The following is a 55,058-nucleotide window of genomic DNA, read 5'->3' on the forward strand; positions in this document are numbered from 1 at the left end:
TTTGGCGGCTACAAAAAGTCCGGGGTCGGGCGTGAGACCCACAAGATGATGCTCGACCACTATCAGCAGACCAAGAATCTGCTGATCAGCTACGATATCAACCCGCTGGGCTTCTTCTGATCAGGCTGTATACCCGCGGCGTGCCGTGCTCCAGGCCGCCGCTCTCGGCTGCGAACGCCACCTGCGGGTGAGATTTGCCGGCGGTTCTGCAAGGCCGCAGTGGGCGGCAGCACATGGGTTTCGCGACGCGGCTTCGGCCGCGTTTTTTATTCACCCGCCTGTCTGCCCAAGAAGCCCACGCACGCTAGGAGCGGCTTTAGCCGCGAATGCTTATGGAGGCGTCGGCGCGCTGCCGGCATAACGGCGGTAGCGCATCGGCGGCATGCCGAACCAACGCAGGCAGGCCTTGTGGAAGCTGCTCGGCTCGCGAAAACCCAGGGTTGCAGCGATGTATTTGAGTGGCCTGGCGGTGTGGCACAGCAGGCCGTGGGCGGCCTTGAGGCGTGCTTCATCCTGCAATGCACTGTAGGTGAGCTGTTCGCGCTCCAGGCCGTTCTGCAGGCTGCGCGGGCTGATCGCCAACAGTCGGGCGGTGCTGTCCAGGCTGCAGGGAAAGCCCAGGGCGAGCTGTTCGGCCAGGGTGCGCCGTGTCCGGGCAGCGAGGGAGCCGTTCAGCGCTTCCTGAACACAGGTCCGCAGGTATTCCTGGTGCTGGGCGTGCAGTATCGGGTTTGCCGTGGGCAGGGCCAGGCGATTGATGTCGAGGCTGAAGGTCATGCTGTTATGCGGTGCGGCAAACACCAGGTTGCTGCCGAACAGCGCTTGCAGTTGGCGGGTGTCCGCCGGCCGTGGGTAGCTGAACGCCACTTCCAGCGGCATGACTTTCTTATACGGCCACAGCCAGTGGATCAGCCCCAGGATGAGGGCGTGGCCCATATCGAGGAAGGTACGCGGTGCGTTGCCTCCGCTCGTCATGGTCTCGATGCCGAGCAGGCGCACGTACGTATCGGTTTGTTCCAACAGCAGTTGCGAGCCATTGGTGACGAGCACATGGTGATCGACCATGCACTGCAGCGCTGCGCCCAGGGTTGGGCTGGACAGCACGGCATAGCATTGCGCCCCGAGGGTGCTGGGGTGTGCGTGGGCATAAGCGCTTAGGCCAATATCCGGGTTTTGTGCCAGTGCCGTGGCGTGATCCAGCAGTGGGTAGACGCTCGCCAGCCTGACGGGACTGCCCTCGGCCAGGGCGCTGAGCAGCCCCTCGTCAGCCTTGCTCAGCAGTGCCTGCAGGTTAATACCCTGGTTTAACAGGGCTTGGGTCATGAGTTGCAGGCAGGCGGGCGACAGTGTGTACATGGCGACTCTGGGTGATGGCGGGGGCGAGAATGGTAAGGGCAGGCCTGGGAACTCGCCTATTGCCGGTTTGCCAGCGCTGCCCCGCAGTACGTCGGGACCGCTAACTGGGGTCTGAGGACACTTCTCAAGCGCTGGCTTCGCCCCTAGGCTTCGCCTTTACGTTATGTCCGCCTCGGTGCTGTATTTCGGCCACTGCTCTTTTGTTGATGGCGCTGCTTCTATCTCTTTGCAGCCCTGGTGTCGCGACACGAATCAAATGTCGGTCAATCTCAGGTCACGTTGGAGGGGCCGGGCGGCGCTCCGCTTTAGCCGCGACTGCTGTAGCGCATTCAAGATATATCGCGAATAAAGGCTAGGCGCCCCCTTCGCTCCTACAGAGCGCGACAGATGACCTGTGTTGCGACACTAGGGTCTGTTGCCGTTTCGTCGCAAGCCACGAACGAAATGGCAACAGACCCCAGCAGTGTGCCCCTCAAGGATGTTCCCCCATGCTGACCAATTTCCGTCATCCCTCTGCCGACGAGTGCGTTGAGCACAAGCGCATTCGCTTTTTTTACGCCGAACTGCAGCGCGGTCAGTTTCTTTTGCACTACCAGCCCGTGGTTTCCACACAGGCCTTGCAGCCGCTCTACGGCGAAGGCCTGTTGCGCTATTGCAACAGCGTATTGGGCTTCAACCCGTTCAGCCTGCTGGAGGACTACGGGGTGATGCGTCATCTGGACCATTGCGTGGTTCAGCACCTGATCGCAACGCTCCAGGCCAACCCCGACCTGCACCTGGGCTGTAACATCTCTGCTCAGAGTGCGACCTTCGATGAAGGCTGGGAGCGCACCCTGGCAACGCTCGCCGCTGCGCCGCAACTGGCCGCCCGCTTGATCATCGAGATTACCGAGAGCACGGCGTTCTCCAATATCGCCCATGCGGTGGACTTTGTGCGACGCCTGCAGGGCGTTGGTTGTCGGGTGGCGGTCGACGATTTCGGTTCAGGCTTTGGCACCCTGGAGTTCATCCAGAAATGCCAGCCGGACATCATCAAGGTCGACCAGGGTTATGTGCGCCGTGCCCGTGACCAGGCGTTGTCGGAGAAAACCCTGGAGCACCTGGTCGGGCTCTGTCGCACCCTGGCGCCGGTAGTGGTGGTCGAGGGGATCGAAACCATTGGCGACCATGCACTGGTGCTCAGGGCCGGCGGTGAATGGGGGCAGGGCTATCTCTTCGGTCACCCCAGCGCGACCCCCGATGGGCTGGCGGACAACCTACCGATTGCCGGTTAGCGACGCCCGGCAACGCCACGCTGAAATCTTCACCGAACCTTTTCCATCGACTGTGCCCCAAGTAAGAGGGGATAGCCGGTGCCCGTAGGGTAAGCGGTGCGCACCAGCAACCCGCTGTTTATTGCACGGGTGCGCATCGCTAACCCACCGGCATTGGTGCGTCCGCTACAGCCTGCGGTTGGCGATTCGCTGACTGACAGGCCTGTCACGCGTTACCGACCAATGCCAGCCCGGTTTACTCCCAAAGTACCATTTGGCCAACTGCCTGGCGGGGGCTTAATGGAGTTGCCGGCATGTGCCGGCGTCGATAAAAAGAGGACTGTGCCATGTGGACGAAACCTGCGTTTACCGACCTGCGTATTGGTTTTGAAGTGACCATGTACTTCGCCAATCGTTGAGCCGTTTTGCCCCGGCATTGCCGGGGCATCCCACTTGGCATCCCCGTCGGACGGGCCTATGTACATTAAGATTCTCGGCTCCGCCGCTGGCGGTGGCTTCCCCCAATGGAACTGCAATTGCCGCAACTGCCGTGGCCTGCGCGATGGCAGCGTACGGGCAGAGCCGCGCACGCAGTCGTCGATTGCCCTCAGTGACAACGGCCAGGACTGGATTCTGTGCAACGCCTCGCCGGACATCCGTGTGCAGATCGAAGCCTTTCCCGCCCTCAATCCGGCGCGGCACCTGCGCGACAGCGCGATCGCCGGGATCATCCTGCTCGACAGCCAGATCGATCACACCACCGGTTTGCTGACCTTGCGCGAGGGCTGCCCGCATCAGGTCTGGTGCAGCGAGATGGTGCACCAGGACCTGACTAGTGGCTTTCCCCTGTTCACTATGCTCAGCCACTGGAATGGTGGTCTGCAGCACAAACGGATTGACCTGGATGGCGAGGCCTTCAGCATCCCCGGCTGCGCGAACCTGGCGATCACCGCGATCCCTCTGCGCAGCAGCGCACCGCCGTATTCGCCGCACCGTGGCAACCCGCACCCAGGCGACAACATCGGCCTGTTCGTCGAGGATCGCCGCAGCGGCGCTACGCTGTTCTACGCGCCTGGCCTGGGGCAAGTCGATGAGCCGCTGCTGGCCTGGATGCGCCGCGCCGACTGCCTGCTGGTCGATGGCACGCTATGGCGCGATGACGAAATGCGCGTGTGCGAGGTCGGCGACAAGCTCGGCAGCGAGATGGGCCACCTGTGCCAGAGCGGCCCCGGCGGCATGATCGAGGTGCTCGATGGCCTGCCGTCTGCACGCAAGGTCCTTATCCATATCAACAACACCAACCCGATCCTGGATGCCGACTCTGCCGAGCGCGCCGAACTGACGGCGCACGGTATCGAGGTCGCGTTCGATGGCATGCACATCGTTTTGTAGGGTGCGCCGTGCGCACCGGGAGTCCTGATGAGCCAACCCGCCATGAGCCCTGCCGAGTTCGAGCAGGCGCTACGCGCCAAGGGCGCGCTGTATCACATCCACCACCCGTTCCATCGCGCCATGTACGAAGGGCGCGCCAGCCGTGAGCAGATCCAGGGCTGGGTGGCCAACCGCTTCTATTATCAGGTGAACATTCCGCTCAAGGATGCCGCGATCCTGGCCAACTGCCCGGACCGCGACACTCGCCGTGAGTGGGTCCAGCGCATCCTCGATCACGATGGTGCGCCGGGCGAGGCGGGCGGTATCGAGGCCTGGCTGCGCCTGGGCGAGGCCGTGGGTCTGGGGCGTGAGCAGATTTTGTCCCAGGAGCTGGTGCTACCGGGGGTGCGGTTCGCCGTCGATGCCTACGTCAACTTCGCCCGCCGCGCCAGCTGGCAGGAGGCGGCCAGCAGCTCGCTGACCGAACTCTTTGCTCCGCAGATCCACCAGTCGCGGCTCGACGCCTGGCCGCAGCATTACCCCTGGATCGATGCCGGCGGCTACGACTATTTCCGCACTCGCCTGAGCCAGGCGCGACGCGACGTGGAGCATGGCCTGCGCATTACCCTCGAACATTACCGCAGCCGCGAAGCCCAGGAGCGCATGCTGCAGATCCTGCAGTTCAAGCTCGATGTGCTGTGGAGCATGCTCGATGCCATGAGCATGGCCTATGAACTGCAGCGCCCGCCGTATCACACGGTGACGGCCGAGCGTGTCTGGCATCGAGGGATCGCGCTGTGAGGTCTAGGCCATTGGTGCGTACGGCGCACCCTACGGCAGCATCCCGCATAGGGTGCGCCGTGCGCACCATGAGGAAACCTAAACCATGACAACCGCCATTCTGCCCAAGGTGCCCGTCATCCGCCGCGGTTTCCGCCTGCAATTCGAGCCGGTGCAGAACTGCCATGTGCTGCTCTACCCGGAAGGCATGATCAAGCTCAACGACAGCGCCAGCGAGATTTTTCAGCAGATCGACGGTAGCCGTAGCGTCGGCCAGATCATCGTTGCACTGCGTGAGCGCTTTCCCGATGCGCCCGGTATCGACGAAGACATTCTTGCCTTTATGGAGGTCGCCAGTGCTCAGTTCTGGATCGAGCTTCGCTAAGCCGGGCCACGAAGCGGGGCCGCCGTTGTGGTTATTGGCGGAGCTGACTTATCGATGTCCGCTGCAGTGCCCGTACTGCTCCAACCCCCTGGATTTCGCCCAGCAAGGCGCCGAGCTGAGCACCGCCGAGTGGATCGAGGTGTTCCGTCAGGCCCGTGGGCTGGGCGCGGCGCAGCTGGGCTTTTCCGGTGGCGAGCCGCTGGTGCGCCAGGACCTGGCCGAGCTGATCAAGGCCGCTCGCGATCTGGGTTACTACACCAACCTGATCACCTCCGGCATTGGCCTCACCGAAGCGCGCATCGCCGAGTTTGCCGAAGCCGGCCTGGACCATATTCAGATCAGCTTCCAGGCTGCCGACGAGGAGGTGAACAACCTGCTCGCCGGCTCGAAGAAGGCTTTCGCCCACAAGCTGGCCATGGCCCGGGCGGTCAAGGCCCACGGCTACCCGATGGTGCTCAACTTCGTCACCCACCGGCACAACATCGACAATATCGAACGGATCATCGAGCTGTGCCTGGAGCTGGAGGCCGACTTCGTCGAGCTCGCCACCTGCCAGTTCTACGGTTGGGCCGAACTCAACCGTGCCGGCCTGCTGCCGACCCGCGCCCAGCTTGAGCGGGCTGAGCGCATCACCCACCAGTGGCGCGACAAGCTGGCCGCCGAGAATAACCCGTGCAAGCTGATCTTCGTCACCCCTGACTACTACGAGGAGCGCCCCAAGGCCTGCATGAATGGCTGGGGCAATCTGTTTCTTGACATCACCCCCGACGGCACCGCACTGCCGTGCCACAGCGCGCGGCAGTTGCCGGTGCAGTTTCCCAATGTGCGTGAGCACAGCATCGAGCATATCTGGCGGCATTCCTTCGGTTTCAACCGCTTTCGCGGTGATGACTGGATGCCCGAGCCGTGCCGCAGCTGCGACGAGAAGCACAAGGACCTCGGCGGCTGTCGCTGCCAGGCCTTTATGCTCACCGGCGATGCCAGTAATGCCGACCCGGTATGCAGCAAGTCGGCGCACCATGGCGTGATTCTCGCCGCCCGCCAGCAAGCCGATGAAGCGCCGCTGGGCCTGGGCGACCTGCAGTACCGCAACGACAAGGCCTCGCGAATCATATGCAAAGCGTAGGGTGCGCCGACCCCGAGCTGATCTGGAGCGCCGAGCAGGCCGCCGCGGCCAGTGCCGACTTCGCCGAGCTGCACGCGGCCCATGGCGGCGTGCTCTGGGTGGCGTTCGACCCGCAGCAGGCGCGCTGTGGGTTGTTCTTCTGGCGTGACGGTGTCGTGAGCGAACTCACGCCATCAGGATTCTCCGTACGCAACCGGGTTTATGAATACGGTGGCGGTGCCTGCTGTGCCACCGATCAGGGCGTGGCCTTTGTCAATGAAGGTGATCAGCAGATCTATCGCATCGACATCGACGCAGACGGCGGTGCGCACAGCGCACCCTACCAGCTTAGCGATTCGCCTCACTGCCGGTATGGCGATCTGTCCTTCGTGCCCGCCTGGCAGGCGCTACTGGCCGTTGAGGAAAGCCACGAGGCCGGTTCGGTGGTGCACCGTCTGGTGCGCATTGGCCTTAATGGCAAGCGCGACGTCCTGGTCGAGGGCGCTGATTTCTATGCTGCGCCTGTGGCCGATGCTGACGGCCAGCGCCTGGTCTGGATCGAGTGGGATCGCCCCAGCCAACCCTGGGTCGCCACGCGCCTGTGTCAGCGCGAGTCGGGCCAGCGCAGCCGGGTGCTGGCCGGGCAGGCGGGCGAACAATCCCTGCAGCAGCCGCGTTTCGACCCGCACAACCGCTTGTGGGTATTGAGCGACAAGGCCGGTTGGTGGCAGCCCGCGTGCGTCGATGATGACACCCAGGCGTGCGGTGCTCCCTACGATCACGCGCCGGCGCCCTGGCAGCTGGGCGGTCGAACCTATCTGCCGCTGGGAGACCAGTTGCTGCTGAGCCGCTTCAAACAGGGTGTCGGCGTACTGCTGGACGTAGGGTGTTGCGGGGCCGCCCAGGCCGTGCGCACCGACTCTCTGGCGGCCGAAGCCATTGGTGCGCACAACCTAGGCGGCCCCGCGTCACCCTACGCAGAGAGGCGGTTGGCCGAAGGGTTTACGCGTTTGCGCAGCCTGGCTGCCGATAGCGAATATTTCTACTGCATCGCGGCTGCGCCGGATCGCCTGCCTGCAGTGCTGGCGATCAGCAGGGACGATGGGCTGGTCAGCATACTGGCTGGCGGTGAACAGCCCTTGTCCGAGCAGCATCTGTCGCGCCCCGAGCCCTTGAGCTGTGAGGTGGGCGAGGGGGAGCGCTGCCACGGTTTTTTCTACGCCCCGGTTTCAGCTCAAGCACGTCCGCCGCTGGTGATCTTTCTGCACGGTGGGCCGACCTCGGCCTGTTACCCGGTGTTCGACCCGCGTATTGCCTTCTGGACCCTGCGCGGCTACGCCGTGCTTGACCTCAACTACCGCGGCAGCAGCGGCTATGGCCGTGCCTATCGCCTGCGGTTGGCCGGGCAGTGGGGCGCGCTGGAGGTGGCGGACATTGGCGCTGCCATCGATACGCTTGCAGCCAGCCAGCGCATCGATCCGCAGCGGGTGTTTGTCCGCGGGGCGAGTGCCGGTGGCTTCAGCGCACTGCGGGCGTTGGCCGAGCTGCCGCAATTGCGCGGTGGCGCCAGTCTCTATGGGGTCAGTGACCCGCTGGCGCTGCGCCGGCTGACCCATAAGTTCGAGGCGGATTATCTGGATTGGCTGATCGGTGACCCCGAGCGCGATGCCGAGCGCTACCAGCACCGCAGCCCCGTGCTGCAGGCCGAACGGATCACAGTGCCGGTGATTTTCTTCCAGGGCGCGCTGGATGCCGTGGTCGTGCCGAGCCAGACCGAAGCCATGGTCGAGGCATTACGCCAGCGCGGTGTGCCGGTCGCCTATCACCTGTTCGCCGACGAGCGCCACGGCTTCCGCCAGGCCGCGAACCTGGCTGCGGCCCTGAACGCCGAGCTGGCGTTCTATCGGCAATGCCTGGGGTAAGCCTGTGGCCATTTCCCAGTGCTGGGTTGCACGGCAACGATGCTTTTGTAGGCGCCGCGCCCCGCGGCGAATGCCGTGGACAACGCTGATGTAGCGCAAAGGCTGCAATCGATTCGCCCCGGGGCGGGGCTTCTACGGGTGTTCGGTGGTTTATCCCGATGCAATAGGGACATGGCCAGGCCCGCAAGCCCTGTTCGCCCTTGGTGCAATTGCATTAGGGCGCCGATGCAGTACGCTGGCGACATTCGATAACAACAAGAAACAGGCGCTTCCATGAGCCAAGCCTTGAGCCAACTGCGCAAGTTCGTCTCGCCCGAAATCATCTTTGGTGCCGGCTGCCGGCATAACGTCGCCAACTACGCCAGCACCTTCGGCGCACGCAAGGTGCTGGTGGTCTCGGATCCTGGTGTCGCCGCTGCCGGTTGGCTAGGTGATGTCGAGCGTAGCCTGCAGGGGCAGGGCATCGACTACTGCGTCTACACCCAGGTTTCGCCCAACCCACGGGTCGAGGAGGTGATGCTCGGCGCCGAGATCTACCGAGCCAACAACTGCAACGTGATCGTCGCCATCGGCGGCGGCAGCCCGATGGACTGCGCCAAGGGCATCGGCATCGTGGTTGCCCACGGCCGCAATATTCTCGAGTTCGAGGGCGTCGACACCATCCGCGTGCCCAGCCCGCCGCTGATCCTGATCCCCACCACGGCCGGCACCTCGGCGGATGTCTCGCAGTTCGTGATCATCTCCAACCAGCAGGAGCGGATGAAGTTCTCCATCGTCAGCAAGGCGGTCGTGCCGGATGTCTCGCTGATCGACCCGGAAACCACCCTGAGCATGGACCCTTTCCTGTCTGCCTGTACCGGCATCGATGCGCTGGTGCATGCCATCGAGGCCTTCGTCTCCACCGGCAGCGGCCCGCTGACCGATACCCATGCACTGGAAGCGATGCGCCTGATCAACGGCAATCTGGTGCAGATGATTGCCAACCCCCACGACATTGTCCTGCGCGAGAAGATCATGCTCGGCAGCATGCAGGCCGGCCTGGCGTTCTCCAATGCCATTCTCGGTGCCGTACATGCCATGAGCCACAGCCTGGGCGGCTTTCTCGACCTGCCCCACGGCATGTGCAACGCCGCACTGGTCGAGCATGTGGTGGCCTTTAACTACAACGCAGCCCCCGAGCGCTTTCGTCATGTGGCCGAGACCCTGGGCATCGACGTGCGCGGCCTCAACCACCTGCAGGTGCGCCAGCGCCTGGTCGACCACCTGGTGACCTTCAAGCAGGCCGTCGGCTTCCACGAAACCCTCAAGCTGCATGGCGTGTCGATGAGTGATATTCCGTTCCTCTCGGCCCACGCCATGGAAGACCCGTGCATCCTGACCAATCCGCGTGAGTCCAGTCAGCGCGATGTCGAGGTTGTCTATGCCGAGGCCCTCTGACGCCGGCGCCAGCCAGCGCGAAGCGCTGAACAATCTGCTCGGGCTGGGCAGCCACTCGGCGCGCAAGAGCCATTACCCGGAACTGCTGGCGCGCCTGGAGGAGCTGGAAACCGAGCGTAACCGCTACAAGTGGCTGTTCGAGCACGCCGTGCATGGCATCTTCCAGGCCAGCGTGCGCGAAGGTTTGCTCGCCGCCAACCCGGCCCTGGCGCGCATGCTCGGCTACGAGGACCCGCGCGAGGTGCTCTGGTCGCTTACCGATCTGGCCCGTGATCTGGTGGTCGGTGGCGAGGCCGAGCTGCAACATATCCGCAGTGCCCTGCGCGATGGGCCGGGGCTGTTTGCCTATGAAACGCGTTTGCGGCGCAAGGATGGGCGGATCATCGAGGTGATGATGAACCTGCTGCTCAAGCCCGATCAGGAGGGCGTGTTCGAGGGGTTCGTCGCCGATATCACCGAGCGCAAACAGGCCCAGCAGCGTCTGGTGCTGCTCAATGAGGAACTTGAGGCACGGGTCAGTGCGCGCACCGCCGAACTGCAGGAGGTCAATGCCAACCTGCAGCGGCAGATCGTCGAGCGCGCCCGCATCGAGCAGGCGCTGCGCGAGGCGCGTGATGCCGCCGAAGAGGCCAACCGCAGCAAGGACAAGTACCTGGCGGCAGCCAGCCACGACTTGCTGCAGCCGCTGAATGCCGCTCGCCTGCTGATCTCCACCCTGCGCGAACGGGCGTTACCGACGGCGGAGCAAACCCTGGTCGAGCGCAGCCACCAGGCCCTGGAGGGTGCCGAAGACCTGCTCACCGACTTGCTCGACATCGCTCGCCTGGACCAGGCGGCGATCAAACCGGATGTGGATGTCTACACCCTGGACGAGCTGCTGGCGCCGCTGGCCTCGGAGTTTCAGCCGGTCGCCGAGGCCGCCGGCCTGGGCTTGCGCGTCCGCCTGGGGCCCTATGCGCTGCGCACGGACTTTCGCCTGCTGACCCGTATCCTGCGCAATTTCCTCAGCAACGCCTGCCGCTACACCGAACAGGGCGGCGTGCTGCTCGGTGCGCGCAAACGCGGCGACAGCCTGGAGCTGCAGGTCTGGGACACTGGGCGCGGCATTGCCCAGCACCAGATGGGCGATATCTTTCTGGAGTTCAATCAGTTGGATATTGGCCATTCGACCGCGCGCAAGGGCGTGGGGCTGGGCCTGGCCATCGTCGATCGGATCGCGCGGATCCTCGGCTATCCGCTCAGCGTGCGCTCGCAGCCGGGGCGCGGTTCGCTGTTCAGCATCCGCGTGCCGCTGGCCTGCGAGCCCGGTACGCGCCCGGTCATCCGAGCCTTGCCCGCAGCGCCAGTAGGCGACCCCTTACCCGGCCGCCGGGTGCTGGTGCTGGATAACGAACCGAGCATCCTGCACAGCATGGCGGCGCTGCTCGAGCAGTGGGGCTGCGAGGTGGTCTGCGCGCCCGACCAGGCCACCGCGCTGCAGGCGCTACAGGGACGTGCGCCCGATGTGATCCTCGCCGACTTCCACCTTGAGCATGGTGTGCATGGTTGTGAGGTGGTGGCTTATCTGCGCGAGCATTTCGCCGTGCGCGTCCCGGCGGTGATGATCACCGCCGACCGCAGTGACAGCTGCCGCGGTGAATTGCAGCGTATGGGCATGCCGCTGCTGAACAAGCCGGTCAAGCCGGGCAAGCTGCGCGCCGTGCTTAGTCAGATGCTGGTCGAGACTTAGTGGGGCCGGGCGGCGCTCCGCTCCGCTTTAGCCGCGATGCTTTCAGCGCTTTCAAGATCTATCGCGAATAAATTCGCTCCTACAGCGCCTACAGAAAGCGACAGATGACTCGTGTTGCGACGCTAGAGGGCGTCACAGCACTGGCCTATGGCTATGTTTTTGTTGAACCCGGGGCCCTGTGCAGCGGTCTAGGTGAGGTCAATCAGGAGAACCTCACCATGCAAAAACAATCGATGTTCCGCCGTCTCGCTGCCATGCTCGCGGTATTCCACGTACTGATGGTCGTTCAGGTGCCGATGGCCAATGCGGCGATGGTTGGCACCGCCGAAGTGATCAACGCCCAGCAGGAGCAGGTCGATCGCCAGCAACTGCTGAGCATGCTCGATGACCAGGGCGTGCAGGACAAACTGCAGGCCATGGGGGTTGAGCGTGATCAGATCGAAACCCGCATCAACAGCCTGACCAACGCCGAACTGGCACAGTTCAACCAACAGCTGTCCGAAGCACCGGCTGGTGCCGGGGTGTTGGGCGTGATCGTGTTGTTCTTGGTTATCTTCATCATCACCGATATGCTCTGCGCGACTAATGTCTTCAGTTTCGTGAAATGCATAAATCGTTGATCGACCTGCGTTACCTGCCATTGCTGTTCGCTGTACTGCTGACCGCCTGCGCGAAGTCTCCGGTGTTGCCACCGGAGACTTCGCGTTTGCCTGAGCGGGTCGAGCTGAGCAGCGTGCCTTTCTTCCCCCAGAGTGCGTACCAGTGCGGCCCGGCGGCGCTGTCGACCATGCTCAATCAGCGCGGTGTGGTCACCAGCCCTGGGTTGCTCAAGGACCAGGTATTTATACCGGGTCGTGAGGGCAGCCTGCAGGTCGAGATGGTCGCTGCGGCGCGCAGCCACGACATGCTGGTATACCCGCTGCAGCCGAAGCTCGAAGCCGTGCTGGAGCAGGTCGCTGCCGGCAATCCGGTGCTGGTGCTGCAGAACCTGGCGCTGGACTGGTACCCCATGTGGCATTTCGCCGTGGTGGTCGGTTATGACCAGCGCGAACGCACGCTGATTCTGCGCTCGGGCACGACCCGTCGCGAAGTCACTGCGTTCTCGACCTTCGACCGCACCTGGGCGCGGGGCAAGCGTTGGGCCGTGCTGACCCTGCCGACCGATACCCTGCCCGCTGCAGCGGATGCGCAGACTTGGCTCAAGGCTGCCAGTGATCTTGAGGAAACCGGGCGCGTCGATGCCGCGTTGCGGGCTTACCGCACTGCGGTCAAGCAGTGGCCAGGCAATGCCACGGCCTGGTTCGCCCTGGGCAATCGCCAATACGCCGCGGGTGACAAACAAGCGGCCGAAGCCTCGCTGGGAAAAAGCGTGGCAGCGCAGCCGGATTTTGCCTCGGGCTGGTTCAACTATGCGCAGGTGCTCGATGAGCGCGGCTGCGCGGTTGCCGCTGCCCAGGCGCAACGCTGCGCCCAGGCGCTGGCCCCGCAAGACAGCCGTTTTGCCAAGGCGGCTGCAGGGCAGGGTAACGCTCAGTGCACCTTGGCAGCTCGTTGCCCAGTGCAGTAAGCGCCGCCCTAGTATGAAAAACGGCGCCATTGGGCGCCGTTTTTCATGAAGATACCCTCGTTTTGTGTGGGCTTAACGCTGGAGCCGTAGGGTGCGCCGTGCGCACCGGCGCAGGCTGCAGACTCTTGGTGTGCGCGGCGCACCCTACTCGTTCGTCTCCATGCAACACTCAATTGCGACTAGAAACCGAGCTTGTCGCGCAAGCTGTAGTACCAGGCGCCCATTGCGCTGAATGGCACTTGCAGCAGGCGTCCGCCCGGGAAGGGGTAGTGCGGCAGGTTGGCGAACGCGTCGAAACGCTCGGCCTGCCCACGCAGGGCTTCGCCGAGGATTTTGCCGGCCAGGTGGGTGTAGGTCACGCCGTGGCCGCTGCAACCTTGCGAGTAGTAGATGTTGTCGCCCAGGCGGCCGACCTGGGGCAGGCGCGACAGCGTCAGCAGGAAGTTGCCGGTCCAGGCGTAATCGATTTTCACGTCCTTGAGCTGGGGGAAGGCCCTGAGCATCTTCGGTCGGATGATCGCCTCGATGTTCGCCGGGTCCCGGGCGCCATAGACCACACCACCGCCGAAGATCAGGCGCTTGTCGCCGGAAAGCCGGTAGTAGTCGAGCAGGTAGTTACAGTCTTCGACGCAGTAGTCCTGCGGCAGCAGGGTGTTGGCCAGCGCCTCGGACAGCGGCTCGGTGGTGATTACCTGAGTCCCACAGGGCATGGATTTGGCTGCCAGCTCAGGCACCAGGTTGCCCAGGTAGGCGTTGCCGGCAATCACCACGAACTTGGCTTTGACCCGACCGTTGGGTGTGTGTACGACCGGGTTAGCGCCGCGCTCGATGCGCACCGCCGGCGATTGTTCGTAAATCACCCCACCGAGGGACTCGACCGCTGCCGCCTCACCCAGGGCCAGGTTGAGCGGGTGGATATGCCCGCCGCTCATGTCCAGCATGCCGCCGACATAGCTGTCGCTGGCGACCACTTCGCGGATGCGCGCGGCATCCATCAGTTCCAGCTGGGTATGGCCATAGCGTTCCCAGAGTTTTTTCTGCGCTTCCAGGTGCTTGAGGTGCTTGGAGGTGTTGGCGGCGAAGACGCCACCATCCTTGAGGTCGCACTGGATGTTATAGGTAGCAATGCGCTCACGGATGATCCGCCCACCCTCGAAGGCCATATCGCCGAGCAACTTGGCCTGCTGCGCGCCAACGCTGCGTTCGATCACATCGATGTCGCGGCTGTAGCTGTTGACGATTTGCCCGCCATTGCGCCCGGATGCGCCAAAGCCGACCTTGGCTGCTTCGACCAGGGTGACCTTGAAGCCATTTTCCAGCAGCGAAATAGCCGTCGACAGGCCAGTATAGCCCGCGCCGACGATGCACACATCGGTCTCCACTTCGCCGGCCAGGGGCGGGCGCTCAGGTGCGGGGTTAGCGGACGCGGCGTAATAGGACTGTGGGTATGCGGTGTGCGCCATTTTGCAACCTCTGTTCTTTATTTTTTACGATTGCCCGGATGCTACCCGAGTTGAAAATGCCCGGCTAGTGCCGCATGCAAAAACCACAGGGCTTGCGGCGGACATAAAAATTTCCGTTATTCAGGCAGTTAGCTGCAAAAAAGAGGTTGACTCTTTTTTATCTCCCCGTAAAATGCGCACCCATCGAAGGCACATAGCTCAGTTGGTTAGAGCACCACCTTGACATGGTGGGGGTCGTTGGTTCGAATCCAATTGTGCCTACCAAATCGAAAGCCGCTGTTCGCGGCACGCAAAAGGGCAACCCGCAAGGGTTGCCCTTTTTCTTTGCCGATGTCCCAAAATCGTGTTGCATCCCGTGCAAGCTATTACGCAGCACCAGGGTGAACGACGCGAACACGCGTAGGAGCGCCGCCTCGGGGCGAAGCGATTGCAGCCATTCAGCTATTTCGGCGTTGTCCATGGCATTCGCCGCGGGGCGCGGCTCCCACAAAAGCATCGTCGCCGTGCAACAGGGTACTGGGACAGAGCCTTTTCTTTGGCCCTAGCTGTCCTGCAGGTCTTTCAGGGCATCGAGCCACTCGCGTGGCACGTCGCGTTTGAGCGCCAGTTGGCATTGCTGGCTTTCGGGATCGAAAACGATCACCGCTTCATTTTTATCCAGGGCGCGGCGCACGCGCAGCACGCGGGTTTCCAGCGGGGTTTCGTCGCCATTGTCGGTGCCCTCGCGGGTGACGAAGTCTTCGATCAGGCGGGTGAGGGTGTCGGCTTCGAGCAGGTGGGCGGGAATCAGCACGGGGTCGGTCTCCAGAACGCAGCGGCGATGCTAACGCCTGTGCCGCGTGCTGGCCAGGTGTCCTTTAGAGGCTATCGCTGTCCTTGAGGTAGTGCTCAAGCAACTGATACAGACGGGCGCTGTCCAGCGGTTTGCCGAGGAAGTCATCCATGCCGGCGGCGAGGCCGTGCTGGCGGTGCTCGTCGAGGATGTGTGCGGTCAGGGCGACGATAGGGATCGCCGGCCAGCCGTGCTGGCGTTCCAGGCGGCGTATCTGCCGAGTGGCTTCGAAACCGTCCATTTCCGGCATTTCACAGTCCATCAGCACCAGGTGATAGGCGTTCGGCTGGCGCTGGTATTCGGCCACGGCATCGACGCCGTTGACCACCAGGCGCACGCCATAACCACGCTTCTTCAGAAAGCCCTGCACCACCAGCTGATTCACCGCATTGTCTTCGGCGACCAGGATGCACGGGGCGGCGTTGCCGTCGCTGCGGATTTCCCGCGGCGGGTTGGGTTGAAGCACAGGATGGTCCTCGTAGAGTTCGCCCAGCGCATCGCGTAGCGCGGTCACCGGCACCGGTTGCGCCAGGCTCACCAGGCGCAGGTCGGGATGGGCGTGGGATTGCTGGCAGTGTTCCGGCGGGCACAGCAGTAATATCCGCTGCCCAGGTTCAAGCCGCGGGCGCAAGGTATCGAGCCACTGCGCGACACTGCCCGGCCAGGGCGCCATCAGCACCAGCAGCGGCGGGGTGGCGTAATCGGCCAGGTAGTCGAGCAGGCGCTCCGGGGTTTGGCAGCGTTCGGTGTGCATGCCCCAACGGCCGAACAGGCGGCTGAGGGCATCCAGGCCAAGCCCGTCGAGGGAGGTGAGCAGGGCCGTGCGACCTTTGAGCAGGGTATTGAGCGGGTCGATGGGTGTATCGCTGTCGTCCAGCGGCAGGTCGAAGGCGAAGCGCGTGCCTTGGCCGGGCGTGCTCTGCACCTCGATATGCCCGCCCATCATTTCCACCAGCTCCTTGCTGATGGCCAGGCCCAGACCGCTGCCGCCGTAGCGCCGGGTGGTGCTGGAGTCCCCCTGGGCGAATGACTCGAACAGCTGCTCCAGACCTTCATCGCTGATGCCGATGCCGCTGTCGCTGACGGCGAACACCAGGCGCGCGTTGCCTTGTGCATCGTTACGCCGGCAGACATTGATCACCACGTGGCCTTCGGCGGTGAACTTCAGGCTGTTGCTGAGCAGGTTCATCAGGACCTGCTTGAGGCGTGTCGGGTCACCCTGCATGCGCTGCGGCACGCCGTTTTCCAGGCTCACATAGAGACGCAGGCGCTTGTCCAGAGCCTGGCCGGTGAACAGGCTGAGGGCTTCGGAGATAAGGGCTTCGAGGTCGAATTCGATATGTTCGAGCTGCAGCTTGCCGGACTCGATGCGGGCGTAGTCGAGGATGTCGTTGATCACTGCGATCAGCGAGCTGCCGGAGCTGGAGATGGTGTCGACGTAGAACCGCTGGCTGCGGTCCAGCGGCGTTTCCCTGAGCAGTTGCAGCATGCCCAGCACGCCATTGAGTGGGGTGCGGATCTCGTGGCTCATCTTGGCCAAAAAGCGGCTCTTGGCCTGGTTCTCGATCTCTGCCTGCTCCGCCGCGCGGCGTGACTGAAAGCCTTCTTCCTTGAGCAGGTTGATGCGGTCGGCCAGGCCGATGGACAGGGTGATCAGCTCGACGGTCACCCCCACTTTGACCACCGCAGCGCCATACAGGCCAAACAGCTCGATACCCAGGGAGCCGAAGGTGGCGATCATGAACGAGCCGAGCAGAATGCCCCAGGCGATGATGTAGTAGGAGCCGTAGCGCAGGCCCTGGCGCCAGACGTAGGCGCCGGCCAGCAACAGCAGGCTGGAGACCGCCAGCACCGTAAGGCTGGCGAGAATGTTCCAGGTCTGCAGGCCCACCAGCGGTAAGGAAATCAGGCAGGCGACGGTCGCCAGCATAAATACCCGCAAGGCCATGTCCAAGCGCGGGAAATACTGGCGGGTATGGAGAAAATGGCGGCTGAACTGGGTGGCGCTGAGGCAGTGCAGGTACATCAGGATGTAGATGCTGATCGACTGCAGGCCGAGGTGATCGGGCAGCAGTTTGAACAGCATGCCGTCGAAGCTGGCGGCGAACAGGCCGATGTTGAAGTTGTACACCAGGTACCAGAAGTACGCGGGTTCGCGCAGTGAGATGAACAGGAACAGGTTGTAGCAGAACATCGCGAACAGCACGCCGTAGAAGGCGCCGTTGATGCCCATGAGGTTTTCCTGCACCTCGGCGCTGGCCTTGTAGCTGCTGAAGTACAGCGGCACGAACAGCGTACTGGTGCTTTCCACGCGGATCAGCAGGGTGCTTTCGCCGGGCGCCAGGCTCAGTGGGAACCAGAAGTTACGCACCTGCACCGGGCGCTGGGAGAAGGCATAGCGGTCGCCGCTTTCCTGCATCTGCCACTGGCCATCGCGACCTTGCTGGTAGATTTGCAGGTGATCGAGCAGGGGGTAATTGACTTCCAGGTAGCCGGCCAGCGCGTCTTGCAGACGATTGTCCAGGTGCACCTTGAACCACCAGGTCGAGCTGTTTTTACCCAGGTTGGCATGGTTGGCATGGACGGCGGTGAATTGCGAATCCGGCACTGCGGCGACCTGCTCAATGGTCAGGCGCCCTTCGCGGTCTTCCAGATACCCCATCGCAGGCCCCAGGGCCAGGCGGGTGTCGCTGTTGTCCAGCACTGCAGGCGTAAGCGCCCAGGCTGGGCCGCTCAGCCAGATCAGTAGCACAGCCGCCCACAGATGCCGCATCCCTGAACCCCTTTTCTCGCCGCGCACTGCTTGTGCGTGCCAGCAGACGCGGCGGTAGCGCGAGGGGGCGTTCCCCGGGTTGCGCTACCTGCTAGCTCAGCATCTGCTTTATTGCCGCTACTGTGCCCGGATGGCGAAAGGCCTTCAAGTCTCCTGATCGCGACGGCCGAGCAGGCTTTCCACAGTCGGGACACGGGTCTCGCTTTCCATCTGCGCATCGTGCTCGATCTGGTGGCTAAAACGTTCCAGCGAGCCGGTCTCCGGTTTGGCGTCGCTGGCGAATACCGGCGGGCTGAGCAGGTAAGCGCCGAGCAGGCGGCTGAGTGCAGCCAGGCTGTCGATATGGGTGCGCTCGTAGCCGTGGGTGGCATCGCAGCCGAAGGCGATCAGTGCGGTGCGGATGTCGTGGCCGGCAGTGACGGCCGACTGCGCGTCGCTGTGGTAGTAGCGAAACAGGTCACGGCGTACCGGAATCTCGTTTTCCCCAGCCAGGCGCAGCAATTGGCGCGACAGGTGATAGTCGTAGGGGCCGCCGGAGTCGTGCATGGCCACACTCACCGTGTGCTCGGTGGAACGCTGGCCGGGGGCGACCGGGGCGATGTCGATGCCGACGAATTCGCTGACGTCCCAGGGCAGGGCGGCGGCGGCGCCGGAGCCGACCTCTTCGGTGATGGTGAACAGCGGGTGGCAGTCGATGGGCGGTTCTTCGCCGCTGTCGACCACGGCCTTGAGTGCGGCGAGCAAGGCGGCGACGCCGGCCTTGTCGTCGAGGTGGCGCGCGCTGATATGGCCACTCTCAGTGAACTCGGGCAGGGGGTCGAAGGCGACGAAATCCCCCACCGAGATGCCCAGCATCTCGCTGTCGGCACGGCTGGCGGTTAGGGCGTCGAGGCGCAGCTCGACATGGTCCCAGGTCACCGGCAGCTCATCCACCGCGGTGTTGAACGCATGCCCGGAAGCCATCAAGGGCAGAACGCTGCCGCGTTGCACGCTGTGGTCGCTGAACACGCTGACGCGGCTGCCTTCGGCGAAGCGGCTGGACCAGCAGCCGATGGGGGTCAGGCTCAGGCGGCCGTTGTCCTGAATCTCGCGGACCATGGCGCCAATGGTGTCCAGGTGCGCCGAGACTGCGCGGTCGGGGCTGGCGCGGCGGCCCTTGAGGGTGGCGCGAATGGTGCCACGGCGGGTCATTTCAAAGGGAATGCCCAGTTCTTCCAGGCGTTCGGCGACGTAGCGCACGATGGTATCGGTGAACCCCGTCGGGCTGGGAATGGCGAGCATTTCCAGCAGCACTTTCTTCAGGTAGTCGAGATCGGGTTCGGGTAGCGAGGTCATGAAGTCTCCTGGCAGGTCGAGAAACAGGGGCGCTCAAGGCCCCTGGTTGATTTCCTGGCTAAGCGGGAACAGCAGGTCGATAAAGCGTTCGGCGGTGGGCTGCGGCTCGTGGTTGGCCAGGCCGGCGCGTTCGTTGGCTTCGATAAACACGTGCTCGGGCTGGTCGGCGGCCGGCACCAACAGGTCCAGGCCGACCACGGGAATGTCCAGGGCGCGGGCCGCTTTGATGGCGGCGTCGGCGAGCACGGGATGGAGGATCGCGGTGACGTCTTCCAGGCAACCGCCGGTGTGCAGGTTGGCGGTCTTGCGCACGGCCAGGCGCGTGCCGGCGGGCAGCACGCTGTCGTAATCGACGCCCGCGGCGTGCAGGGTGCGCAGGGTTTCGGCGTCCTTGGGGATGCGGCTTTCGCCGTCGGTGGCGGCCTGGCGGCGGCGGCTCTGGGCGTCGATCAGGTCGCCGATGCTGTGGCGTCCGTCGCCGACCACTTCGGCCGGCCGACGGATTGCCGCGGCCACCACTTCATAGCCGATCACCAGAATGCGCAGGTCGTAGCCCTCGTGGAAGCTTTCCAGCAGCACACGGTTGTCGAAGGGCTGGGCGCGCTCGATAGCGGCCTGGACTTCGGCAGGCGTGCTCAGGTCCACGGAAACGCCTTGGCCCTGTTCGCCGTCCACCGGCTTGACCACCACGCGCTGGTGTTCGGCGAGAAAGGCCGCGTTCTCTTCGGCATTACCGGCCAGGCGCTGCGCCGGCAGGCTGAGGCCGGCGCGGGCGAGGGTGCGGTGGGTCAGGCGTTTGTCCTGGCACAGGGTCATGCTCACCGCGCTGGTCAGGTCGCAGAGCGATTCACGGCAGCGAATACGCCGCCCACCATGGTTGAGGGTGAATAACCCCGCCTCGGCGTCGTCGACTTGCACCTCAATGCCCCGGCGCCGCGCTTCATCGACGATGATCCGTGCGTAGGGGTTGAGCTCGGCGCCTGGGCCGGGGCCGAGAAACAGGTTTTCGTTGATGCCGTTCTTGCGCTTGACCATAAAGGTCTGCAGCTCACGAAAACCCAGCTTGGCGTAGAGCCCCTTGGCCTGGTGGTTGTCGTGCAGCACCGACAGGTCGAGGTAGCTCAGGCCGCGGCTCATAAAGTGTTCGATCAGGTGGCGTACCAGCACCTCGCCCACGCCAGGGCGCGAGCAGCGTGGGTCGACGGCCAGGCACCAGAGGCTGCTGCCGTTTTCCGGGTCCTGGTAGGCCTTGTGGTGGTTGAGGCCCATAACGCTGCCGATCACCGCGCCGCTGTCTTCGTCCTCGGCCAGCCAGTACACCGGGCCGCCTTCGTGGCGTGGGGTGAGGCGCGCCGGGTCGATGGGCAGCATGCCGCGCATCTGGTACAGGGTGTTGATGGCCTGCCAGTCCTGCTCGTTCTGCGCGCGGCGAATGCGGTAGCCGCGAAACACCCGTTGGGCCGGGCGGTAATCGCTGAACCACAGGCGCAGGGTGTCGGAGGGATCGAGGAACAGTTGCTGCGGCGCCTGGGCCAGCACCAGCTGCGGCGCGGCCACGTACAGGGCGATGTCGCGCTCGCCGGGACGCTCGGTGAGAAGCTGGCGGGCCAGCTCGGCGGCATCGGGAAAGGTATGCCCGATCAGCAGCCGGCCCCAGCCACAATGCACCACGCGCGGTGGTCGCGTATCGGCGCCGCCTTCCTCGGCGAAACGCGCCTGCAGGCGCTCGTAGGAGGGTGCTTGGCCGCGTAGCAGGCGTTGATTGAAGGCAGAGGATCGCATGTCAAAAGGCTTCCTTGGTAACCGTATGGCCCGGAGTATTTCGGGTCGGGGTTATTCACCTGACCATCCTGGGCCGGCGCCGTTACAGTTTTTTTGTCGCCTGTAACGGGCCGGATGGTGAGGGTTCAGAGGCCGTGTTCGCTCAGCCACAGATTCAACGCCGCCAACTGCCACAGCTTGGAGCCGCGCAGTGGCGTGAGCTGGCCATGGGGGTTGCTCAGCAGCTTGTCGAGCATGGCCGGGTTGAACAGGCCACGGTCCTGGCTGGGGTCGACCAGCAGGTCGCGCACCCAGCCCAGGGTCGCGCCTTCCAGATGCTTGAGGCCCGGCACCGGGAAGTAACCCTTCTTGCGGTCGATCACCTCGGCCGGAATGACCTTGCGCGCGGCTTCCTTGAGCACGTACTTGCCGCCCTCGGGCAGTTTGAAACGTGCCGGAACACGCGCCGAGAGTTCGGCCAGGCGGTAATCGAGGAATGGCGTGCGCGCTTCCAGCCCCCAGGCCATGGTCATGTTGTCCACCCGTTTGACCGGGTCGTCGACCAGCATGATGGTGCTGTCCAGGCGCAGGGCTTTGTCCACCGCCGCGTCAGCGCCGGGCATGGCGAAGTGCTCGCGGACGAAGTCACCCGCTGCGTCACCGGTCAGCCAGGCGGGCATGACGCAGGCCTTGTACTCGTCGTAGTCGCGGTCGAAGAACGCCTGGCGATACGCCGTAAAGGCGTCATCGGCGCCATCGACCTGCGGGTACCAGTGGTAGCCGGCAAACAGCTCATCGGCGCCCTGGCCGCTCTGCACCACCTTGCAGTGCTTGGCCACTTCCCGCGAGAGCAGGTAGAAGGCGATGCAGTCGTGGCTGACCATCGGCTCGCTCATGGCGCGGAAGGCCGCGGGCAACTGATCGAGAATTTCGTGCTCGCCAATGCGCAACTGATGGTGGCGGGTGGCGAAGCGCTCGGCGATCAGGTCCGAATACTGGAACTCGTCGCCACGCTCGCCGCCGGCATCCTGAAAACCGATGCTGAAGGTCAGCAGGTTTTCCACCCCGGCTTCGCGCAGCAGGCCGACCAGCAGGCTGGAATCCACGCCGCCGGAGAGCAGCACGCCGACATCCACGGCGGCGCGCTGACGGATCGACACTGCCTCACGCATGCCGTCGAGTACGCGGTCGCGCCAGTCCTCAAAACTGTAATTCGCTTCATCGCCCTGGGGGCCGTAGGGCAGCGTCCACCAGGTGCGTTGCTCGCGGCTGCCGTCGGTGCCAATACGCAGCCAGGTGGCCGGGGGCAGTTTTTCCACGCCCGCCAGCAGGGTACGCGGCGCAGGCACCACGGCATGGAAGTTGAGGTAATGATTGAGCGCGATGGGGTCCAGGGTCTTGCCGATATCACCACCTTTGAGCAGCGCCGGCAGGCTGGAGGCGAAGCGCAGGCGCTCGGCGGTTTGTGACAGGTACAACGGCTTGACGCCGAGACGGTCGCGGGCAATGAACAGCTGCTGGTTGTCGCGCTCCCAGACGGCGAAGGCGAACATGCCGTTGAGCTTGGGCAGCAAGTCGGCGCCCCAGGCGTGGTAGCCCTTGAGCAGCACTTCGGTGTCACCGCCGGAGAAGAAGCGGTAGCCCAGGGCTTCCAGCTCGTCGCGCAGTTCCGGGTAGTTGTAGATGGCGCCGTTGAACACCATCGACAGGCCCAGGTCGCTGTCGATCATCGGCTGGCCGGAGGCTTCGGCCAGGTCCATGATTTTCAGTCGGCGATGGCCGAGGGCAACCGGGCCCTGGCTGTGAAAGCCGTGAGCATCGGGGCCGCGAGGGGCCAGGTGGTGGGTAATGCGCTCGACGGCCGCAAGGTCCGCAGGGCGTCGATCAAAACGTAATTCTCCAGCTATTCCGCACATAGTTCCTTACCGGTATTGCCGTTGGGGAGTGTCCGGCCGTTGCCGAACCTTTTACACCAAAACAAAATAATGGTTTCATGTCAAAGTTTTGTTCGGTCTATAAGAGACGTTATGAGCGAAAAAATAGTTCCAGCTGAAATTTATGCGGCGGATGCCAGCCCGTTTGAAATGCCCTTGTTTCAGGCCCTGCGACGCTTGCAGCAAGACGGCGAGGTGCATGCCAAGCGCCTGAGCCGCTTCGGCGGCCTGACGCCCATGCAATTGATGATTTTGCAGGTGCTGGCCGGCGAGACGCGGATGACCGCCAGCGCGCTTAGCGGCCGGGTCAGCCTGACGGCGGCGACTCTGTCAGGGATGCTCGACCGCCTGGAAGAGCTGGGCCTGTTGCAACGCCAGCGTGACGATCAGGACCGCCGCCGCCAGTGGCTGCTGCTCAGCGACGCCGGCCATGCGCTGATGCAGCAGTCGCCAACGTTGCTGCCACCGGGCTTTCGCCGGCGCTTCGATGCCTTGAGCGAGTGGGAGCGCCACGCCCTGACCGCCGCGCTGTTACGCGCGGCTGAGTTGTGTGGCGATGCTGAGGGTTAAGGTGTTGGGACTCGGTGCGCACGGCGCACCCTACGGGTGGGCCGGCTGTGTGTATGGCTACGTGTTACGCATCAACTGACGCAGCATAAACCGGTTGGGGTGGCAGGCCAGGGCGACGTCGCGGGCAACCGGCAGGGCTTCACCTTCCAGCCAGGCGGCGATCAGTTCGCCGCTCAGTGGCGCGGTGATCAGCCCGCGCGAGCCGTGGCCGCTGTTGATATACAGGCCGTCGAGCCAGGGGCAGGGTGTTTCCGGTTGCTGGCGGGCATCCTTGCGCAACACGGCGTAGGCCTCGGCGAACGCGGCCGCGTCAGCCAGGGGGCCGACGATTGGCAGGTAATCCGGGGTGGTGCAGCGAAAGGCCGCGCGGCCGTCGAAGGGCGCGTCCGCCGCGCCGGGCAGCGCCAGACGTTGTGCCAAGTCGCTGGAAATTTCTTCTAGTAACCGTAGGTTGTCCGCATGATCTGCGGCGTTAGGCGTCAAGTCCTCGCTAGTGAAGTCGAAACTCGCGCCCAGGGTATGGCTGCCGTCACGCGGCGGCGCCACGTAGCCTTCGGCGCAGACCACCGTGCGCAACGCCTGGCTCTGCGCGGTGGTCGGCAGGCGGCTGATCTGCCCGCGAATACGTTTGAGCGGCAGCCCCGCGCTGGGCGCGAAGGCCTTGATCTCCGCCGCGCCGGCCAGCACCACCACTGGCGCCTGGGCCAGCAGGCGCTCGCCAGCCCAGGCCTGCCAGCCATCGGCGGTTTTCTGCAGGCCCAACACCTCTTGGTGCGTGACCAAGCTGATATTCGGATGGGCCGCCAGCAGCCGGCACAGCGCCGGCGGATGCACCCAGCCACCTTCGGGGTAGAACAGGCCGCCAGCGGGCAGGCGCACACCGGCGCAGGTTTCGGCCTCGGTTTGGCTCAGCGGCTGCAGTAGCGAGGGCGGGAAGGCCGCCGCCAGGATGGCTTGACGCTGGATTTCCTTGGCATCGAAGGCCAGTTGCAGCACGCCGCAGGGTGCCCAGTCCTGACCTGCCTGCAAGCGCTCCAGCAACCGGCGGGTGTAGCCGAAACCGCTGACGATCAGCCGCGACAGCGCCGTGCCGTGGGCCGAGAGCTTCAGGTAGAGCACGCCTTGGGGATTACCCGAGGCTTCCTGGGCCAGGTCGTGATGGCGCTCCAGCAGGGTCACGCGCCAGCCGCGCTGGGCCAGGCTGGCGGCGCTGGCGCAACCGGCCAGCCCGGCGCCGATCACCAGGGCTTCGCGCAGCGGCGCGCGCCAGGTTGGGCGGGCGTACCAGGCAGGCACGGCGGGCGGGGGATTGTCGCTGGCGAACTGGCCGCGCAGCACTTCCCACTTCTTGCCCAGCCCCGGTACCCGCTTGACCGTGCAACCCACGGCCTTGAGCCCACGGCGGACCACGCCGGCACTGCTGAAGGTGCCAAAAGTCGCGCCCGGCGCGCTAAGCCGCGCCAGTTCGCTGAACAGCTCGGCGGACCACATCTCGGGGTTTTTCGCCGGGGCGAAACCGTCGAGAAACCAGGCATCGACGCGTGCATCCAGCTGGCTGAGCAGGGCCAGGGCGTCACCTATAAGCAGTGTCAGGCTGACCCGCCCAGGCGCCAGATGCAGCTGCTGGAAGCCCGGATGAATGCCGTGGTAGCTGGCGAACAGCCGCTCGCTGTAGGGCGCCAGCTCTGGCCACAGAGCCAAGGCGCGGCGCAGGTCGGCCAGGGGCAGGGGATGCTTTTCAACGCTGATAACGTGCAGCCGCGCACCCGCCGGCGCATGTTGCTCGAACAGTTGCCAGGCGCAGAGGATGTTCAGCCCGGTGCCAAACCCCGTTTCTCCAATTACCAGCTGCTCACCTGCGGCCAGGGCGGCAAAGCGCTCGCCCAGGCGATTGTTGTCGAGAAACACGTAGCGGCTTTCGTCCAGGCCGTTCTCGTTGGAGAAATACACGTCGCCATAGTGACGCGACAACGGCTGGCCAGTTGCGTCCCAGTCGAGTTCGGCGAGGTAGGTGTCTGGCATGGGGTGAGGGTCCAAGGCGGGCAGGCACGGATTTTACCCAGATGACGACGAGGCAAACACCTTGAACAGATCAACCTCCTGGCTTTCCGGCGGGGCCAGGCGCAAACGCTGTTCGATATTCAGTCTTTAGGGCGTTCGTACTGTTTCTCTAAGGGTCGACACTGGCCTTTGGCATCGCCTGCTTCCCCGACACCTGCCTGGACGCCGCCCGCGAACTGGCCAGTGGCCTGGTGCTGGGCATCGGCGAGGCGGCCATGCACGCCGCGAGCATGCTCAGCGTGCGCTACTCGATCCTTACCAGCCTGCCGCGCTCGATCCATATCATCGAGCGCAATATTCACAGCTATGGCCTGCAGCGCCGCTGCGCGAATATCCACGCGGCGGATATTCCGGTGCTGGAGCTGGAACGCGACCCCGCCCACTACCTACGCCTGCGCGCCCTGGGCCTGCAGATTCTGCGCGATGACCGCAGCGAATGCCTGGTAATGGGCTGCGCCGGCATGAGCCAGTGGGCGCAACGCCTGCAAGAAGACCTCGGCGTGCCGGTGGTCGATGGCGTGCAGGTGGCGCTGAAATGGGTGGAGTCGCTGGTGCAACTGCGCTTGGGCAGCAGCAAAAGCCTGAGTTATGCCTGGCCGTTGGGCAAGGTGGTGTAGCGGGCTGCTGGCGTGTCGTTCTTGGCCCGCGATAAGGTGGAAACAGGTCGCCGAAACGCTGAATAGAGTCCCTCTGGTTTTGGCAAGCTACCGCAGAACACCGCCAGCCCCCGCTTGCTGGCTCGCCGCAATCCGTAGAAACGGTGTAGATTGATGGCGCAGGGCCATGTCGGGCTTGTGGGTTAGACCGAATGCTCGTTTAATGGATTAGTGTGGAGTTCTATATAATCACTGTTTTGCGGTGCAATTAGCGTGAATATAATTTACTCAAAGTTAATTGAAATAATCAGTCTCAATAAAGGAATCTTGTGGGGTGATAGCAAGTTTCACGAGGCGTTTTTTTGTTTGCAGTTTTGTGTTTATGACTCAAAGACTAGGATGTTAATCAATTTTGTTTCAGAGGCTTCGAATATCCGTCTCAATACATATGCAAGAATGCATCCCTGTGAACTTGATTCAAGCATGGATCCAGATGGTGAGCTAGTTTACGAATATATAAGTGAATCGGGCGGCGATACCGGGGTCAGGCTTGTTGGTTAGGGACTCATCTGGCATGGGCTATGTTTAAAATGGGATTAATAAGTGCTGATCAAGAGCAGGAATTTTGTCGTATTTTCGGGGCGGTCGGTAGAGGTAAATAATAAGGCCAAGCACCGCGACAGCTTTTCCGTTGCCGCTTCGCCTTCACTACAAAGCTGCGCGTGTTGGCGGCGTTATGTTGCAAAGGAGGTTCAGTGAGTACCGCCATATTCTCTCTTGTTGGTTTAGTAGTAGGCGCAGTATTACAGTTTCTTTTCTCCCGGCACCTCGATGACAAAAAACATCAGCGTGACTTAAGGGCTAAGGCATACGCCGACTATCTACAGTGCGTAAGTGAACATGCAAATCTCGGGCATCAAAGGAATTCAGCTGAGGGTCGCCAGCTCGGCGCCAAAACCGCTGACTCCAAATGCAGAATTTCCCTTTACGGTGCTTCGGCTGTGATTTCTGCATTTGCAAAATTTGAGTGCCTTGGCGCGAAAATGAATACAAATGAACAATGCGGCGCCTTCACCGATATGGTGGCTGCCATGCGCAAAGATGCTCTTGGTAACTCATCTGTAGCCCCCGCCGATCTCGAAGCTGTATTGCTCGGTTCGCGCCATGCAGTATAAAAAATAATATTAAAATCACTCGCTCCGCTCACTGAGGGCGGATAAAATTGGCGTCTTAAAAAAGCGTTATTTCGCTTTCGCTGAGGGTTTTATGAGGTTCATCCTTAAACTTGCGTTAACTTTGATTGCCGCTGGCTTCGCATCGAATTCAGTTGGGAATGCGCAGGTTGCCGAGCAATCTGGTATGCCCAAGACGTGTAAAGGTTTAATTTCAAAAATTGTAAATAACCTTGACGAAAAAAGCATCGCCACGCTGAGGGATACCGAAAAAGATGATTTGCTGAAATATCATTTTTCTTGGGGTATGAGTATCAGGAATAGTTATGAATTGTGGTCTGAAGATTCACCTATTAGGAAATCATGCGCTCAGTTAGTTGGTGAGCAAGATATTCATCCAGATAATGCGTCCAGTGTAATCATGGAAGGCGTGTGGGAAGTTGTTAACAACACCGGTATGTAAAAATGCGCATCGCTCGCTTCTGTTGGTCTGTTGTTATAGATCATGCTGATCAGTTTCTTTAAAACGGCTTTCGCGCCAGCAGTAGCAACTCAAGGTCTGCTGCACTATTGGCGAGGAAATTACCAGAAGAGCTGGGAGCTACTCACAAAAGCTGAGCGGTGGGACCCTGAAATTACAAAAAAACAGCATATTTGAAGCTGGCTTAGGACTTGCTCTGCATCACCTTGACCGCCCTGAAGAAGCTATCCCAATACTTATATCTGCTCAAGTCTATCTGGTAAAGATATCGACGCATAATAAAGAAATTGCTAGCGCGGAGCGTCGAATTCTAAAAGAAATAAACCAGGTGTTGTGTGGCAGCAATATTTTATTGTAATGCGCTCAACACCGTTTGCTTAGATGCGCGGAGCATGGAAGAGGCTGCAGTTTTGCGAGCTTGTTAGCTTAATCGTTAGGTACTTTAACTGTGCGAAAACTACTAGAGTCTGACAGCCTCGTTCAGGTAAATCTGATAGCCAGTTACCTGCAAAGCCATGGTGTTACCGTAAAAATACTGAACGAACACCAGGGTTCTATTCGTTCAGTTATTTCTTTCAATAAGTCAATACACCCTGAGCTTTGGGTGCACCCTGAACAGTTTGAACTGGCTGCTAAGTTGGTTGGGCGTTATCAGCATGATCAACAATCAAGTGATTCGCTTAGTGAAGTCGAGTGGCTGTGCAAAAAATGCAAGGAAAGCAACCCTGGCAACTTCATGTCCTGCTGGAACTGCGGGAGTTCAAATTGAGCTTGCGTGGGTGTTTTGATGTCATTTTGCTTGAATCGGCGTTCTAACCTCGCTGGCGGCACTGTGTTGGGCTATTGCAGAGGCCCGCTACCCGCGTCTGTGCAGGCAAGCTGGTCGATGATCCGTTAGGCTGGAGGTATCAATCGCCAGGGAGCTTGCCATGTTTGAATCCGCCGAAATCGGCCACGCCATCGACAAGGACACTTACGATGCCGAGGAGCCGGTGTTGCGTGAGGCTTTGCTGGAGGCGCAGTACGAGCTGAGGCAGCAGGGGCGCTTTGCCGTGCTGATCCTGATCAACGGCATCGAGGGCGCCGGCAAGGGCGAGACGGTCAAGCTGCTCAGCGAGTGGATGGATCCACGGCTGATTCAAGTGAATACCTTCGATCAGCAGACCGATGAGGAGCTGGCACGGCCCCCGGCCTGGCGTTACTGGCGGCAGTTGCCGCCCAAGGGGCGTATCGGCATCTTCTTTGGCAACTGGTACAGCCAGATGATCCAGGGCCGTGTGCACAAGCGCTTTAAGAATGCCGTGCTGGATCAGGCAATCAATGGCGCCCTGGGCCTTGAGCAGATGCTCTGCGACGAAGGCACGGTGATCCTCAAGTTCTGGTTTCACTTGTCCCGCGAGCGCATGCAAGCGCGGTTGGACTCGCTCAAGGACGACCCCCTGCACAGCTGGCGCATCAGTCCGCTGGACTGGCAGCAGTCGCGCACCTACGACAGATTTGTGCGCTATGGCGAGCGCGTACTGCGTCGCAGCAGCCGCGAGCACGCGCCTTGGCATGTAATCGAGGGCGCGGATGAGCGCTATCGCAGCCTGACGGTGGGGCGGATTCTTTTGCAGGGCTTGCAGAGCGCCTTGCAGCAAGCGCCGCCGCACCCGCACGGCAGCGCACCGCCGGCCAGCCTGGATAACCGCGGGCTGCTCGACAGCCTGGATATGCAGCAGTCCCTGAGCAAGGAGCTGTATCAGGAGCAACTGGCTGCCGAGCAGGCGCGGCTGTCTCTGTTGATGCGCGATAAGCGCATGCGTCGGCATGCCCTGGTTGCGGCGTTCGAGGGTAATGATGCGGCCGGCAAGGGCGGCGCGATTCGCCGCGTGACCGGCGCGCTGGACCCGCGCCAGTACCGCATCGTGCCGGTCGCGGCGCCTACCGAGGAAGAGCGCGCGCAGCCGTATCTGTGGCGTTTCTGGCGGCATGTGCCGGGGCGCGGACAGTTCACCATTTTCGACCGCTCCTGGTACGGCCGTGTGCTGGTCGAACGGGTCGAGGGCTTCTGTTCGCCTGCCGACTGGTTGCGGGCCTATGGCGAGATCAACGATTTCGAGGAGCAACTGGTGGACGCCGGTGTGGTGCTGGTCAAGTTCTGGCTGGCGATCGACGCCGATACCCAGCTTGAGCGTTTCCAGGAGCGTGAGCAGATCCCGTTCAAGCGCTTCAAAATCACCGAAGACGACTGGCGCAACCGCGAGAAATGGCCGCAGTACCGCGATGCGGTGGAAGACATGGTCAACCGCACCAGTACGGAAATTGCCCCCTGGACGCTGATCGAGGCCAACGACAAACGCTTTGCTCGGGTCAAGGTGCTGCGCACCATCAATGATGCGCTTCAGGCGGCCTTCGACCGCGACTGACGGGTGCCCGGATGGCCCTGCATACGCCCGATGAATGATCGTCGTCGGGCGAGATTGTCGCGTCTTATGCTGCAGCCATCTTTCCCCATAACAATGAGGTGTGTCATGCGTGAAGTGGTGATCGTCGACAGCGTGCGAACTGGCCTGGCCAAATCCTTTCGCGGCAAGTTCAACCAGACCCGCCCGGATGACATGGCCGCGCACTGTGTCAACGCCTTGCTGGCGCGCAACGGCCTGGACCCGCTGTTGGTCGAAGACTGCATCGTCGGGGCCGGCTCCAACGAGGGCGCCCAGGGCATGAACATCGGCCGCAACGTGGCGGTGCTGTCCGGGCTGGGCACCCAGGTCGCCGGCATGACGCTCAACCGTTTCTGTTCCTCGGGCTTGCAGGCCATTGCCATCGCGGCCAACCAGATCGCCTCGGGCTGCAGCGAGGTAATAGTTGCCGGCGGCGTGGAGTCGATCAGCCTGACCCTGAAAAGCATGAACACCGATCACCTGTTCAACCCGATTCTGCAGCGTGACCTGCCGGGCATCTACTACCCGATGGGGCAGACTGCTGAAATTGTCGCGCGGCGCTACCACGTCAGCCGTGAAGCCCAGGATGCCTATGCCCTGCAGAGCCAGCAGCGCACCGCACGGGCACAGGCCGAGGGTTTGTTCGACGACGAGATCGTGCCGATGAACGTGCGCTATCAGGTCGAAGACAAGGCCACTGGCGAGAAGAAAGTGCTGGATGGCGTGGTCGACCGCGACGACTGCAACCGTGCCGATACCACCCTGGAAAGCCTGGCCGCACTCAAGCCGGTGTTCGCCGAAGACGGCTCGGTGACGGCCGGCAACGCCTCGCAGCTCTCCGATGGCGCCTCCATGACCCTGGTGATGAGCCTGGACAAGGCGCTGGAACTGGGCCTCAAGCCGATGGCCTTCTTCCGCGGTTTTACCGTGGCCGGCTGCGAGCCGGATGAGATGGGCATCGGCCCGGTGTTCTCGGTGCCTCGACTGCTCAAGGCCAAGGGGCTGCAGGTGGCCGATATCGACCTCTGGGAGCTTAACGAAGCTTTCGCCTCGCAGTGCTTGTATGCACGGGATCGGCTGGAAATCGACAACGCCAAGTACAACGTCAATGGCGGCTCGATCTCCATCGGTCACCCGTTCGGCATGACCGGTTCGCGCCAGGTCGGCCATCTGGTGCGCGAGCTGCAGCGGCGCGACCTGCGCTATGGCATCGTGACCATGTGCGTGGGCGGCGGCATGGGGGCGACCGGCCTGTTCGAGGCTTATCGCTGACCTCTACTCACGCGATCCGTCGCGGCGCACTCCGCGTAGGAGCGCCGCCCCGGCGCGAAGCTTTTGGGTTGCCTGATATACCGCTGAATGGCCGCTATTCGCCGCGAGGCGCGGCGCCTACAAGAAGTCGCGCCCCCATAAGGGCACCTCTAAAAACTACCTGCGTTGTCAGCGCTGCGTTAAAAACAGGCTCAAAATGCTCATTTACAGCTCGTAAACTCCGCTTTTTCGCCTGTTTTTGCCTTGCGCTGACTGCCTCGCCTACGTTTTTAGAGGTGCCCATAAGGCGAGGGTCAAAACGAGCGGCTGTCGAGCAGTTCGCGCGCCTTGATCATGCGGCGGATGTAGGCGCCGATTTCCCGCTCGGCATCGCCGCGGCTGAAATAGGGGCCTTCCAGGGTACCTTCGCGGGTGCTGAAGAAGTAACGACCATTGACTGCGCTGACCCGTTCACTGCGGTAATGGGTGCCTGGCGCCGGATCGACTGCACGTTGGCCGAACATAGCTGCAACTCCGTCTGGAAGGGGGACTGGGTTGAGTGTAATGCCGACAAGCGGTAGTGAAGGCTGAGTCGACGAACGGTATTTTGTGCGCGATTTCGCAATTTTTTGCCGCTTTTAGCGATTTTTTGGCGTCATTCAGTCGGCGGTTTCTGGGGCTGCAGTACAGTTCGACGTCAGAGCGCTCAAAACTGTTGCTGTGTGGTGTCCCGCTGGCGCACTAGAATGGGGCGCTCTAGCGGTGGGCCTGCCTGGCTGCCACTGCATCGACTGCGAAGCCCGCCATGCACATTTCTTCCGGCCGCTGGCTGTACGGCCTGCTCCTTGCCCTCACCACTGCGGTGCTCTGGGGCGTTCTGCCGATCAAGCTCAAGCAAGTCCTGCAGGTGATGGACCCGATTACCGTCACCTGGTATCGCCTGGTGGTGTCCGGTTCGCTGCTATTGCTCTACCTGGCTGTTTCACGGCGGCTGCCGCGTTTTCGGCCCTTGGGCCGCAAGGGCGTTGGCCTGTTGTTGCTTGCCGTGGCGGGGTTGAGTGCCAACTATGTGCTCTACCTGACGGGCCTGAATCTGCTTAGCCCAGGGACGACCCAACTGGTTATCCAGGTCGCGCCCATTCTGCTGCTGATCAGCAGCCTGTTTATCTTTCGCGAGCGCTTCAGTCTGGGGCAATGCCTGGGGTTGGTGATTCTGCTGAGCGGGTTCGTGTTGTTCTTCAATCAGCGTCTGGGCGAGCTGTTGTCGTCGTTGACCGATTACACCCTTGGCGTGTTGGTCGTGCTGGCAGCCGCGTTCGTCTGGACCTTCTACGGCCTGGCGCAAAAGCAGCTGTTGACGGTGTGGCATTCGGTGCAGGTGATGATGGTTATTTATCTGGCCTGTGCGCTGGTGCTGACGCCCTGGGCGCAGCCGTTGCAGGTGTTGGCGCTAAGCCCGCTGCAGGGCTGGTTACTGCTGGCCTGCTGCCTGAATACCCTGGTGGCCTATGGCGCCTTTGCCGAGGCCCTGGCGCACTGGGAGGCCTCGCGGGTCAGTGCGACCCTGGCCCTGACGCCGCTGGTGACCTTTATTTCAGTAGCGCTGGCGGCAACCTGGTGGCCGGGGCATGTGCTGCCCGAGCAGGTCAATGCGCTGGCCTATGCCGGTGCCGTGCTGGTGGTGCTGGGCTCGGCCCTGACGGCCCTGGGGCCGTCACTGTTGAGTAGCCTGCGCGCGCGTCGGGCGCGGCGATCGGCAGCGCTGGCGCGCTGATTCAGGCCCGCGTGCCGAGGGTTTCGGCCTTGCGCAGCCAGGCCTGGCGACGGGTTTCGCTGGCTGGGCGTACCGGCCCGAATTCGCTCAGGCGGCGGGTCTTGATGCCGCAGAAGCCCAGCACCGTGCGCACCATCTGGCGGTGTGCCGGCGCGCCGTAGATCCAGCGGAAGTACCAGGGCGGCGTGTCCAGGGTCACCAGCAAGTCTGCGCTGCGCCCAGTGAGCAGCTTGTCCCAGCGCAGCGGGCCGGTGTACTTGAAGGCAAAGCCCGGCAGCAGCACCCGGTCGAGAAAGCCCTTGAGTAGCGCTGGCACACCGCCCCACCAGACCGGGTAGACGAACACCAGGTGCTCGGCCCAATGGATCTGCCGCTGAGCGTCGAGCAGGTCCGGTTCGAGTGTCTGGCTCTGGTCGTAACCCTCGTGCAGCACAGGGTCGAAGCTCATCTCGCCCAGCGCCAGCAGACGCACCACGTGGCCTTCGCTGCGCGCGCCCTGAGCATAGGCCTCGGCGAGGGCATGGCAGAGGCTGGTGCGTTTGGGGCTGCCGAGGATCAGCAGGATGCGTTTGCCATCGCCCTCCATGGGCGTGGCGCCAGTTTTGCCGATTTCACTCATGGCTGCCGGCTCCGAGCATGTTGGCCGGGCGCACCCAGGCATCGAACTGTTCATCGGTCAGGTAACCGAGCTGCAGGGCGGCCTGACGCAGGGTGGTGCCGTCGTGATAGGCCTGCTTGGCGATCTCCGCGGCTTTGTCGTAGCCGATATGTGGGTTGAGGGCGGTCACCAGCATCAGGCCGCGCTCCAGATGCTCGGCCATTTGCCGGACATCCGGTTCTAGACCGGCGATGCAGTGGCGCTGGAAGTTGCGGCAGCCGTCGGCGAGCAGGTTGATCGACTGCAGCAGGTTATGAATGATCACCGGTTTGAATACGTTCAGCTGCAGATGGCCCTGGCTGGCTGCCATACCGATGGTGACATCGTTGCCGAGCACCTGGCAGGCGAGCATCGACAGGGCTTCGCACTGGGTCGGGTTGACCTTGCCAGGCATGATCGAGCTGCCCGGCTCATTGGCCGGCAGGCGCACTTCGGCAAAGCCGGCGCGCGGCCCTGAGCCGAGCAGGCGCAGATCGTTGGCGATTTTCATCAGGGCCACGGCCAGGGTTTTCAGCGCGCCCGACAAACTGGTCAGCGGCTCGTGGCCGGCGAGGGCGGCGAACTTGTTCGGCGCGCTGGTCAGGGGCAAGCCGCTGAGCGCAGCCAGCTCGGCGGCCATGGCCTCGGCGAAACCGCTCGGCGCATTCAACCCGGTACCCACGGCGGTGCCGCCCTGGGCCAGCTCGCAGACCGCCGGCAGGGCCGCGCGGATCGCCCGTTCGGCATAGCCGAGCTGGGCCACATAGGCCGAGAGTTCCTGGCCGAAGGTGATCGGCGTGGCGTCCATCAGGTGGGTGCGCCCGGTCTTGACCAGGCCGGCATGCCGGGCCGCCTGTTCGGCCAGGCCATCGCTCAGCTCGGCCAGGGCCGGCAGCAGATCGTGCTGCACGGCCCGCGCAGCGGCGATGTGCATGGCCGTGGGGAAGCTGTCGTTGGAGCTTTGTGCGCGGTTGACATGATCGTTGGGGTGCACCGGTTGCTTGCCGCCGCGCAGGCCGCCGGCGAGCTCGTTGGCGCGTCCGGCGATCACTTCGTTGACATTCATATTGCTCTGCGTGCCGCTGCCGGTCTGCCAGACCACCAGGGGGAACTGCGCGTCGTGGGCGCCGCTGAGCACCTCGTCGGCGGCCTGCTCGATCAGTCGGGCGATATCCGGCGGCAGGTCGCCAATACGATCATTGACCCGTGCTGCGGCTTTCTTGATCAGCGCCAGGGCGTGGATCACCGCCAGCGGCATGCGCTCCTGGCCAATGGCGAAATTGATCAGCGACCGTTGGGTCTGCGCGCCCCAATAGGCGTCTTCGGCGACCTCGATCGGGCCGATGCTGTCGGTTTCGGTGCGGCTCATGGATGCTCTCCCTCTGCGGTTCAGCCAGTGTAGGCCGTTGGGGTTAGGCTGTGTCGCTGCGCTGCGGTTCCCTGAGGGTCTGTTGACGTTTCGTCGCAAGCCGCGTTGCCGCGAAAAATCTCGCCAGGCTAGGCGGAGGACGCAGGGAATGGTTGTCCCTTGCCAAGTCCTCCAACACCGCATGGCGAGATTTTGCGCGCAAACCCGAAGGGCCGGGCCCGTTTTAGCGCGATGCTGCGTTTCTCGATGGCTCATTTAGCCGGCTAAACTTCGCATCTCGTGCCTGGCCTCGCGCTAAAACAGGCTCCGGCGCGGCCGCGAACGAAACGTCAACAGACCCTACCAACGTGCGTTGGTCGAGCCGATCCAGCCTACGGCTTTGGTGACCGGCACCCGCTCACCATCCGGGCTGCGCAACAGCCCATCGTAATGACCGAACCACTGCTGGGTATCGGCGAAGAACGGGCCGAAACGCGGGCGCCTGTGGTGGCGCTGGAGCGGGGTAAAGACCAGGGCAACGCGCTCGTCGGCGGTGGACAGGCGCCAGGGCGCAAGTGGGTTGTGCAAATCCTGTTCGATACGGACCTGCAGGGGCAGGTGTTCCAGCTCGCCACCGAACCACAGCGCGTTTTCCGAAAGGCCGCTGTGCTCGGTCCAGCCTGCGCCAAAGTTGCCGGCAATGCCCCCGGGCGCGGCGAAAGCGGCGCGGGTCCAGTGTGTGTGCAGGGGCAGGATGCCGCGGCCGAAATCCATGGCAGCGAAGCTCTGGCCCGCCGCGCAGGCGTACTCACGAGTGCCCAGGCGGATACTGCCGGTCACTGGCAGGGCGAGCTGCCGGCAGGTGGCGTGGAAACAGCCATTGGCCATTGGGGCGACCAGGTTGACAGAGTCGAGATGGCTGGGACGCTGGACGTCCAGGGCGACCTGCAGAGCGCGCGGGCTGGTCACGCCTGCAGCGGCTGTCAGGCGAGCGCGGCCGAGGTGCTCACCGACCTGCAATTGCAGCTTGGGATGGCTGAAGGCATGGTTCTGAAAGGGTTGGTCTGGCAGGCGCCCGCCGCGGCCAAACCAGCACAGGTGATGGTGCGAAGCGCTTTCGCCAGTATGCAGGTCAAGGAAGTACAGCGCACCGTAGCCCAGGTAATCCAGGTCAGCCTGGGTGACGGTGAGCATCCAGTCTGGGGTGGTGATGCACCAGTGGTTCCAGCGCTTGCGGCGCCCGGGACGGCCGGGCAGGGCGCAGTCAGTGCGCGGGCGTGGCGACCAGCCGATGGCGTCGGGGTTGAGGCGACCATCAGTGCCGCACAGCGGCAGGGCTTGTGGCAGGGTATGAGTGAAGCTGTTCATAGACACATCCATGTGCGCGATACGAAGGCCGTGGTCGATGCAGTGCTTGTTTGCTCAATGGGGGAGCATGCCTACTCTGCGGGTCTTACGGCAATGCTGGCACCCTGTCTTTTTCATGATCCGTGATCAGGTGCAACTTGAGTGCGGCCGTGCTTGGGCACAAAATGCGCCACCTCGGGTCCAACGGACTCGACCCATTACCAGGAGTACCCCATGACGCGTTTTTCCGCTGCCTTCGCTGCCGTGCTGCTGACCTGTGCCAGCGCCCCGGTGCTGGCCGATGCTGCCAGCCATGCGGCCGATGCCGAGCGTTTCCTGCAACTGGCCCGCGCCGACAAGCTGGCCGTGCCGGTATACGCCCAGGTGCAGCAGATGTTCGCCCAGCGCTTCGCCGAAACCGGTGCCGGGAAAGATAAGCAGGCTGTACTGGAGACCTACCAGGCCAAGGCCAACACCGAGCTGGATCGCGCGGTGGGCTGGGACAAGCTCAAGCCTGACATGATCAAGCTGTACACCAGCAACTTCACCGAGCAGGAGCTCAAGGAGCTGATCAGCTTCTACCAGTCGCCACTGGGCAAGAAAGTCATGGAGAAGATGCCGACCCTGACCGCGCAATCGGCGCAGATCACCCAGGGCAAACTGGAAGCCGCTGTGCCTCAGGTCAACAAGCTGTTGGCGGATATGAGCAGCGAGCTTGGCCCGAAAAAGCCCTAACCCGGAGCCCCCATGTCTAAGCAGATCCAGCTGGAAACCGCCTTGTCCCAGGCCCTGACACCCGCGCACCTGAGCGTGGCTGATGAAAGCCACATGCACAGCCGTGGGCTGGAAACTCACTACAAGGCGGTGATCGTCAGTGAGCGCTTTGCCGGGCTCAATGCGGTCAAGCGCCATCAGTTGGCTTACGCCAGCCTGGGCGATTTGATGGGGCAGATCCATGCCCTGGCCCTGCACACCTATACGCCAGCCGAGTGGGCCGAGCAGGGCGTCGCGCCGGCTTCGCCGACCTGCCGTGGTGGCAGCGCCAGTTAATATGGTGCGCCCTATCGTCGCGCAGTACGGCTCTACACCTGAGCGGCCAGGCACCGTAAACTAGCGCTCCATTGCACGTACCTGCGCCGGCTTATGCCGGCGCCTTCGTTTGTGGCCCTTGCGGCCTGTTGCCAGTCCGCCCTTTACGTGGGCGATTGCTGAGGAAGTCCCATGACCGACACCATCGTCGTCGCTGCGCTGTACAAGTTTGTCTCCCTGCCCGATTACCAGGCCCTGCGCGAGCCATTGCTTGAGGCTATGCTGGCCAACGGCATCAAAGGCACCCTGCTGCTCGCCGAAGAGGGCATCAACGGCACCGTTTCTGGCAGCCGCGCCGGTATCGATGCGCTGATGGCCTGGTTCCGTCTGGACTCGCGGCTGGGCGATATCGACCATAAAGAGTCCTACTGCGATGAGCAGCCGTTCTACCGCACCAAGGTCAAGCTGAAGAAGGAAATCGTCACCCTGGGCGTACCCGGCGTCGACCCCAACCAGCGCGTCGGCACCTACGTCGAGCCGAAGGACTGGAACGCGCTGATCAGCGACCCCGAGGTGCTGCTGATCGACACCCGCAATGACTACGAAGTGGCCATCGGTACCTTTGAAGGTGCCATCGATCCGCAGACCAAGTCCTTCCGCGAGTTCCCCGAGTACGTCCAGGCCCACTTCGACCCGAGCAAGCACAAGAAGGTCGCCATGTTCTGCACCGGCGGTATTCGCTGCGAGAAGGCTTCCAGCTACATGCTCGGCGCCGGTTTCGAGGAGGTCTTCCACCTCAAGGGCGGCATTCTCAAGTACCTCGAAGAAGTGCCGCAACAGGAGACCAAGTGGCAGGGTGACTGCTTTGTCTTCGACAACCGCGTGACCGTGCGCCATGACCTCAGCGAGGGCGACTACGATCAATGCCACGCCTGTCGCACGCCGGTGTCGGTGGAAGATCGTCAGTCCGAGTTCTACAGCCCGGGCGTCAGTTGCCCGCACTGCTGGGACTCGCTGTCGGAGAAGACCCGCGCCGGTGCGCGCGAGCGGCAGAAGCAGATCGAACTGGCCAAGGCCCGTAACCAGCCCCATCCCCTGGGCTTCAACCCACGCCAACCCCGCGAGGCCTGACCATGCGCGCACGCCTGCTCTACGTGATGGACCCGATGTGCTCCTGGTGCTGGGGTTTTGCCCCGGTGCTGCAAGCCCTTGCCGAGCAGGCGGCCGCCGCCGGCGTTGGCCTGCACCTGGTGGCGGGCGGGCTGCGCCGTGACGGCGTGGCCATCGACGCCGCCGCGCGGGTGCGCTACCTGGGTTACTGGCAGGCGGTGAATGCCAGCACCGGGCAGTTGTTCAACTTCAACGAGGGGCTGCCTGAGGGCATGGTGTACGACACCGAGCCGGCGTGCCGCGCGCTGGTGACCGCGCGCCATCTGGCGCCGGACCTGGTCTGGCAGTTGACCCAGTTGGTGCAACGGGCGTTTTACACCGAAGGGGTCGACGTGACCCGCGCCAGCGTGCTGGTCGATTTGGCCGAGCGCGCCGGGATTCCGCGTATCGTGTTCGCCGAACAGTTCGACAGCCAGGCCATGCGTGATGCCACTGCCGCGGATGTGAGCTGGGTGCAGGACTTGGGCATTGCCGGTTTCCCCACTCTGCTGGCCGAGCGCGACGGTCAACTGGCCCTGCTGACCAACGGTTATCAGCCCCTGGATATGCTGCAGCCCCTGCTTGCACGCTGGCTGGAGCGTGCAAGCAATGCCTGATCACCTGAGCTGGGCGGAAATTCGCCGGCTAGCCCTACACCACAAAAAAGCCCTGATTCTGGCCAACCTGGTGGCGGTCTTCGCCACCCTGTGCAGCGTGCCCATTCCGCTGCTGCTGCCGCTGCTGGTGGACGAGGTGTTGCTGCAGGATGGCGACGCCGCGCTCAAGGTCATGGACCTGTTCTTGCCCGTTGCCTGGCAGAGCGCGGCCGGCTATATCGGCCTGATGCTGGCGCTGACTGCGCTTTTACGCGGCGGCGCGCTGGTCTTCAACGTGATCCAGGCACGGCTGTTCGCGCGGCTGTCCAAGGACATCGTCTACCGCATCCGCATGCGCCTGATCGAGCGCCTCAAACGTATCTCTCTGGGTGAATACGAAAGCCTGGGCGGCGGCACCGTGACCACCCACCTGGTCACCGACCTCGACACCCTGGACAAATTCGTCGGCGAGACCATGAGCCGCCTGTTGGTTGCGGTGCTGACCCTGGCTGGAACCTCGGCGATTCTGCTGTGGATGCACTGGCAACTGGCGCTGCTGATTCTGCTGTTCAACCCCCTGGTGATCTACGCCACGGTGCTGCTCGGCAAGCGTGTCAAGCATCTTAAAAAGCTGGAGAACGACAGCACCTCGCGTTTTACCCAGGCGCTGACCGAAACCCTCGATGCGATTCAGGAAATCCGTGCCGGTAACCGTCAGGGCTTCTTCCTCGGTCGCCTCGGGGGGCGGGCCAAGGAAGTGCGCGATTACGCCGTGGCCTCGCAGTGGAAAACCGACGCCTCGAACCGTGCCAGCGGCCTGTTGTTCCAGTTTGGTATCGACGTGTTCCGCGCCGCGGCCATGCTTACCGTGCTGTTTTCCGACCTGTCGATTGGCCAGATGCTCGCGGTGTTCAGCTACCTGTGGTTCATGATCGGCCCGGTCGAGCAACTGCTCAGCCTGCAGTACGCGTTCTACGCCGCCGGTGGCGCGTTGACGCGGATCAACGAGCTGCTGGCGCGCGAGGATGAACCCCATTACCCCGGCCGTGTCGACCCGTTCAAGGGCCGCGATACCGTGGGTATCGAGATCAGTGGGCTGACCTTCTCCTACAACGATGAGCCCGTGCTCGATGGCTTGAACCTGAGCATCGCGCCCGGAGAGAAGGTGGCCATAGTCGGCGCCAGCGGTGGCGGCAAGAGCACCTTGGTGCAACTGCTGCTCGGTCTTTACACGCCGCAGACCGGCTCCATTCGCTTTGGCGGCAGCAGCCAGGAGGAGATCGGCCTTGAGGCCATTCGCGAGCACGTCGCGGTGGTGCTGCAACACCCGGCGCTGTTCAACGACAGCGTGCGCGCCAACCTGTGCATGGGCCGCGAGCGCGACGACGAGGCCTGCTGGCGGGCCTTGGAAATCGCCCAGTTGGCCAGCACCATCCGCGCCTTGCCGACGGGGTTGGATACCTTGGTCGGGCGCTCCGGTGTGCGCCTCTCCGGCGGCCAGCGCCAGCGTCTGGCGGTGGCGCGGATGATTCTCGCTGAGCCACGGGTGGTGATCCTCGACGAAGCCACCTCGGCTCTTGATTCGGCCACCGAATACGCCCTGCACGAAGCCCTGGGCAGCTTCCTCAGCGGCCGCACCACCCTGATTATCGCCCACCGCCTGAGCGCGGTGAAACAGGCCGACCGCGTACTGGTGTTCGACGCCGGCAGCGTTGCCGAAGACGGCGATCATCAGCAACTGATTGCCGAAGGCGGGCTGTACGCCAAACTGTATGGGCACCTGCAGCAGGGTTGAGGGTCGTGGGATGCGAGTTCATGCACCCCTGAAATGCAAAAGCCCGGCGCTGGTGCCGGGCTTTTGCATTTCAGACGGGCTCAGATGCCCATATTGGCGAGGCTTTGCATGATATTGCGCAGCGTACCGGCCAGCGTCGGGTGGCTGACCTCGAAGCGTTCCACGGCCAGGTTGACGCCGTCGACCAGCGAGGTGTCGGCGCTCATGGCAGGTTGATGCGCCAGGCGCAGTTCGATGTCCTGGGCCAAGGTCGTCAGGGTGGCACGGTCTTCGTCGCTGAGCGGCGAGTCCTGTGCCAGTTGTTCGCGCAAATCGTCCAGTTGCTGCTGCAGGTTTGCAGGCATGGGGCTCTCCTTCTCTGATGAGCACAAGCATTGACCGCCGCATAGGGCGAAAGGTCAGTGCATGTAACTAGGGTCTGTTGCCGTTTCGTTCGCGGCTGCGCCGGAGCCCGTTTTAGCGCGAGGCAAGGCACGAGATGCGAAGTTTAGCGGGCTAAATGAGCCATCGAGAAACGCAGCATCGCGCTAAAACGGGCCCGGCCCTGCGGGTTGCGCGTAAAATCTCGCCATGCGTTGTTGGAGGACTTGGCAAGGGAACAACCATTCCCTGCGTCCTCCGCCTAGCCTGGCGAGATTTTACGCGGCAACGCGGCTCGCAACGAAACGGGAACAGACCCTAGCCTAATCCACCCAGCGCTGCTTTGCTCTGTGTCAGTCAGGCGTCCTGTGTCAGGGTTTTTCGCCTTTTTGCCGGCGCAGGGCCACGTCATGCAGGGCCGGATCGAGTTCGTCGAGCTGATCAATCACCGCGTGCACGCCCAAGCGATACAGGCTCAGGGTGGCATCGGTGCGCAGGCGCTCGCGTTGTGAGTCGTCCAGGCGCTGCCAATCCGCCAGGGACTGACCGCATAGCGACCCGCAAATGGCCAGGCCGATGGTCCATAGGCCAGCATTCAGGCCGGCCTGGAGCAACTTAGGGTCGCCGCTGATCAAGACGGCGCCATCGAGATGCGGCACCTGCAAGTCGATCAGTGCCTGCCAGCAGGCATCGGGCGCGGGCCACGGGCGCTGGTCGTGCTGGCCTGCAGCTACCAGCCAGGCAGGCAGGGGGGCTGCCAGGTGGCTGCAGACCGCCGCGGGTAATGCGTCGAGCCAGGCGCAGGGTGTGTTCCAGGCCTGCAGTTGGTGCAAGGCTGCCTCGGCGCCAGGGGTCAGTACGGCCTGTGCCTGGGCAATGCCCAGCAGGTCAGCGCTGCTTGTGGAGGAACGCTGGTTGGCCGCCACTTGGGTGCGAGCGCCAAAATCCACCAGGCAGCCGGAAAGGCCGAACAGAAAGGCGCTGAAGGAGCAGGGAGCAGGCATGGCGGGTGTCCGTGGCTCGAAAAAGACAAGCCTATGGCAGTCAGGTGACATTGGTGTGACGGCGCCGGTGTCCGGGAACAGGGTGTAATCGTTTTTCTGTGAGCCATTGCTCGGCTATGCTGCCCTTTTAAGGGGGGCACGCCTTATACTGCGCGCCTTCGAAGGCGACCTGGGGTCGCCGTACCTGTATCCCAAGGAGAGACTGCAATGCGCGTGATCGGTGCGAACTGGATTGCCCGTTTAGGTTTTTTGCTGGCCGGTGCCAGCCTTGTTGTGCTGCCGTTGGCGGCTCAGGCTGCCGAGGATGATCCTTGGGAAGGCGCGAATCGGGTGATCTTCCGTTTCAATGACACCATTGACACTTACGCCCTCAAGCCGGTTGCCCAGGGTTACCAGGCCGTCACTCCGCAGTTTCTCGAAGACGGCGTGCATAACGTCTTTGGCAATATCGGCGACGTCGGCAACCTGGCTAACAATGTGCTGCAGGGTAAGTTTCATAATGCTGGCGTGGACACCAGTCGGGTGATCTTCAACACCCTGTTCGGCCTGGCCGGGTTCTTTGATGTGGCCACCCGTATGGGACTGCAGAAAAACGATGAAGATTTTGGCCAGACGCTGGGTGCCTGGGGTGTCAACAGTGGCCCTTACGTCGTGTTGCCGCTGCTGGGCCCTAGCACCGTGCGCGACACTGTGAGCCGCATACCGGACAGCTATACCGCGCCTTATGGGTATATGGATCATGTGCCTACACGCAACGTTACCCGCGCTGTGGAAGTGGTTGATACCCGCGCCAGCCTGCTTTCGGCCGAGCGGATGATCAGCGGCGACAAATACACCTTTATCCGCAATGCCTACTTGCAGAATCGCGAGTTCAAGGTCAAGGACGGGCAGGTCGAGGACGACTTCTAAGGTCGCTGCACCGACAAAAAAGGCGACCATTGGCCGCCTTTTTCATTAGTGCTTATTCAGTTCATCGAGTGGATGGTTAAGCCCACGGCCTGACGGCCGTTCTCCAGTGGCGCTACGCGGACCACTTCGGCATCTGCCTTCAGCCCGGCGAGTTGGTTGTGTTCGCTGGCAATGTGCACCATCACCCGGTCACCCACGTTCAGGTCGGCGTCCACATCCAGTTGCATACCGGTGCTCGACAGGTCCAGGCAGACCGCCGGAATCTCACGCCCCGCATGGTGCACGGTGACAGGTGCTTCCAGGCGCATGCGGATGTAATCGCGTTTTTCACTGTAGTCTCGGTCACTTTGACTCATGGGACGCAATCCTCTTGTAGTAGGGGCTCTCCTGCGGATCTTATAACCCTCGCCGAATTGAGGTGTAAAGTCGCATGACGACAATCGGCGTGCGCTTGAATCAAGAATCGGATGGGAGTACCGTCTGCGCCTTGAAGCTAACCGAGTCCGTGCGACCAGGCCTGCCTGGCGCGTATCGCCACCCAAACCCGGCGTAGTTTGCCTGGAAGCCCCATGCACAGTACCAGTGCCACGCTGCTGATCATCGATGACGACGACGTCGTTCGCGCGAGCCTTGCGGCCTATCTGGAAGACAGCGGCTTTACGGTCCTGCAGGCTTCTAACGGCTTGCAGGGGCTGGAAGTGTTCAACAGTCAGCAACCGGACCTTGTGGTTTGCGATCTGCGCATGCCCCAGGTTGATGGTCTGGAGCTGATCCGCCGGATCAATGCCCTTGGCGTCAGTGTGCCGATTATCGTGGTGTCCGGTGCCGGCGTGATGACCGACGCCGTCGAGGCTCTGCGTCTGGGTGCTGCCGATTACCTGATCAAACCGCTTGAAGACCTCGCCGTACTTGAGCATTCGGTACGCCGAGCGCTGGACCGCGCCCATCTGCGTCTCGAGAACCAGCGCTACCGCGAAAAGCTGGAAACCGCCAACCGCGAGCTGCAGGCCAGTCTGCATCTGTTGCAGGAGGACCAGAACGCCGGGCGTCAGGTGCAGATGAACATGCTGCCAGAAACGCCCTGGCAGGTCGAAGAGCTGAATTTCGCCCACCAGATCATCCCCTCGCTCTACCTGTCGGGTGACTTCGTCGATTACTTTCGGGTGGATGAGCGGCGCATCGCCTTTTACCTCGCGGATGTCTCCGGCCACGGCGCATCGTCGGCTTTCGTCACCGTCCTGCTCAAGTTCATGACCACGCGCCTGCTCTATGAGTCGCGGCGCGGTGGAACCTTGCCCGAGTTCAAGCCCTCTGAAGTACTGGGCCACATCAACCGCGGGTTGATCAATTGCAAACTGGGCAAGCACGTCACCATGCTTGGCGGCGTCATCGACGAGCAGACCAATCGACTGACTTACAGCATCGGTGGGCACTTGCCACTGCCGGTGCTCTACAGCCAGGGCGACGCCAGCTACCTGACCGGGCGTGGTTTGCCGGTGGGGTTGTTCAACGAGGCAGAGTACAACGATCACGAGATCGAACTGCCGCAGTCGTTCAGCCTGACGCTACTGTCCGATGGCATCCTCGATCTGCTGCCGGGCGATACTCTGAAAGAAAAGGAAACCGTGTTGCCTGAGTTGATCAGCCGTGCCGGTGGCTCTCTAGACGGCCTGCGTCAGGTGTTGGGGCTGGCCAATATCGGGGATATGCCCGATGATATCGCCTTGCTGGTGTTAAGCAGGAACCTTGCATGAATCCTGGGATGAACCCCGGTCGAATCCAGTTTGCCGAGCAGGACGGGACCTTTGTCCTGAAGTTCGTCGGCGAAGTCCGTCTGACTTTATGTTCGGCGCTGGATGCCACAATCGAGCAGATCTTCACCTCGCTGAATTTCTCGGCCATCGTCATCGACCTGACGGAAACCCGTAGCATCGACAGCACCACCTTGGGCCTGCTGGCCAAGTTGTCGATTCTCTCGCGGCAGAAGGTTGGCTTGTTGCCGACCGTGGTGACCACCCATGCGGACATCACCCGGCTGTTGCAGTCGATGGGCTTCGATCAGGTGTTCAATATCGTCGACACGCCGATCACCCGCCCGGACTCGCTGACCGACCTGCCTTCCCAGGATCAATCAGAAGCGGTGGTGCGCACCAAGGTGCTGGAAGCGCACCGCATCCTCATGAGCCTGAACGAGTCCAATCGCGAAGCCTTCCATGACCTGGTGAGTGCTCTCGAGCATCATTGAGAGACCAAGCAGTTGAAACGAACGGGGCGCCTTATGGCGCCCCGTTTGCGTATCAGGCTTGCGTGGCTAACAGTTTCTCGAGCTTTTCCTGGTCACGGGCGAATTGGCGGATGCCTTCGGCCAGCTTCTCGGTGGCCATGGCGTCTTCGTTCATGTCCCAGCGAAAGCGCGACTCGGGCAGGGCGGCCTCGGCATTGCCGGCCACCTGAGCATCCAGCACGCGCTGCAGGGCGGAGTCATCATCGGCCAATTGCTGCAGCAGGTCGGGGCTGATGGTCAGGCGGTCGCAGCCAGCAAGCTGTTCGATCTGGCTGATGTTGCGAAAGCTCGCCCCCATCACCACGGTTTTGTGGCCGTGGGCCTTGTAGTAGTTGTAGATGCGCGTGACCGACTGCACGCCGGGGTCCTCGGCGCCCACGTAGTCGCGGCCTTCGGCCTTCTTGTACCAGTCGTAAATACGCCCGACGAACGGCGAAATCAGAAAGGCCCCGGCATCGGCGCAGGCGCGTGCCTGGGCGAAGGAGAACAGCAGGGTCAGGTTGGTCTGCACGCCGGCTTTCTCTAGTTGCTCGGCGGCGCGGATGCCTTCCCAGGTTGAGGCGATCTTGATCAGGATGCGCTCGCGACCGACGCCAGCCTGGTCATACAGCTCGACCAGACGCTCGGCACGGCGCAGCGTGGCCGCGGTGTCGAACGACAGGCGGGCATCGACCTCGGTGGAGATGCGCCCCGGAATCACGTCGAGAATGGCTTGGCCCACGGCCACGCCAAAATGATCGCTGGCCAGGTCCAGGTCGCCCTTGCCGGCGTCGATGGCACGCTGCAGGTGCTCACGGTACAGCGGCAGGGCTGCAGCCTTGAGCAGCAGAGACGGGTTGGTGGTGGCATCGACCGGCTTGAGCCGGGCAATGGCGTCGAAGTCACCGGTGTCGGCGACCACGGTGGTGAACTGCTTGAGTTGGTCCAGCTTGGAAGTCATGACAGGCCCTTGTCGTTACGGATCGCCTGACCATAACCCAGGGGCCGGGCGCGCTCAACTGCTGGCCGGGTGCTGCTGGTTTCAGTGGCCCTGCAGCAGCTGCGCCGCCTGATCGAACAGGTCCAGCGGGTTGTCGGTTTTGTGGATGTCCACCGACAGCAGTTGGCGAAAACGCCGCGCGCCCTTGAAGCCCTGCGCCAGGCCAAGCATGTGCCGGGTGATGTGGTGCAGGCTGCCGCCATCGGCCAGGTGCGCCTCGATATAGGGGCGCATTGCCTGCATGGCATCCAGTCGGCTGAGCACCGCGCCGTGCTCGCCGAACAGCTGCGTATCGACCTGGGCCAGCAGGTAGGGGTTGTGATAGGCCTCACGGCCGAGCATCACGCCATCGAAGGTCTGCAGATGCCGCTGGCATTCTTCGAGGGTCTTGATGCCGCCATTGAGGATGATCTCCAGTGCGGGAAAGTCCTGTTTCAGCTGCGCGGCGACGTCGTAGCGCAGCGGCGGTACTTCGCGATTCTCCTTGGGCGACAGGCCTTCAAGGATGGCGATGCGTGCATGCACGGTAAAACTGCGGCAGCCTGCGGCGCTGACCTGACCGACGAAGTCGCACAGCTCGGCGTAGCTGTCCCGACCATTGATGCCAATGCGGTGCTTGACCGTCACCGGGATACTCACGGCGTCCTGCATCGCCTTGACGCACTCGGCAACGCGCCCCGGATGGGCCATCAGACAGGCGCCGATCATGTTGTTCTGCACCCGGTCGCTGGGGCAGCCGACGTTCAGGTTGACCTCTTGATAACCGGCCTCTTCAGCCAAGCGCGCACAAGCCGCCAATTCATCCGGAACGCTGCCGCCCAGTTGCAGGGCCAGCGGGTACTCGGCCACGTCATGACGCAGAAAACGCTCCCGATCGCCGTGCAGCAGTGCGCCGGTGGTGACCATCTCGGTATAGAGCAGGGCATTGCGCGACAACAGGCGCATGAAGTAGCGGCAATGGCGATCTGTCCAATCCATCATCGGCGCTACGGAGAAGCGGCGGGAGGCTACGGATGGCGTGAGCACTGGGTTTGAGGCTGATTCTAAAGGCATCTTGTGTGTTGTGTTCTCAACGTGTTTTCGGAGGTTTCCAGGCATTATTCCCAAGTGGGTGGTAAAATGTACCACCTGAAAAATTCTTGTACCACCAGCCGGGAGGACAGACCGCCGTGGCAACCATTCGAGCCCGAAAGAGCGCTGATGGCTCGCTCCGCTACACTGTACAAATCCGGATCAAGAAGAGCGGAGCGCAAGTCTACCAAGAGAGCCAGACATTCTCCCGCAAACAGGCCGCGCAGGCTTGGGCTAAGCGACGGGAGACAGAGCTGAGTGAGCCCGGAGCCATCGAACGGGCAAATCGCTCTAGTTCAACTATTGCTTCCATGATTGAGACTTACCTTGATGAATACGGCAAGGCGCGACCGATGGGTAAGACAAAGAAGGCGACGCTTGAGGCAATCGCCAAGAGCTATTTGGGCGAGTGCGAAGATCGCCGTGTTACTGCTCAAGTACTGGTTGATTACGCTCTATGGCGTATGAGCCCCGAGGGGGGTGAGGTTCAGCCGCAGACAGCTGGTAATGATCTTGCTCATCTCGGCGCTGTGCTTTCCATCGCGCGCCCTGCTTGGGGCTGCGATGTCGATCCGCATGCAATGGCAGATGCGCGAAAAGTGCTAGCCAAGCTGGGTTACAAGCTGAAAAGTCGTGAGCGAGACCGCCGGCCTTCGCTTAAGGAACTCGACGTGATTTTCATGGAGTTCCAGAAAGTCCTGATGAGCCGGCCTACCTCCATCAATATGTTGAAGGTTTCAGGTTTTGCGATTTTTTCAACGCGTCGACAGGATGAGATTTGCCGTATCCGATGGGATGACTTGGATGAGTCACGGCAGATGGTTATGGTTCGTGATATGAAAAATCCGGGCGACAAGATCGGCAACAACGTGTGGTGCTATCTGCCGGATGAAGCCTGGTCAATTGTGAAAAGCATGCCGCGTGTGTGCGACGAAATATTTCCATATAACAGTGAGTCAGTGTCCGCGGCGTGGGCGCGAGCTTGTGAGCGCGCCGGCATCAAGGATTTGCATTTCCACGACCTTAGGCACGACGGTGTCAGTCGGTTATTCGAGATGGGGTGGGATATCCCTCGTGTGGCAAGCGTTTCCGGTCACAGGGATTGGAACTCATTGCGGCGCTATACCCATCTGAATGGGCGCGGCGACCCCTATGTGGACTGGGAGTGGCTCTCGACGTTATTGGCTTCATGTGTGAAGTTCGGAGACCGTACTCTCAGCGGCCTTTCCAGGCGCGGAGGTCGCCACTGAGTTGATCCCGCTCTCTGATTGCTTCTGCGCGTTGAGAATCAAGATAAGCGGCTAGATCCTCAAGGTGCACTCCCTTGGCGGACTTCTGGCTCGGTTCTATGCGCACAATGGGGATCTTAAGCGCTCCGCTCAGAGCTTTGCGCAGGAACATCTCGGGACTGAGATGTGAAAAGTAGTCCTGACAAACTCGATCAAGTGGGATTATTGCTTGCCCGTTGTACTGAGCCATCAGTAAAAAAAGTGTCTTCATTGCTCCATGCCTTTGCACTATTCCAGAGGGGCCAGCCTATTGGCGTTTGGTCTGATGGCAAACAAGCTAAGTCGCAGATGGGCGCGGGGGAGCGGGTTGTAGTGCCTTGGGCGGCGTCGGCGCCCTTGGTTCAAGCGGCGCCAACGGCTCAGCAAAGCGCGTGGGCCTGCTGGGGAGCTGGACGCGCTACGGGCGTTGCTGCGATAAAAAGAGGCCTCAGGAGCGCCTGTAACAATGTTCCAGAGCATCCTGTCGCTGGCTGCTCGCAGGGTTTGGCGACAGCGACCTTTCTTGGACTTATCAGGCCATTCGCTTTGATTTCTTCGATGGTTCGGTATACGTTACATGGACCATAAATTGTCTCGTATACAGAACATGGACTATTCCCTCATCACACTGCGACTTGGCGAGCAGCTTCGGCTGCGCCGTCTGAATCGCGGGCTCACGCAGGCCGCGCTCGCTTCTCTGGCGGGCATCACCCGGCAAAAGGTTATCGCGATCGAGAAGGGTGACCTCTCGGTGGGGATTATTGCCTATGCGCGAGTGCTGGCCGCCCTCGACGCTGAACTCAACGTGGTGCCTGCAGCCATGCCCACTCTGGACGAAATCCATGGAGTATTCGATTGATGAAGGCCGTTCTGCAGGTTGCAACGCCTGAGGGGGACAGTGGGAAGATTTTTACCGGCGACACAGACTACCTGTTCCGCTACCACGAGGACGCCAAAGCGCAGGCAGCGATCAGTTTGCTCATGCCGGTGCGACTAGACGAATACCGCCGTAGGGAACTGCACCCCATATTCCAGATGAACCTGCCGGAAGGCTACGTCCTGGAGCAACTGCGCAACCGTCTGGCCAAGGTGGCGAACGTTGACCCGATGTTGCTCTTGGCGCTGTCTGGCAGCAGTTCGCCTATCGGGCGTGTGGCGGTCAGTTCGCCTGAGGTCGATGCATTGTTACGCAGGCAGCAGTTTCCCGGGGAAAAATTGGAAGAAATTCTTGCCTGGGACGGTGCAGAAGATATTTTTGCCGGGTTGGTGGATCGCTACATCCTACGTGCTGGTATATCGGGCGTTCAGCCTAAGGTGCTGGTACCAGAGCATCAGGACTCAGCGCCACAACGCTTCACCTCGAAAACCTCTGACCTGATCATCAAGAGCGGCCGCGATGAGTTTCCGGGGCTGGCGATCAACGAGTTCCTTTGCATGTCCGTGGCAAAGGAGGTGGGAATTGCTGTGCCGGAGTTCTACCTCTCCGACAATGCCAAGCTGTTCGTCATGCGCCGTTTCGACAGGGATGAACAACTCAATCCCATCGGCTTCGAGGACATGGCGGCATTGATGGGGCTGGCTGCGGAGCAGAAGTACAGCAAGAGCTATTCAGCCATCGCCAAGGCCATTCGCCTGTTCTGCGCGCCTGAGCACGTGCAAGGCTCGCTAGCTCAACTATTCGCTATTGTGACCCTGAGTTGCATCTTAGGTAACGGTGACGCCCACCTGAAGAACTTCGGGCTGCTGTATTCCGACCCTACCCAGCGCGATGCACGGCTTGCACCTGCCTACGATATCGTCAACACAACAGCCTACATTCCAGAGGACGTACTGGCGCTGGATCTTGTGGGCAACAAATCACTCTTCGCATCGCGCCAAGGGCTGCTGGACTTCGCCCAAGTCTGTGATGTGGTGCGGCCAGAAGAAGTAATCCGCGGGCAGTTGAGCGCGTTGGAACGTGTGCTGGCACGCTCAACTGAACTGGGTGACCAGGCACCGCATGTGGTCTCGGCAATCAGACATTGTGCTGAGCCGTTTATGAAAACCTTTGGCTAGAACGGCAGTTAAGGCCCCGATATATGAGGGCTTTCGCCCCAGATTTTTGAGCGCAATATCGCATACCGCTCAAGGTCGGCTTCAAGCCGGTCGTACTGGTAGAGACAGCGCTCTTATGTGTTTCGCTTCTTCGAGTACCCAGTCGTCGCCCTTCATACGGCACTAAGCAATCGCTGCAAAGCGTTCGATGTGCGGCTGTTCGCGATACCTGGCTTGCCACAGGTCATAGTCGGTTTGCACGCCAAGCCAGGTCCGAGCTTTGCCGATGCCGGCCAACTCCAGACGAAGGGCTAAATCTGGGCTGATCGGGGCATGGCCATGCAGAACGCGAGACAAGAATTTCTGCCCAAAGCCAAGGCGGCGGGCAAGCTCGGCAATGCTGATGCCCACTTCAGGAAGCACGTCCTCAAGCAGGGTTTCACCAGGATGCGGCGGGTTGAATATGCCCATTAATAATGGCGGATAGAAGTCAGGAAGACGCTGAGCTACTTGCTGGCAGCCTCTGCCAACACGCGATTTTGACGCTCGGTGGCTTTTTTCAGCACCTGCTCATACACACGCTTCTTCTCGCCAGAAGAGGCGTTACGAATGAAATCAGCAAAGGGGGTCGAGGGAACAGTCTTTGCTTTAGTGATACCGAACATTTTAGGCCTCGCTCAAGTTGAGCATCCGCTCTATGGACGCACGATCATATTTTTCGGCCACATAGTTGTCAATTTGGTCGATGTTCGCATGGTATGAACGGTGTGATCCGTCATTGTCCTTCTGTAACAGATCGACCCGGATGGCCTTGCCGAATTGCCGCTTCAAACGGTTGACTACGTCACGGGCGGCAAAGTACTGCTGGATGAAATGCTCAGGCCTGATACGCCGCCCTTCAGCCGCCTCGCGAGCGCGGACAAAATCCCACGCGAACTGCGGCTCCTGATACACGTACAGTATCTGTACAAAACGCAGTTTATCCAGGGAACGCTGCAGATTTTTTTCCGCCACCTCATAGTTCGACAAGGTGCCATCCAGCAAAAAGCTCTGCTTCTGTTTCAGCGCCAGGTCGTGAATCTTTTCCACGAGAATGGAAATCGCACGCTGGAAAAGCCAGGAGTTGTCGCCGGTATAGCCTGGCAGCTCATTGCGCAGTTCATCCGGGTCAATCCGCAGCACCCGGTTGCCATTCTGTTGGTACAGCTCGAGTAGCTCAATGGAGGTTTCTGTCTTGCCCGCGCCCGGCGAACCGGCCATAAACACCGATACCGGGTCATCCTCCGGCAGAAAAATGGCCGGATCGGTCAGGCGCTTGGCGATGGCTTTCTTGTTTGCCTTAGCAAACGCCAGGGCCTCGACCTCTAGCTGCTTTTCCTGATCCGTCATGCTCATCCTGATGTCAAACATGGGGTACGTCGATTCCTTTCTGGCGACGAGGTCGGGTCTACAATGGCTGCATTATGCGGGGAGCGGGGCACGTTTTGCAGCAGATAAACCAGGCGAGACTCGGGGAAATTGCGCCCCCTGAATGGCATACAGGCAATCAGCGATAAACCTCCAGCCCGACCCACTTCTACGGTTTAACTAGTTGCAGATACCAGATATTCACGTATGACGGTGCATGCCTACCCCGAATGGTTTTAACGTCCCACTGGTGGTCGAGTGGCGCGTTGTCCGTGTGCTCAGCCCGTGGAGGCTCTTTTGAACGCCCGATCCCTCGCCATGAACGTTTCCAGCATGTGCGGGATTAGCGTCACGGCATCGACTTCTTCTCCATACGCTTGCGCATGCACTGCCGCATAGCGTTCAAGGTCGGCCTTTAGGCTGGCGGGGCAGGTGAAGGTCAGCTTCAGGTTCTCGGTTTTCGGCAGCGGGCCGAGGCGCAGCTTGGGCGTACTCATGGCAGGTTCCTCTGTTGAGTGGAGAAAGGCTGGTAGGGGCGCAACACCAGGTCGCGATTGACGATCACGCGCAGGGGTAGGCCCGGACGCTGGGTCAGCGTGGGCTGGATATCGAGGTTGCGCCGGGTGACTTCTTGGCCGACCTGGTTCACGGTGTCCTGCAAACTGTCGCGCCCGGCGATGATGATGCGGTCGCCATCGGTGCGATTGGCCGGTGCCGCGAGTTCGGCGCCAATACCCAGCAGGCTGGTCATGGCCGCGCCGGCGACAATCCGATCCCAGTGCCAGTCGACGCGATCCTCGAGGCCGGCGTAGCCGGCAGCATCGGTACCGACCAGATTGTCGAGCTGGAAGGACGAGGTGTCCGGCAAGATCAGTCGCTGCCACACCACCTGCACGCGGCTTTGCCCGTAGCTCAACTGGCTGTTGTAGCGGCCTAGCAGGCGCGCGCCCTGGGGGATCAGCACGTGCTCACCGGTGGCGCTGTCGTAGACTGGCTCGGTCACACTGGCGATCACGTCGCCGGGCAGATACGACTTGATACCAGTGACCAGTGCCGCCGCGATGACGGTGCCGGCCATGACCTGGTAAGGCGAATCAGGCATCTGTAGCAATCCGGAATTACGGATTTGTGCATTTACGGATTTACTGAGAAACGCCTCGTTCCGTTCCTGCTGGGTTGGTGTTCCTGATGTTCCGCCTAAAGTGCCTGGTGAGGTCGTACCCAAGGCCATGGGGTCAATATGAGCAGCTCCAGTGGATGCGGCGCTCGACTTCCTCGCGCTGCCAGTCTGGAAAAACACCGAGGACAACGCGGCTTCCTCGGCTTCCTTGAGCCGGGCCAGGCGCTCTGCTTCGGCGGTATCTGGCTCATGCCCATAACCCTGCGCCTGCTGCTCGGCCCTGAGGATCGGCCCGCCCAGGTCACCGGGCAGCGGCGGGCCCAGTTGAGGCACCTCGGGATCCAGGGGAGGTGGTAACTGCGAGTAGTCTGCCGGCAACTGCTCCAGCCCCTCGGAGCGCGCCACTCGGTCGACGTTGTACAGCTCGTTCGGCTCGGCGCCTTGGCGGCGCTGTTGCGGCTGCAGCGACCACAGCATGGCGCCTAGCACCGCAGCCGATAGGCCGCCGACCACTGCCGCCAGCATGCGGGGATTGAGGCGAGTGACCGGGCGCGGCTTGGCGCGCAGCTCCAGCGACTCCGGCGCTTCCTTGGGCGGTAGCGAGGTTTCTGAGGTTTGGTTGTCGTTCTTGGCCGTCATGTTCAGGGCCTCCGTACCACGCCGTCGGTGCGCTCGATTCGCACCACGTCGCCCTTGTCGGCACCCAGGCGCAATTCGGCCGCGCCGAACAGACGGTCGACGATGTAGTAGGGCGAGCGGAAGCGGTAGTTGACCAACTGCCCATCGCCTTCCGGACCGATCACGAACAACGGCGGCAACTCGCCCTGGGCGATTCCGGCGGGGAACTGGATATACACCTTGCGGCCGTCGTCGAAGGCGCGAAGCGGCTTCCAGGGTGGATTGCTGCCGCTGATCGCATAGCGAAAGCGCAGCTGCTCCAGCGTCAGGCCAACATCCACCGGTGCCGCGGCCTGGGCTGCGCCGGCGCGGCGTTGCAGGGCGAGCATGCGGTCCTTGGGATAGTCCCAGGACACCGACGCCATCCAGGCGTGTTCGGTGGAGCTCAGCTCGATCAGGTAGGTGCGGCGCGTGGTGGTGATCACCAGGTTGGTCTTGAGGTCGACGCGCGTCGGTTTGATCAGCACACTGGTGCGTAGCTCGTCACCGCTGCCGCTGGTGGTGTCGCCGAGGATCCAGCGCACCGTATCGCCGGCGGCCACGGTGATCAGCTCCTCAGCGGGCTGCAGGTTGATCGTCGTGACCCGCCCCGGGCTGGCGTACACCTGATACAGCGCGCCATCAGAGAAAGGCCAGACCTGGATGGCGTTGATGTAGCCCTCGCGGCTCGGCGCGACCCGAGCCTCGCGATTGGCGCGCGAGACCCGCA

55 protein-coding genes and 1 tRNA gene (1 of these 56 running past the window's edge) are annotated in these 55,058 nt (G+C 62.2%); 32 read left to right on the plus strand and 24 right to left on the minus strand.

Annotated features, from left to right (window positions below; all coding sequences use genetic code 11):
• Nucleotides 1–120 (plus strand): hypothetical protein (locus BMW49_RS25230; protein WP_244168394.1); only part of this gene is annotated, 120 nt, incomplete at its 5' end.
• A gap of 210 nt (nucleotides 121–330) precedes the next feature.
• On the opposite strand, the gene BMW49_RS21955 is transcribed toward BMW49_RS25230, so the two are convergent.
• Complete coding sequence (locus tag BMW49_RS21955; protein WP_069521987.1) at nucleotides 331–1,356, minus strand: AraC family transcriptional regulator; 1,026 nt, start codon at nucleotides 1,354–1,356, stop codon at nucleotides 331–333.
• A 488-nt stretch (nucleotides 1,357–1,844) separates the two neighbouring features.
• Here BMW49_RS21955 and BMW49_RS21960 point away from each other — a divergent pair, with 488 nt between their 5' ends.
• From BMW49_RS21960 to BMW49_RS22010, 11 genes are all read left to right on the plus strand, one after another.
• On the plus strand, nucleotides 1,845–2,630 hold the full coding sequence (locus tag BMW49_RS21960; protein WP_069521989.1) for an EAL domain-containing protein: 786 nt from the start codon (nucleotides 1,845–1,847) through the stop codon (nucleotides 2,628–2,630).
• Between the two features lie 326 nt (nucleotides 2,631–2,956).
• Complete coding sequence (pqqA, locus tag BMW49_RS21965) at nucleotides 2,957–3,028, plus strand: pyrroloquinoline quinone precursor peptide PqqA (RefSeq protein ID WP_003253598.1); 72 nt, start codon at nucleotides 2,957–2,959, stop codon at nucleotides 3,026–3,028.
• Nucleotides 3,029–3,086: 58 nt separating this feature from the next.
• On the plus strand, nucleotides 3,087–4,001 hold the full coding sequence (gene pqqB / locus BMW49_RS21970) for a pyrroloquinoline quinone biosynthesis protein PqqB (protein ID WP_069521991.1): 915 nt from the start codon (nucleotides 3,087–3,089) through the stop codon (nucleotides 3,999–4,001).
• Between the two features lie 27 nt (nucleotides 4,002–4,028).
• Nucleotides 4,029–4,781: a pyrroloquinoline-quinone synthase PqqC gene (gene pqqC / locus BMW49_RS21975; RefSeq protein WP_069521992.1), complete on the plus strand. Its 753-nt coding sequence runs from the start codon at nucleotides 4,029–4,031 to the stop codon at nucleotides 4,779–4,781.
• 85 nt (nucleotides 4,782–4,866) lie between these two features.
• Nucleotides 4,867–5,145, plus strand: a complete 279-nt coding sequence (gene pqqD, locus BMW49_RS21980) for a pyrroloquinoline quinone biosynthesis peptide chaperone PqqD (RefSeq protein WP_069521995.1) — start codon at nucleotides 4,867–4,869, stop codon at nucleotides 5,143–5,145.
• Nucleotides 5,117–6,271, plus strand: coding sequence for a pyrroloquinoline quinone biosynthesis protein PqqE (gene pqqE, locus BMW49_RS21985; RefSeq protein WP_069521996.1), 1,155 nt, complete (start codon nucleotides 5,117–5,119; stop codon nucleotides 6,269–6,271). Before pqqD ends, pqqE begins: the two co-directional genes overlap by 29 nt.
• Entirely contained in the window at nucleotides 6,259–8,172 is a 1,914-nt protein-coding gene (locus BMW49_RS21990) for an alpha/beta hydrolase family protein (protein WP_069521998.1), read from the plus strand. The genes pqqE and BMW49_RS21990 overlap by 13 nt, the downstream gene beginning before the upstream one ends.
• A gap of 273 nt (nucleotides 8,173–8,445) precedes the next feature.
• Nucleotides 8,446–9,609, plus strand: a complete 1,164-nt coding sequence (ercA, locus tag BMW49_RS21995; protein ID WP_069522000.1) for an alcohol dehydrogenase-like regulatory protein ErcA — start codon at nucleotides 8,446–8,448, stop codon at nucleotides 9,607–9,609.
• Complete coding sequence (locus tag BMW49_RS22000) at nucleotides 9,593–11,338, plus strand: PAS domain-containing hybrid sensor histidine kinase/response regulator (protein ID WP_069522002.1); 1,746 nt, start codon at nucleotides 9,593–9,595, stop codon at nucleotides 11,336–11,338. Before ercA ends, BMW49_RS22000 begins: the two co-directional genes overlap by 17 nt.
• A gap of 218 nt (nucleotides 11,339–11,556) precedes the next feature.
• Nucleotides 11,557–11,958, plus strand: a complete 402-nt coding sequence (locus BMW49_RS22005; RefSeq protein WP_069522004.1) for a PA2779 family protein — start codon at nucleotides 11,557–11,559, stop codon at nucleotides 11,956–11,958.
• On the plus strand, nucleotides 11,943–12,905 hold the full coding sequence (locus BMW49_RS22010; RefSeq protein ID WP_069522005.1) for a PA2778 family cysteine peptidase: 963 nt from the start codon (nucleotides 11,943–11,945) through the stop codon (nucleotides 12,903–12,905). The genes BMW49_RS22005 and BMW49_RS22010 overlap by 16 nt, the downstream gene beginning before the upstream one ends.
• Nucleotides 12,906–13,084: 179 nt before the next feature.
• Here the strand turns inward: BMW49_RS22010 and BMW49_RS22015 are convergent, their stop codons facing one another.
• The gene (locus BMW49_RS22015; protein WP_069522006.1) at nucleotides 13,085–14,368 is read right to left on the minus strand and encodes an NAD(P)/FAD-dependent oxidoreductase; all 1,284 of its coding nucleotides are present in this window, start codon (nucleotides 14,366–14,368) and stop codon (nucleotides 13,085–13,087) included.
• Between the two features lie 187 nt (nucleotides 14,369–14,555).
• Between BMW49_RS22015 and BMW49_RS22020 the strand changes: the two genes are divergently transcribed.
• Nucleotides 14,556–14,632: transfer RNA gene (locus tag BMW49_RS22020), tRNA-Val, on the plus strand.
• A gap of 277 nt (nucleotides 14,633–14,909) precedes the next feature.
• Here the strand turns inward: BMW49_RS22020 and BMW49_RS22025 are convergent.
• The 5 genes from BMW49_RS22025 to BMW49_RS22045 all read right to left on the minus strand — a co-directional run bounded on the left by BMW49_RS22025 (nucleotide 14,910) and on the right by BMW49_RS22045 (nucleotide 22,985).
• Nucleotides 14,910–15,161: a YheU family protein gene (locus BMW49_RS22025; RefSeq protein ID WP_069522007.1), complete on the minus strand. Its 252-nt coding sequence runs from the start codon at nucleotides 15,159–15,161 to the stop codon at nucleotides 14,910–14,912.
• Between the two features lie 64 nt (nucleotides 15,162–15,225).
• On the minus strand, nucleotides 15,226–17,973 hold the full coding sequence (locus BMW49_RS22030) for a hybrid sensor histidine kinase/response regulator (RefSeq protein ID WP_069522008.1): 2,748 nt from the start codon (nucleotides 17,971–17,973) through the stop codon (nucleotides 15,226–15,228).
• Between the two features lie 144 nt (nucleotides 17,974–18,117).
• Nucleotides 18,118–19,308 carry an osmoprotectant NAGGN system M42 family peptidase gene (locus tag BMW49_RS22035; RefSeq protein WP_069522009.1) on the minus strand — a complete coding sequence of 397 codons (1,191 nt, stop codon included), beginning with the start codon at nucleotides 19,306–19,308 and terminating at the stop codon, nucleotides 18,118–18,120.
• 33 nt (nucleotides 19,309–19,341) lie between these two features.
• Nucleotides 19,342–21,090: an N-acetylglutaminylglutamine synthetase gene (gene ngg, locus BMW49_RS22040; RefSeq protein ID WP_069522010.1), complete on the minus strand. Its 1,749-nt coding sequence runs from the start codon at nucleotides 21,088–21,090 to the stop codon at nucleotides 19,342–19,344.
• Nucleotides 21,091–21,215: 125 nt separating this feature from the next.
• The gene (locus BMW49_RS22045) at nucleotides 21,216–22,985 is read right to left on the minus strand and encodes an N-acetylglutaminylglutamine amidotransferase (protein ID WP_069522011.1); all 1,770 of its coding nucleotides are present in this window, start codon (nucleotides 22,983–22,985) and stop codon (nucleotides 21,216–21,218) included.
• Between the two features lie 111 nt (nucleotides 22,986–23,096).
• Between BMW49_RS22045 and BMW49_RS22050 the strand changes: the two genes are divergently transcribed.
• On the plus strand, nucleotides 23,097–23,573 hold the full coding sequence (locus BMW49_RS22050) for a MarR family winged helix-turn-helix transcriptional regulator (RefSeq protein WP_069522012.1): 477 nt from the start codon (nucleotides 23,097–23,099) through the stop codon (nucleotides 23,571–23,573).
• A 57-nt stretch (nucleotides 23,574–23,630) separates the two neighbouring features.
• On the opposite strand, the gene mnmC is transcribed toward BMW49_RS22050, so the two are convergent.
• Nucleotides 23,631–25,595: a bifunctional tRNA (5-methylaminomethyl-2-thiouridine)(34)-methyltransferase MnmC2/FAD-dependent 5-carboxymethylaminomethyl-2-thiouridine(34) oxidoreductase MnmC1 gene (gene mnmC, locus BMW49_RS22055; protein ID WP_069522013.1), complete on the minus strand. Its 1,965-nt coding sequence runs from the start codon at nucleotides 25,593–25,595 to the stop codon at nucleotides 23,631–23,633.
• Between the two features lie 173 nt (nucleotides 25,596–25,768).
• Here mnmC and BMW49_RS22060 point away from each other — a divergent pair, with 173 nt between their 5' ends.
• From BMW49_RS22060 to BMW49_RS22075, 6 genes are all read left to right on the plus strand, one after another.
• Nucleotides 25,769–26,251, plus strand: coding sequence for an aspartate/glutamate racemase family protein (locus tag BMW49_RS22060; protein WP_256541794.1), 483 nt, complete (start codon nucleotides 25,769–25,771; stop codon nucleotides 26,249–26,251).
• A 734-nt stretch (nucleotides 26,252–26,985) separates the two neighbouring features.
• Nucleotides 26,986–27,405, plus strand: a complete 420-nt coding sequence (locus BMW49_RS24715) for a hypothetical protein (RefSeq protein ID WP_139133851.1) — start codon at nucleotides 26,986–26,988, stop codon at nucleotides 27,403–27,405.
• A gap of 91 nt (nucleotides 27,406–27,496) precedes the next feature.
• The gene (locus tag BMW49_RS24720; protein WP_139133853.1) at nucleotides 27,497–27,865 is read left to right on the plus strand and encodes a DUF6794 domain-containing protein; all 369 of its coding nucleotides are present in this window, start codon (nucleotides 27,497–27,499) and stop codon (nucleotides 27,863–27,865) included.
• Nucleotides 27,866–28,331: 466 nt separating this feature from the next.
• Nucleotides 28,332–28,652 (plus strand): putative signal transducing protein, encoded by a 321-nt coding sequence (locus BMW49_RS25705; protein ID WP_083251845.1) that lies wholly within the window; start codon nucleotides 28,332–28,334, stop codon nucleotides 28,650–28,652.
• 160 nt (nucleotides 28,653–28,812) lie between these two features.
• Nucleotides 28,813–30,291, plus strand: a complete 1,479-nt coding sequence (pap, locus tag BMW49_RS22070; RefSeq protein ID WP_069522016.1) for a polyphosphate:AMP phosphotransferase — start codon at nucleotides 28,813–28,815, stop codon at nucleotides 30,289–30,291.
• A 105-nt stretch (nucleotides 30,292–30,396) separates the two neighbouring features.
• Nucleotides 30,397–31,581, plus strand: a complete 1,185-nt coding sequence (locus BMW49_RS22075) for a thiolase family protein (RefSeq protein ID WP_069522017.1) — start codon at nucleotides 30,397–30,399, stop codon at nucleotides 31,579–31,581.
• Nucleotides 31,582–31,874: 293 nt separating this feature from the next.
• Here BMW49_RS22075 and BMW49_RS22080 read toward each other — a convergent pair whose 3' ends face one another.
• The gene (locus tag BMW49_RS22080) at nucleotides 31,875–32,084 is read right to left on the minus strand and encodes a DUF6316 family protein (protein ID WP_069522018.1); all 210 of its coding nucleotides are present in this window, start codon (nucleotides 32,082–32,084) and stop codon (nucleotides 31,875–31,877) included.
• A 281-nt stretch (nucleotides 32,085–32,365) separates the two neighbouring features.
• Between BMW49_RS22080 and BMW49_RS22085 the strand changes: the two genes are divergently transcribed.
• Nucleotides 32,366–33,334 (plus strand): DMT family transporter, encoded by a 969-nt coding sequence (locus tag BMW49_RS22085; protein WP_069522020.1) that lies wholly within the window; start codon nucleotides 32,366–32,368, stop codon nucleotides 33,332–33,334.
• A 1-nt stretch (nucleotide 33,335) separates the two neighbouring features.
• Here the strand turns inward: BMW49_RS22085 and BMW49_RS22090 are convergent, their stop codons facing one another.
• The 3 genes from BMW49_RS22090 to BMW49_RS22100 form a co-directional block, all read right to left on the minus strand.
• Entirely contained in the window at nucleotides 33,336–33,953 is a 618-nt protein-coding gene (locus tag BMW49_RS22090; RefSeq protein ID WP_069522022.1) for an NAD(P)H-dependent oxidoreductase, read from the minus strand.
• Nucleotides 33,946–35,340 carry a class II fumarate hydratase gene (locus tag BMW49_RS22095; RefSeq protein WP_069522024.1) on the minus strand — a complete coding sequence of 465 codons (1,395 nt, stop codon included), beginning with the start codon at nucleotides 35,338–35,340 and terminating at the stop codon, nucleotides 33,946–33,948. Before BMW49_RS22095 ends, BMW49_RS22090 begins: the two co-directional genes overlap by 8 nt.
• Nucleotides 35,341–35,679: 339 nt before the next feature.
• The gene (locus tag BMW49_RS22100) at nucleotides 35,680–36,687 is read right to left on the minus strand and encodes a DUF2804 domain-containing protein (protein ID WP_069522177.1); all 1,008 of its coding nucleotides are present in this window, start codon (nucleotides 36,685–36,687) and stop codon (nucleotides 35,680–35,682) included.
• Nucleotides 36,688–36,900: 213 nt separating this feature from the next.
• Between BMW49_RS22100 and BMW49_RS22105 the strand changes: the two genes are divergently transcribed.
• From BMW49_RS22105 to BMW49_RS22125, 5 genes are all read left to right on the plus strand, one after another.
• Nucleotides 36,901–37,401: a DUF2059 domain-containing protein gene (locus tag BMW49_RS22105; protein ID WP_069522175.1), complete on the plus strand. Its 501-nt coding sequence runs from the start codon at nucleotides 36,901–36,903 to the stop codon at nucleotides 37,399–37,401.
• A 12-nt stretch (nucleotides 37,402–37,413) separates the two neighbouring features.
• Complete coding sequence (locus BMW49_RS22110) at nucleotides 37,414–37,716, plus strand: BolA family protein (protein ID WP_069522173.1); 303 nt, start codon at nucleotides 37,414–37,416, stop codon at nucleotides 37,714–37,716.
• Between the two features lie 171 nt (nucleotides 37,717–37,887).
• Nucleotides 37,888–38,826: an oxygen-dependent tRNA uridine(34) hydroxylase TrhO gene (gene trhO, locus BMW49_RS22115; protein WP_069522171.1), complete on the plus strand. Its 939-nt coding sequence runs from the start codon at nucleotides 37,888–37,890 to the stop codon at nucleotides 38,824–38,826.
• 2 nt (nucleotides 38,827–38,828) lie between these two features.
• Nucleotides 38,829–39,461, plus strand: a complete 633-nt coding sequence (locus tag BMW49_RS22120) for a DsbA family protein (protein WP_069522169.1) — start codon at nucleotides 38,829–38,831, stop codon at nucleotides 39,459–39,461.
• On the plus strand, nucleotides 39,454–41,235 hold the full coding sequence (locus tag BMW49_RS22125; RefSeq protein WP_069522167.1) for an ABC transporter ATP-binding protein: 1,782 nt from the start codon (nucleotides 39,454–39,456) through the stop codon (nucleotides 41,233–41,235). Before BMW49_RS22120 ends, BMW49_RS22125 begins: the two co-directional genes overlap by 8 nt.
• An 80-nt stretch (nucleotides 41,236–41,315) precedes the next feature.
• Here the strand turns inward: BMW49_RS22125 and BMW49_RS22130 are convergent, their stop codons facing one another.
• Both BMW49_RS22130 and pcrP read right to left on the minus strand, forming a co-directional pair.
• Nucleotides 41,316–41,579 carry a DUF4404 family protein gene (locus BMW49_RS22130; RefSeq protein ID WP_069522165.1) on the minus strand — a complete coding sequence of 88 codons (264 nt, stop codon included), beginning with the start codon at nucleotides 41,577–41,579 and terminating at the stop codon, nucleotides 41,316–41,318.
• A 387-nt stretch (nucleotides 41,580–41,966) separates the two neighbouring features.
• A complete protein-coding gene (gene pcrP, locus BMW49_RS22135) occupies nucleotides 41,967–42,599 on the minus strand; it encodes an HAD superfamily inactivated hydrolase PcrP (protein ID WP_069522163.1) in 633 nt (210 codons plus the stop codon).
• Nucleotides 42,600–42,806: 207 nt separating this feature from the next.
• Here pcrP and BMW49_RS22140 point away from each other — a divergent pair, with 207 nt between their 5' ends.
• Nucleotides 42,807–43,508 (plus strand): MlaA family lipoprotein, encoded by a 702-nt coding sequence (locus BMW49_RS22140; protein ID WP_069522161.1) that lies wholly within the window; start codon nucleotides 42,807–42,809, stop codon nucleotides 43,506–43,508.
• A gap of 56 nt (nucleotides 43,509–43,564) precedes the next feature.
• Here the strand turns inward: BMW49_RS22140 and BMW49_RS22145 are convergent, their stop codons facing one another.
• The gene (locus tag BMW49_RS22145; protein WP_069522159.1) at nucleotides 43,565–43,864 is read right to left on the minus strand and encodes a PilZ domain-containing protein; all 300 of its coding nucleotides are present in this window, start codon (nucleotides 43,862–43,864) and stop codon (nucleotides 43,565–43,567) included.
• Nucleotides 43,865–44,077: 213 nt separating this feature from the next.
• Between BMW49_RS22145 and rssB the strand changes: the two genes are divergently transcribed.
• Together rssB and rssC are read left to right on the plus strand one after the other, a co-directional pair.
• Entirely contained in the window at nucleotides 44,078–45,262 is a 1,185-nt protein-coding gene (gene rssB, locus BMW49_RS22150; protein ID WP_069522157.1) for a two-component system response regulator RssB, read from the plus strand.
• Between the two features lie 8 nt (nucleotides 45,263–45,270).
• Complete coding sequence (rssC, locus tag BMW49_RS22155) at nucleotides 45,271–45,753, plus strand: anti-sigma factor antagonist RssC (RefSeq protein WP_069522156.1); 483 nt, start codon at nucleotides 45,271–45,273, stop codon at nucleotides 45,751–45,753.
• Between the two features lie 52 nt (nucleotides 45,754–45,805).
• On the opposite strand, the gene tal is transcribed toward rssC, so the two are convergent.
• On the minus strand, nucleotides 45,806–46,732 hold the full coding sequence (tal, locus tag BMW49_RS22160) for a transaldolase (protein ID WP_069522154.1): 927 nt from the start codon (nucleotides 46,730–46,732) through the stop codon (nucleotides 45,806–45,808).
• A gap of 81 nt (nucleotides 46,733–46,813) precedes the next feature.
• Nucleotides 46,814–47,824 (minus strand): tRNA dihydrouridine(20/20a) synthase DusA, encoded by a 1,011-nt coding sequence (gene dusA, locus BMW49_RS22165; RefSeq protein WP_083251851.1) that lies wholly within the window; start codon nucleotides 47,822–47,824, stop codon nucleotides 46,814–46,816.
• Between the two features lie 116 nt (nucleotides 47,825–47,940).
• On the opposite strand from dusA, the gene BMW49_RS22170 reads away from it, so the two are divergent.
• Nucleotides 47,941–49,092, plus strand: a complete 1,152-nt coding sequence (locus BMW49_RS22170) for a site-specific integrase (RefSeq protein WP_069522181.1) — start codon at nucleotides 47,941–47,943, stop codon at nucleotides 49,090–49,092.
• Here BMW49_RS22170 and BMW49_RS22175 read toward each other — a convergent pair.
• Nucleotides 49,058–49,342, minus strand: coding sequence for a pyocin activator PrtN family protein (locus tag BMW49_RS22175; protein ID WP_069522149.1), 285 nt, complete (start codon nucleotides 49,340–49,342; stop codon nucleotides 49,058–49,060). The two genes, BMW49_RS22170 and BMW49_RS22175, sit on opposite strands and share 35 nt — an antisense overlap.
• A gap of 375 nt (nucleotides 49,343–49,717) precedes the next feature.
• Here BMW49_RS22175 and BMW49_RS22180 point away from each other — a divergent pair, with 375 nt between their 5' ends.
• Nucleotides 49,718–49,969 carry a helix-turn-helix domain-containing protein gene (locus BMW49_RS22180; protein ID WP_069522148.1) on the plus strand — a complete coding sequence of 84 codons (252 nt, stop codon included), beginning with the start codon at nucleotides 49,718–49,720 and terminating at the stop codon, nucleotides 49,967–49,969.
• A complete protein-coding gene (locus tag BMW49_RS22185; RefSeq protein WP_069522146.1) occupies nucleotides 49,969–51,165 on the plus strand; it encodes a type II toxin-antitoxin system HipA family toxin in 1,197 nt (398 codons plus the stop codon). The genes BMW49_RS22180 and BMW49_RS22185 overlap by 1 nt, the downstream gene beginning before the upstream one ends.
• A 162-nt stretch (nucleotides 51,166–51,327) precedes the next feature.
• Here the strand turns inward: BMW49_RS22185 and BMW49_RS22190 are convergent, their stop codons facing one another.
• The 6 genes from BMW49_RS22190 to trbG form a co-directional block, all read right to left on the minus strand.
• The gene (locus BMW49_RS22190) at nucleotides 51,328–51,615 is read right to left on the minus strand and encodes a HigA family addiction module antitoxin (protein ID WP_069522144.1); all 288 of its coding nucleotides are present in this window, start codon (nucleotides 51,613–51,615) and stop codon (nucleotides 51,328–51,330) included.
• A gap of 35 nt (nucleotides 51,616–51,650) precedes the next feature.
• The gene (locus BMW49_RS24860; protein WP_167362831.1) at nucleotides 51,651–51,809 is read right to left on the minus strand and encodes a hypothetical protein; all 159 of its coding nucleotides are present in this window, start codon (nucleotides 51,807–51,809) and stop codon (nucleotides 51,651–51,653) included.
• A gap of 1 nt (nucleotide 51,810) precedes the next feature.
• Nucleotides 51,811–52,554, minus strand: coding sequence for a zeta toxin family protein (locus BMW49_RS22195; RefSeq protein WP_244168393.1), 744 nt, complete (start codon nucleotides 52,552–52,554; stop codon nucleotides 51,811–51,813).
• Between the two features lie 275 nt (nucleotides 52,555–52,829).
• A complete protein-coding gene (locus BMW49_RS22200) occupies nucleotides 52,830–53,048 on the minus strand; it encodes a DUF2274 domain-containing protein (RefSeq protein ID WP_069522142.1) in 219 nt (72 codons plus the stop codon).
• On the minus strand, nucleotides 53,045–54,310 hold the full coding sequence (locus BMW49_RS22205) for a TraB/TrbI/VirB10 family type IV secretion system protein (protein ID WP_069522136.1): 1,266 nt from the start codon (nucleotides 54,308–54,310) through the stop codon (nucleotides 53,045–53,047). Before BMW49_RS22205 ends, BMW49_RS22200 begins: the two co-directional genes overlap by 4 nt.
• Before the next feature lie 2 nt (nucleotides 54,311–54,312).
• Nucleotides 54,313–55,058, minus strand: partial view of a P-type conjugative transfer protein TrbG gene (gene trbG, locus BMW49_RS22210; RefSeq protein WP_069522134.1) — the 3' portion only. 241 nt of this gene lie beyond the right edge of the window; 746 of the gene's 987 nt are visible here — the last part of the coding sequence; the start codon falls outside the window, past its right edge; its stop codon occupies nucleotides 54,313–54,315.

It is taken from the genome of Pseudomonas cuatrocienegasensis, from assembly GCF_900110925.1.
GTDB lineage: Bacteria > Pseudomonadota > Gammaproteobacteria > Pseudomonadales > Pseudomonadaceae > Aquipseudomonas > Aquipseudomonas cuatrocienegasensis.

Bases quoted from the DNA above. Each gene is read 5' to 3' on its own strand.
- BMW49_RS22145 (WP_069522159.1), bottom strand. From the start codon at position 43,864: ATGAGTCAAAGTGACCGAGACTACAGTGAAAAACGCGATTACATCCGC.
- BMW49_RS22105 (WP_069522175.1), top strand. From the start codon at position 36,901: ATGACGCGTTTTTCCGCTGCCTTCGCTGCCGTGCTGCTGACCTGTGCC.
- BMW49_RS21990 (WP_069521998.1), top strand. From the start codon at position 6,259: ATGCAAAGCGTAGGGTGCGCCGACCCCGAGCTGATCTGGAGCGCCGAG.
- BMW49_RS22090 (WP_069522022.1), bottom strand. From the start codon at position 33,953: ATGAGTGAAATCGGCAAAACTGGCGCCACGCCCATGGAGGGCGATGGC.
- BMW49_RS21960 (WP_069521989.1), top strand. From the start codon at position 1,845: ATGCTGACCAATTTCCGTCATCCCTCTGCCGACGAGTGCGTTGAGCAC.
- dusA (WP_083251851.1), bottom strand. From the start codon at position 47,824: ATGCCTTTAGAATCAGCCTCAAACCCAGTGCTCACGCCATCCGTAGCC.
- BMW49_RS22095 (WP_069522024.1), bottom strand. From the start codon at position 35,340: ATGAGCCGCACCGAAACCGACAGCATCGGCCCGATCGAGGTCGCCGAA.
- BMW49_RS22180 (WP_069522148.1), top strand. From the start codon at position 49,718: ATGGACTATTCCCTCATCACACTGCGACTTGGCGAGCAGCTTCGGCTG.
- rssC (WP_069522156.1), top strand. From the start codon at position 45,271: ATGAACCCCGGTCGAATCCAGTTTGCCGAGCAGGACGGGACCTTTGTC.
- pqqC (WP_069521992.1), top strand. From the start codon at position 4,029: ATGAGCCAACCCGCCATGAGCCCTGCCGAGTTCGAGCAGGCGCTACGC.
- BMW49_RS24860 (WP_167362831.1), bottom strand. From the start codon at position 51,809: ATGTTCGGTATCACTAAAGCAAAGACTGTTCCCTCGACCCCCTTTGCT.
- BMW49_RS22010 (WP_069522005.1), top strand. From the start codon at position 11,943: ATGCATAAATCGTTGATCGACCTGCGTTACCTGCCATTGCTGTTCGCT.
- pap (WP_069522016.1), top strand. From the start codon at position 28,813: ATGTTTGAATCCGCCGAAATCGGCCACGCCATCGACAAGGACACTTAC.
- BMW49_RS22000 (WP_069522002.1), top strand. From the start codon at position 9,593: ATGCCGAGGCCCTCTGACGCCGGCGCCAGCCAGCGCGAAGCGCTGAAC.
- BMW49_RS22120 (WP_069522169.1), top strand. From the start codon at position 38,829: ATGCGCGCACGCCTGCTCTACGTGATGGACCCGATGTGCTCCTGGTGC.
- trhO (WP_069522171.1), top strand. From the start codon at position 37,888: ATGACCGACACCATCGTCGTCGCTGCGCTGTACAAGTTTGTCTCCCTG.
- BMW49_RS22125 (WP_069522167.1), top strand. From the start codon at position 39,454: ATGCCTGATCACCTGAGCTGGGCGGAAATTCGCCGGCTAGCCCTACAC.
- BMW49_RS22100 (WP_069522177.1), bottom strand. From the start codon at position 36,687: ATGAACAGCTTCACTCATACCCTGCCACAAGCCCTGCCGCTGTGCGGC.
- BMW49_RS22080 (WP_069522018.1), bottom strand. From the start codon at position 32,084: ATGTTCGGCCAACGTGCAGTCGATCCGGCGCCAGGCACCCATTACCGC.
- BMW49_RS22110 (WP_069522173.1), top strand. From the start codon at position 37,414: ATGTCTAAGCAGATCCAGCTGGAAACCGCCTTGTCCCAGGCCCTGACA.
- BMW49_RS22195 (WP_244168393.1), bottom strand. From the start codon at position 52,554: ATGTTTGACATCAGGATGAGCATGACGGATCAGGAAAAGCAGCTAGAG.
- BMW49_RS22175 (WP_069522149.1), bottom strand. From the start codon at position 49,342: ATGAAGACACTTTTTTTACTGATGGCTCAGTACAACGGGCAAGCAATA.
- BMW49_RS24720 (WP_139133853.1), top strand. From the start codon at position 27,497: ATGAGGTTCATCCTTAAACTTGCGTTAACTTTGATTGCCGCTGGCTTC.
- pqqB (WP_069521991.1), top strand. From the start codon at position 3,087: ATGTACATTAAGATTCTCGGCTCCGCCGCTGGCGGTGGCTTCCCCCAA.
- BMW49_RS22185 (WP_069522146.1), top strand. From the start codon at position 49,969: ATGAAGGCCGTTCTGCAGGTTGCAACGCCTGAGGGGGACAGTGGGAAG.
- tal (WP_069522154.1), bottom strand. From the start codon at position 46,732: ATGACTTCCAAGCTGGACCAACTCAAGCAGTTCACCACCGTGGTCGCC.
- ngg (WP_069522010.1), bottom strand. From the start codon at position 21,090: ATGCGATCCTCTGCCTTCAATCAACGCCTGCTACGCGGCCAAGCACCC.
- pcrP (WP_069522163.1), bottom strand. From the start codon at position 42,599: ATGCCTGCTCCCTGCTCCTTCAGCGCCTTTCTGTTCGGCCTTTCCGGC.
- BMW49_RS22205 (WP_069522136.1), bottom strand. From the start codon at position 54,310: ATGACGGCCAAGAACGACAACCAAACCTCAGAAACCTCGCTACCGCCC.
- BMW49_RS22015 (WP_069522006.1), bottom strand. From the start codon at position 14,368: ATGGCGCACACCGCATACCCACAGTCCTATTACGCCGCGTCCGCTAAC.
- BMW49_RS22035 (WP_069522009.1), bottom strand. From the start codon at position 19,308: ATGACCTCGCTACCCGAACCCGATCTCGACTACCTGAAGAAAGTGCTG.
- BMW49_RS22045 (WP_069522011.1), bottom strand. From the start codon at position 22,985: ATGTGCGGAATAGCTGGAGAATTACGTTTTGATCGACGCCCTGCGGAC.
- ercA (WP_069522000.1), top strand. From the start codon at position 8,446: ATGAGCCAAGCCTTGAGCCAACTGCGCAAGTTCGTCTCGCCCGAAATC.
- BMW49_RS22200 (WP_069522142.1), bottom strand. From the start codon at position 53,048: ATGAGTACGCCCAAGCTGCGCCTCGGCCCGCTGCCGAAAACCGAGAAC.
- mnmC (WP_069522013.1), bottom strand. From the start codon at position 25,595: ATGCCAGACACCTACCTCGCCGAACTCGACTGGGACGCAACTGGCCAG.
- BMW49_RS22085 (WP_069522020.1), top strand. From the start codon at position 32,366: ATGCACATTTCTTCCGGCCGCTGGCTGTACGGCCTGCTCCTTGCCCTC.
- BMW49_RS21955 (WP_069521987.1), bottom strand. From the start codon at position 1,356: ATGTACACACTGTCGCCCGCCTGCCTGCAACTCATGACCCAAGCCCTG.
- BMW49_RS22030 (WP_069522008.1), bottom strand. From the start codon at position 17,973: ATGCGGCATCTGTGGGCGGCTGTGCTACTGATCTGGCTGAGCGGCCCA.
- BMW49_RS22050 (WP_069522012.1), top strand. From the start codon at position 23,097: ATGAGCGAAAAAATAGTTCCAGCTGAAATTTATGCGGCGGATGCCAGC.
- BMW49_RS22005 (WP_069522004.1), top strand. From the start codon at position 11,557: ATGCAAAAACAATCGATGTTCCGCCGTCTCGCTGCCATGCTCGCGGTA.
- BMW49_RS22140 (WP_069522161.1), top strand. From the start codon at position 42,807: ATGCGCGTGATCGGTGCGAACTGGATTGCCCGTTTAGGTTTTTTGCTG.
- rssB (WP_069522157.1), top strand. From the start codon at position 44,078: ATGCACAGTACCAGTGCCACGCTGCTGATCATCGATGACGACGACGTC.
- BMW49_RS22075 (WP_069522017.1), top strand. From the start codon at position 30,397: ATGCGTGAAGTGGTGATCGTCGACAGCGTGCGAACTGGCCTGGCCAAA.
- BMW49_RS22190 (WP_069522144.1), bottom strand. From the start codon at position 51,615: ATGGGCATATTCAACCCGCCGCATCCTGGTGAAACCCTGCTTGAGGAC.
- pqqD (WP_069521995.1), top strand. From the start codon at position 4,867: ATGACAACCGCCATTCTGCCCAAGGTGCCCGTCATCCGCCGCGGTTTC.
- BMW49_RS22130 (WP_069522165.1), bottom strand. From the start codon at position 41,579: ATGCCTGCAAACCTGCAGCAGCAACTGGACGATTTGCGCGAACAACTG.